This window comes from Pseudoalteromonas sp. Ld20, assembly GCF_045064175.1.
Taxonomy (GTDB): Bacteria; Pseudomonadota; Gammaproteobacteria; order Enterobacterales; family Alteromonadaceae; genus Pseudoalteromonas; species Pseudoalteromonas neustonica.
This window is the reverse complement of record NZ_JBISHB010000046.1, coordinates 1-55,954: the sequence shown is the minus strand read 5'-3', so window position 1 is coordinate 55,954 and position 55,954 is coordinate 1. Positions and strand designations below refer to the sequence as shown.

The following is a 55,954-nucleotide window of genomic DNA, read 5'->3' as shown; positions in this document are numbered from 1 at the left end:
AATAAATCTTTAAGATTCTTAGCAAATACATCGATTGCACCCGTTTCAGCTTTTTCGCGCATTGCAGCTAAAAACTCATTTTCTAAATGCAGACCAAGTTTCACTTTCCATGCCCATTGCACAACAGTTAATAACCATGGGCTGGCAACTTGGTTTTTAATATCAAGGCGGTAATGATCTGCAATCATAATCGCACACATATGTGCCGGGTTTTCAACGCTTGGTTCAGGGTTGATACTCAGCTGCAAAATACCTTCGTTACGTGCGCGCAGCATTGCTAAAGCACGGTGCGATGGGATTTTTTTGAGTGCTTCTTGGTGCTCAAAATAATCACGGTATTTGGCACCGGTTTGTTCTTGGCCTTTGATCAAGCTTGCTTCAATTTGGCCATGTTGGCTGATATGGCGACGGAATTTTGCGAGTAATTTAGCGTCTTCGGCGAAGCGTTCCATTAAGATGAATTTTGCACCTTCAAGGGCTGATTTTGTATCTGCAATAGACGCTTGTGGATTAATAAATTGTTCGCTTTGCTGCTCTGGATCTAATGAAGCATCATTAAAAAGTGCGTCTGCGAGAGGTTCAAGCCCTGCTTCTATCGCTATTTGGCCTTTAGTGCGGCGCTTAGGTTTATAAGGAAGATATAGATCTTCAAGCTCCGTTTTGCTGTCAGCACGGTTAATGTCGGCTTCTAAACTCGCGCTTAATTTATTTTGCGTTTTAATGGTGGCTAAAATAAATGCTCGACGCTCTTCAAGCTCGCGCAAGTATGATAGGCGCTGCTCTAATAAACGTAGCTGAGTATCGTCTAGGCCACCTGTAACTTCTTTACGGTAACGCGCGATAAAAGGAACGGTCGCGCCCTCATCAAGTAACTTTGTGGCAGCGATGACTTGCTGTTCTTGAGCATTTAGCTCGGTGGCTAAACGTGCAGAGATATTGCTCATGCAAAAACCTTATTAAACAATTTTAAAACCAGAACGATAGTTTTGGCGTGATGAATTGCTTGAATAATATCACAGCGTGACTTAATAAAAAGGCCTTAAAGCATGCTATTTATATACTTTAGGGCCTTTATAATAGGAGAGTTATTTAAATAAACAATCGTACTTAATGAGGGTGCTCAACTTGCTCTAGAACTTCACTAAAACCGTGAGCAATAGGGCTAATATGAACAGGTATTTGCAATGTTTTAGCTATTTCACGCGCGGAGATCAAACCGCAAATTTCATTGTGTGCCGTTGTTACTAGTAAAAACATGATACCGTGGTGCTCCATGGTTTGTAGTGCATCGCCAATGCAGGCGTAACCTAAACTCTGCATACTCACACCTGTTAAATGAGCGATCGGTGTCATCACATGGCGTAGGCTAACATCTTCGCGTGACACGTTTAGGCGTTGCGCTAGCATCATAATTTTTGAACTTTGTAGGTCTGCACTTGATACAACCCCGAGCAATTTCTCTTTATCGTCAACCACCAAGATAAAGTCAGTGTGTTGGTTGTTGGTTTGCTTTAATGCATCAACAATATTTGTTTCGTAATGCGCTCGTAGTGGATCTTTTTGGGTGAAATTATTCACCATTTTTAAAGCCGGAGACGTTAAATCGATTAAAGGTTGAGTGTCGCTGTAAGTGTGTGACAACAAGCCTTTAGAGATATCTTGAGTACGTAATTCTTTGAAATTAGTCATAGTAACCACCAAAAATGTTATTAAATTTAATTAAGTTCTAAAAAATGAATTAAATAGAATAAGCTGGTGGTCCTCGCTGATAAGCGTGATTAAAAGGTTTAGCTAAATGTGCGCCCAAGTAAAACGACTGGGGAGTGTCGGGGAGTGGTTGAAGTGCCCCTAGAGACAGCCCGTTGTCATGAGTATCTATGTCAACGTCAAGGTTTGCTTGGTCGGGAATATCACAAGCAATGTAGTTAGCATTGGTGTGCTGCGCTTGATTGTCAAAATCATGCGCAAGTACAGTCAAACTCACACTCATTAAGAGTGTAAATAACATGGCATGACTGCATATGCGATGTAATAAGTTTGACATGAAACGACCTTCTAATTATGAACCCAAGCGCAAAATGCATTACTTGAGTACATTTATGTATAATCTATAACTACACATTAGACAATCAATAATTAACCAAATCTGAATTGTCTGATATTTTTAATTAAATGGATGTACGATTATTTCTGAGCATCAGGGTAGCTAATTTTGTTTACATACCACTGCTTTTTTCCTTGCGGCGTTGGTACTTCAAATTCATCATCTACCTGTTTTTTTAATAATGCACGTGCCATTGGTGAATCAATAGAAATATAATCTTTACGGTCGTAAATTTCATCAGGGCCAACAATTCTAAAGGTTAGTGTTTCTGCGTCATCATTCTCAATTTCAACCCACGCGCCAAAAAATACTTTACCAGCCTGTTGCACTGAGTAATCAATAATTTTTAGATCTGGCATGCGTTTACGTAAGTACCTAACTCGGCGGTCTATTTGGCGCAATAAACGCTTATTATATTGATAATCTGCATTTTCAGAGCGGTCACCTAAACTTGCAGCCCAACTCACTATTTTTGTTACTTCAGGGCGTTTTACGTTCCATAAGTGGTCGTGTTCTTGTTGTAGCTGTAAATACCCTTCGCGGGTGATTAAATTGGTTTTCACGGTTTTACTTATCCATCTTAGTGGGATCGCAGGCAAGGTATTAAAATATCACGGGCTTGTCGAGAGGATTTTTATGCTTTAGATAGGTTGTACCTTGAAACGTTCAGTAACAATCTTGTGACTTAATTAGTTTTTTATTATCACGCTTTTCCTTTATATTAACGAGTAACTGTATAAAACAACAAGAATGAAGTTATGGGACACGAAACCACAAAAGTATTGGTCGTAGATGACGATATGCGTTTACGCAGTTTATTAGAGCGTTATCTGGTAGAGCAAGGATTTATCGTACGAACTGCGGGTAACTCAGAACAAATGGATCGTTTGTTGGAACGCGAGAACTTTCATTTAATGGTGCTGGATTTAATGTTACCTGGCGAAGATGGCTTATCGATTTGTCAGCGTTTACGCCAAAAAGAAAACGAAATCCCGATTGTAATGCTTACCGCAAAAGGTGATGAAGTAGATCGTATTATTGGTTTAGAACTTGGTGCCGATGATTATATTCCAAAACCTTTTAACCCCCGTGAATTATTAGCCCGTATTAAAGCAATTTTACGTCGTCGTTCAAAAGAAGTACCGGGTGCGCCTGCCGCGGAAGAAAACGAAATTTCATTTGGTGAGTTCTCACTTAATTTAGCAACCCGAGAGATGAGTCAAGGCGATAAAACAATGTCATTGACGAGCGGTGAATTTGCGGTATTAAAAGCATTGGTGACACATCCACGAGAGCCGCTTAGCCGTGATAAGTTAATGAACCTAGCTCGTGGGCGTGATTATAGCGCACTTGAACGTAGCATTGATGTGCAAGTGTCTCGTTTACGCCGCATGATTGAAGTAGATGCGGCTAATCCTCGCTATATCCAAACAGTATGGGGCTTAGGCTACGTATTTGTTCCTGATGGTGAAAAATAACCTGAATGAGTATGTTTCCTAAAAGCGCATTTGGGCAAACGGTATTTTTGGTAGCGGCATTATTGTTGATCAATCAAGTCGTGTCGTACATCACCGTGAGCCTGTATGTGGTTAAGCCAACCATTGAGCAAGTTAACCTGATACTTGCTAAGCAAATTAAAACCGTGTTTATTGACTGGGAAGATGGCGTTGAAATAACAGATGAAGTATCGGAAAAGTTTTTTGAAATTACCGGTATAGAAGTCATGACACAACGCCAAGCAATGCGTAGTGGGTTAGGGCAAAGCCGTGAATATCCGATGTTATCGCGCAGTATGTCAGAGCAGCTAAATGGTTCTGCACGCGTACGAATTAGTCAAACGGGGCCGCTTGTTTATTGGGTTGAAGCTCCGCAGGCGCCCGGTTATTGGGTTAAAGTTCCGCTCACTGGGTTTAAAGATAATAATCTGGAATTCTTAACTTTCTATCTATCAAGTATTGGCTTTTTAAGTGTGCTGGGGGGGTGGTTATTTGCGCGTCATCTAAATCGGCCTTTAAAAGCACTCCAGCAAGCTGCAATCAAAGTGGGTGTTGGGGATTTTTCAACCAAGCTAGAAGAACATGGCTCAACAGAAGTAATTGAAGTAACGCGGGCATTTAATCAAATGTCGCGAGGTATCGCTGCGTTAGAGAACGATCGCCGTTTATTAATGGCGGGTGTGTCTCATGATTTACGTACACCGCTTACGCGTATTCGTTTGGCGACTGAAATGATGTCAGATGAAGAGGATTACCTGCGTGAAGGGATCATTTACGACATTGAAGATATGAACGCGATTATTGATCAGTTCATTGAGTATTTACGTCATCATAAACGTGAAGAGTTAGCGCTTGAAGATTTAAATGCATTAGTGTCTGAAGTCGTACATTCAGAGCAAAAACATCAACGTAATATTACGTTTACTGAAAATCACAGTATCAATAATGTACCATTGAGCATGGTGGCTATTAAACGTGTTATTACTAATATGATTGAGAATGCAATACGTTATTCAGATGATGATATAGATGTGGAAACCACAATCAGTCGTGATAAAAAGTACGCGATGGTGGTGGTTAAAGATCACGGGCCAGGCATACCTGAAAGTGAATTAGAATCAGTATTTGAGCCATTCAAGCAAGGTGACACAGCACGCGGTAGTGAAGGCAGTGGTTTAGGGTTGGCGATCATCAAGCGTATTGTTGATATGCACGGTGGTAAGGTTGCCTTAGTGAATCGCCCTGAAGGGGGGTTAAGTGCTGAGGTGTATTTGCCTTTAAAACATGTAACTACAAAAGAAAAACAGTGATCAGTGTATTGGCTAAGTAATGTTATTTAACCGGGGTTAATGTGGTGATTAACCCCAATTTAGTGATGGTGTTTGCTGGTGTCTACGTTGCCAAAAAGGGTGTGATGACCAACGTTGTTCTTGGTTGTAGAAATAATGTTTATGGTGTAGATAACTGTCCCATATCTGCTCAATTTGTTGCTGATAAGTTTTGATAAAGTATTGGTGTATATCGTTATCTAATGTTTCGATAACCTCAGATTTTTTTATTAATGATGCTAATTGCATAGCACTTGCCATTGCATTAAAAATCCCCTGAGATGATAAAGGGTCAAAGCTAGTTGCGGCATCACCAAGTGCAGCCCATTGTTGACCTACAAAGGTGTCTAAGCGTGTTGAATTGGCACTGGTAATACCGTGTAGATCTAACGTATGTTGATTGCCTTCGAGTAACGCGGCTAATGGTGCATGTTGTTGAGCAAGTTGACTAAATAGAGCTGTGTCACGATTTAAGCCTTTACTGAAAAGGTCGGAGTCGGTTTGAAATGCTAAAACACGGCGTTGATTTGGTAGTGGTGCACTGTACCACCAGCCATTAACGGTTGCACAAATACTCCCTAGTTGATTCTCACTGTTGTTTGCCAAGGTCGCCCAGCATGATATGAGTCGGTCGCTTTGTTGACGATCCGTATATTTTTTTGCAAAGTGAGCTTGGCGGCCTGTTGCATCAATTACAAACTGACTACAAATAGTGATTTCTTTGGGTTCGTCGGAGTTTGTGTGCTCAAGTAAAATGTGCCATGTATTATCATTATATTGACTGCCTCTGAGCCGTGCTGGCCAAATACATTCAACACCACGTTGCTGGGCTTTATTACGTAAAAACAACTCAAATTCTTTACGGTTTAATCGCCAACCGAAGCCATCTGGGTTGCTTAGGTTATCAGTAATGTGAGGCTTTTCTTGTCCCCAGCTAACTTGCATGCCTAGATTGTGTAAATGAATAGCTTGGGTGATGTTTGTGTCTATTAAAGCTTCAAATTCAGTGAGTAAATTAAGCTGTTGTAAAATGCGCTTTGCTGCAGGTGCTAAACATTCACCAATGCGCTCTTCAGGCAATACAGATTTATCAATAAGTGTTACTTGGTAAGAATCACATAACGCAAGCGCAGCAATACAGCCTGCTACGCCTGCACCAATGATCACAATATCACTCGTTAACTCTTTTTTGTTAATCATTGGCATAATGATCCTAACGTCCTTTTACGCGATGAAAGCGATTTGCTTTTTCTGTTACACCTAAATCTATTTTGTGTTGATTTGGTGGCAGATCCGCAGAAAGCGTCGCTTTACTATGTTGTATTGCTTTACTGGCAAGGTTTGTATGTGCTTCTTTATCTTGCTTGTGAGGTAGCATGCCGACTTGCATCATAGTTGGAAATTGAGGGTCACCAAGGGCGCCAACATGTGCTTGCACAATCGCGAGATCTGCAAAGTTTTCAACCATACTGTTGATTTGGTTGGTGTATGTTGCAGGCTGGCCGTGCAAAGGTAAATCATCTAACCAATCTGTGCGATACGCAAATGCCTGTTGGCGAGTGCTATTTGATAGTGATGTATCAAGCACTTGCTTATAACGATATTGGTTCATAACTTGATTAGGCACACGTGCCGGCCAAAAAGTGGGTAAGAAAGGGTCGTATTCAGAGCTGTAGCCATCACGACAGCTAGCTGTATCTGTTTGCCATGGGATAGCCATCCAACGTGTCACACCGCCTGCTACTTGTCCACCAAATAATGGTCCTTGTGCAAGGGTAAAAATATCACTATTCATGACAGGGCCGTAATAATAATGATCGCTTTGTAGATCCGATTTTGCGTGTTTTAACCTAAAAGCTGATTGATACATACCTGCAGTGCGCATAGGCCAAGTCATTTCACAGCCTGGATGAAACGCATCTGCTAGGCAAAATTCCATCGCACCACGAGTGAGTAAGTCAGGCTGTTGTGCCACGGGATAATCATCTATAGTGAGCTGCTTTGGAGCAACGGGGCAACCGGATTGCGGTGTGTAATCATTAATAAAATCGCCTTTTACCCATTGGTCTAAAAACGACAATTGTAAGTTTGAGAGTGTACTATGTTGGCGTTCAGATCCCGTTGGTGGAATACTAATTGCGTCGCCATAGAGCCAAGGCCATAGTTGAGGTGCTTGGGCACCTGGGACATCAAAACGGCGAAAATTATTAGATAACGTACGACGTAGTTCTTGATAGGCTGGAGAAGGGTTGCTTAGTTTTTCTAACCACTGAGGAGTTGTGTAATCAAATTGACCACCCCATCCAAAAGCGCCTGCAAAGCCACCATTAACCCATTGTAAGTCAGTCATTCGAGTAAAAATAGGTTGAATATCATCCGTAAATGAAGGGCGCTGTGGACGTGCAAGCATGCCACTGTTTACTGCAACATCGCGCATTAAATCCCACATGGTACGCACTGATTTTTGCATTGGCGCATAATCAGGCGGTGCACAAATGGCCCAAGCGGGTTCAACTCTTAGAGCAACGCCTTGATAAACAACCTCAGCGGTAATAGGGCCATCGGATATATCATCATACCAGCCTTCATTGTTGGCGAAAGTCACCGCGATATCCCCATTCAGGTTACGCGATACGCCATGCCCACCTAGCATGATTAATCGGCCATGTTCATCACTGCGCATCTCGCCTAGATAGACTTTTTCACCCATAAATTTACCGGTAAAGGTGTCTTTATTTTTAGGGGTTATATTTTTGCCGCTTAGGCTGCGTTTACCTCCATTAATGACAAGCTTATCGCGATTTGTAACATTGTTGTTTCGCAGTAAAGATGGCGGTGCATCGGCGGCTTCTGGAATATCTAAAGCAATTTGAAATTCATACCAAGACGCTTTTTGATTCGCAAGTTGGGCGTGCCATGTTATGTCAGCATTATCTAAAGTGAGTTCCTTAATTGCTTTGCCAGCAGCGTTAAAGCCGTAAATTCTAAACTCGGCAGCTTGGCGTTTCATTGCGCCACTTTTGTCGCGGTAAGCGTACTCATCTGAATTTGGTACAGGTTGAGGATGTTGCGGGCCAATGAAATAGTCATCTTTACTGTTACCTACTCGCATCACACCAATAGGAGGGTAAATACTAGCGTACACAATGCAGTCAGAGACAGTATCTTGTGATTGCTCAGGATTAAACTGACTAATTGCTTTTGGTTCTTGCAGCAGCTGACCATTTGCGGTGTGACGTGCATGAGCGCTGGCTGCGTATGCTGACTTGCGAGCAAGGGCAATGCTACCTAAAGGCTCATGATCAGCTAAAGTGCGCCAAATATTGAAGGCGAGGTTACGACCAAGCTCGGCTTGACCAATTGAGGTAATGTCTTGTTGTGCCAATTCTAAGTGTGCAAGGCAGATATACGGACTTTCTTGTGTGCTCCAGACTTTTTGTGCATCATCAATTGGCATTGTTTTGGGGTTAGTACGCAATTGTACTTCAAAACGAAAGCGAGCATTTCCTTCACGCAATCGTCGCTGTAAATCTAACGCAAGGTAGTCATTATCAACACTAGGTGCGCCTAAATCAGAACTCTCAGGTACTAACCGATATTTTACAATGTGTTGTTCACCAAGTTTAAATGGTAAAATTGCCCAATATTTAGCACTTAGGCAGCTCGCCTCTACTTTTTGCATTGCCTTTAAAATGTTAGATGTTTTCTTATTTTTCGGATCATTTATGTATGCGTCGTAGTCTTTATTTATTACGCCAGCCGTAGTGAATTGGCACATCTGTTGGGCATTTTTGGTAAAGAAGCGATTTATATTTTGAAAAATAAAGTCTGCTGTGTCGCTTTCTCCAACCAGTTTTGGACCCTCTACGGAAAACAGCTTCATCGCCAACCCAAGGGTACTGTGCAAATCAGGTGATGAAGGGGTTGTGTCACTTGAAAAGCGAACCGCGCATTCGTATTCTTGGCCTGCAAATATTCCCACTTTAAATTGCGGGTCAATGTCTGAGTTAATTTTAAACTTGCCGTACACAACGCCATGTTGTTTTCTAAATACGGCACGTTGAGCGGGTTGCTGCCCTTTATCTATGCGAGGAACTTGCCCAAGCCCAACAAACATCTCTGTTAGACGTTGGCAAGCTTGATCTACGCTTTCACCATCTGACCAACATGGTATGTTGTTTGCCGATGGTTTTGCGCCAGAGTGTTGTGTATCGTCTTTTTTACTCATTACAGCATTCCTTTTTTTAAGCTATTCAAATAAATTATTAACGTTGATGTGTAGAGCCAGCATTGATTTGCCTGTGACTGCTACGTAACTTTTGAAAGTTCTTAAATATATGGCTTACTTCCATCGTTGACTCACCCTTACTGGTTGCATGACAAGCAAAGCAGTTATTAGTCGAGTAGCGTTTATTTTGATTTGGATCGCCATAGGTTTGCGTATAGGTTTCCATGGTTATGTTGGCAAGCGCGAGCGAACCTCGTAATTTATCGTTTGCATTGGGTGGGACAATATTTCCACTGATCCCTTCATTAAATTTGTAACCTTGAGTACTTAACCACACACTTCCAGCATAAAAATAATGTTGCCAACGAGAGTCATGCTTAGTTAGGCCTTGTTTGACGCTATTATTGAGTACTTGAATGTTATTAAAGTTTTCGGCGTCTCTAGTTTGCTGATCTGACGATGCAACGTTTGTATAAGGCGCGCCATTAGGTACGCCAAATTGGTATAAACGAAACGTGTTTGTGGTGGTTTGTTCTGCGGGGTAACTTAGATTTGCATTACCTGCGGTGGTATTTTTTCTGTAAAAAATAAATTTATCATCACTACTAACGATTTTATTTTTTTCATAAGGCGTTGTTACTTTTTTAAATGTACCAGGAGAGCCGTAATAATCAGGTGCTGACGTATGATGCTCAAAGGTAGCCCAAATAAATTCAGGATGGTTCTCAACTACGCCAACAACATGCATGCCTATTAAAGCAACTTCGGTATTGCTGATTGTTTTACTATCCGCTTTGATCATTGCTTTGCGGGTGTAAAAGTTAGCGTGTATTTCTTTATCTGTATAAAGGGCGCGTAATTGATCTGTGGCAAGCCATGCTGCCTTTATTTCAACGGATCCCACTGCAAACTCATCACCGCTAGTGATCGGGTTTTTAGCTGCAGATTGAATAAATTCACGGTTTATATGAATTGAATAATAAGCAGGTTGATTACCATACTTAGTAAAAATTTTGCCATGGCTACTGCCTGCTTGTGTTGTGTCCTCGAGGATCAATTGAGAACTTAATTCAAAACCGGTGGGATTGAGTAGGTCATTCCAAGGCTCAAAATAAGGCATCATTTCATTATTTACTTGTCGGTAGTTATCACCAAACATAACCAGATCGTTTGTTTTTTTATCTACTTGGGTTAGATATAAAAACTTTTGCCATGACCACTGATGAAAATCACAATTGCTTGATTTATCTTCGTTATCCACAAATGCAAAATGACTATCTTTACCTTCTTTTGGTGGGATTACGGGAGATTTAAACCATTCTTTTTTTGCAACACACGCTGATGATGACGTGGTGTATTGGGCGTGTGATGGTGTGTTCTCATTGGTGCTAAGTGCCGTAAAACTTGCGAAAGTGAGCGCAAGTACTATGGGTGTTTTAATAACTGAGTGAGTATTTCTTAATACAGGTTCCATGCTCATATTCCTTGATTGTGTAGTAAATTTCTAGGAGAAATGACGGTGTTGCTATTATGTTAATGAAATGACTGTGAACAAAGATAGGTTACGCGCAGGAATAAATCTATTACAAAGTATTGCAGCAGTTTTAAGTATTTTAAATTTCAATTAGTTAAATTAATAAATGTGATGAAAGTTGATGCGAAGAAGTTTTGTTTTATAGCTTAATTAATTGCTTAATGCGCCAACCGACTCGGGTTGGCGCTGGGCGTGTTTATAGTGCTTTAAATCGAATTGCAGTGCCGCCGCTGGTGGCGAGTTTTAATGAAATAGTGTCTTTAGCCGATACAATACGCTGTTCAATTTTTATATCGTATGGGTTATTTTTCCATTCTGCGTTTTTGCCATCGCGGTATATTTGCGCTTCAAATACTTTATCGCCATCCAAAAAGTCGAGCTTAATATCAACCGTGCGGGCATGTTCATCAGTGACAGCGCCTAAATACCAGTCGTTACCAGAATAACCATCGCGTTTACGTTCTTTTCGTGCAAACACTATGTAGTCGCCAACTTCACCTGCAAGCGCAATACTGTGTTGCCAGTCGGTTGGTACATCTTGAATAAATTGAAATGCCTCAGGTTTTGCTAAATAGTTGCGCGGTAAATCTGCGGCCATTTGAATTGGGCTGTACATCACGACATACAAAGCGAGTTGTTTCGCTAGCGTGGTTTGTGGGCGGTTAGTTTCTGCGCCTAAACCATTAAAGCCCATATCAAAAATACCCGGTGTAAAATCCATTGGCCCAGCTAGCATACGTGTAAAAGCAAGCATAGGAATATGTTCAGGTGGATTAGGTGGCGTACCCCATGCGTTAAATTCTTGGCCGCGAGCTCCTTCGCGCGCTATCCAGTTAGGGTAAGTACGACGCAGACCTGTGTCTTTAATTGGCTCATGGGTGTTAATACTGATTTTATGTTTAGCTGCGAGTTTTACACTATGAAGGTATTCGTTAACCATAAATTGACCGTCGTGCCACTCATGACGTGCAATGCCATTATCATCGATACGTTTTATATTGCCGCCATCAGCTACATAGCCTGTTTTTACTTGGCTCACGTTCGCTTTTTCATAGAGTGCGTAGGCATCATTCATTTGGTTGCGATAGTTACTGACGTTACCAGATGTTTCGTGATGGCCAATTAGCTGAACGCCTTTTTGTTTGCCGTAACGAGTTAGTTCATCAATATCAAAATCATTATAAGGTTTAGTAAAACTAAATACGTCACCATTGAAAAACCAGTCTCCGTCCCAGCCAATGTTCCAGCCTTCAACTAATACGCCATCAAAACCATATTTGGCAGCAAAATCCATGTAATACTTGGTATTTTGTGTTGTTGCGCCATGTTTTTCACCGCTACCCCACGTTGTTTCGTTGATGTGCATACCCCACCAAATACCAACATATTTACCCGGTTTAACCCATGAAACATCGCCGAGCTTATTAGGTTCATTGAGGTTTAAAATTATATCTGAATTAATCAAATCAACGGCTTTTTCACCGATTTGAATTGTACGCCAAGGGGTATTAAAAGCACCGTATTTTTTAACTGCAATACCATCAGACCAAGGGGTTAGGTCTGCCTGAAATGTCCCCGGGCGACGTTGATTAAGCACCATACCTGCATAATCAACTAAAGCCGCCTCGTGAATACTGACATGTACACCGTCTGCATTTTTAAAAGTAAAAGGGGTATGTACAAGCCCAGCTTGTTGCAATGGTGTGGTGTTATAAACATATTCATAGCGGTTCCAGCCACGTGCAGGGATCCACCACGCGGTTGCTTTATCGGCGTCGGCAATTGCAAACTCGGTTAGCTCTTTAGTGATTTCAATGCTCTCAAAACCCGTTTGTTTGGGCACTTCGTAGCGAAATCCTACCCCGCTATTAAAGGCCTTAAAGCGGACTATGTAAGTGCCACCGTGCGGCGCAGGTTTATTAAAGGTAACCGTTAGCTCATTATGCTTATCTATAATGGTTTGACGCTCGCCCCACGGTTGCTGCCATTGACTATTTACTTGATTGTTAGATGTTTTAGTGATTTTAAAGCCTTCAGCGAAAGAGGCCTGTTGTTTAAAATTAAAACCAAGCGATGAGTTTTGAATAACTTCTTTATCGTTAAAACTGATTTTGTAGCTTGGTGTGGAGTGCGTATCTGATACCGTTATTTTTATTTTCCCATTGGGGGATTGAATTGTTGTATCTTTAGCAAAGCAAGCACTTGAAAGTGTAAGCACAAGTAGCAAAGGTAATCGCATGACTGATCCTTGAGGTTAACGCTATTTTAATCAGTTAGCATAAAGCGCGGAGGCTTTGATTACGAGATGACTGCATACGTATTCAATCTATTAAACAGACTAAATAATATTTTAATTAAGTAACATTTTGCTCATAAAATAGGTCTATAATGAATTAAATCAAATAATAAGATCTTAAGACGATGAAGCTTGTACTCGTAATTGCATTAATTTTTATGGTATTCAAAAGCCATGCAGCCACTATTACAATTTATGATCAAAATCAGCAACCGCTGCCTAATGCCGTTGTATGGTTAACGTCATCAGTGACGATGCTAGATAATGAATTACCAAACGCCCCCTTTATGATGAAGCAACAGGAACGCCAGTTTACGCCACATGTTTTAGTTGTGCCTAAAAACGCTCAGGTTGAATTTCCGAACGCGGATTCAATCATGCACCATGTGTATTCATTTTCTAAAAGCAAATCGTTTGAGCTCAAGTTGTATCGTGAGCAACCACAGGCGCCTATTACATTTGAACAAACGGGTGTGGTGGAGTTAGGTTGTAATATTCATGACTGGATGTTGGGTTATATCGTTGTAGTAGATAGCCCGTTTTATGCCATAACCGATGAGCAAGGGCGGTTATCATTAAACATTCCACAAGGCGAATACACACTCAATGTTTGGCATGAGGGGTTTAGTGATATTAGTTCAACAGAGTCACAAGCGGTGACTGTTTCGAACAAAAATTTGCGTTATCAACTTAAGCAAAAAGTAATACCACGTGTTGCAATTGGTGTAGATGAATTTGATGATTATTAAAAACTCACTAGGTGTTGTCGCTTTAGTTGGCTTATTAAGCGCCACCAATGTAAATGCGCAAATTAAAGGGCTATTACACGTTAGTGCTGTAAAAGGCGATTCGCAATCGAGTTGGCAAGAAGGTGGTGTAGGGCTTTATCGCTATGACAGTGAAAACGATGGCGTGCTACTTTCACAAGGGTTAATTGATTTTAGAGCAGACTTGAGTACTTATTGGTCAGCCCATGGAGTGATTAATGCTTACCAAGATCCTGAGCCTACTTTAGGCTTTAGCCAAGCGTATTTACAATATAAGCCGCTAACTAAAAGTAAATATAAGTGGCATGTGCGCGTAGGTGGATTTTACCCTTTATTGTCACTAGAGAATCCAGATATGGGTTGGATCTCACCTTATAACTACACTAACTCCGCCATAAATTCATGGATAGGTGAAGAAGTACGCACTGTGGGTGTTGAAGCAACCATTAAGCGCCCTGGGCGAAGCTTTAATAGTGCCCACAGCTTTGCATTTGTAGGAGCTACATTTAAAGGTAACGATCCTGCGGGCACATTATTGGCGTGGCGTGGTTTTGCCATGCACGATCGCCAAACAACGTTTAACGAAGGTGTTGCATTTGCGCCAGTGGCTTCTTTAAATACACCCCAATTACAGCATCAAGCAAATCAGGTTTTGCCTTTTGAAGAGGTGGATGGCCGTTATGGTTATTACACAGGGATTCATTGGGATTATTTAAAAAAATCACAATTTCGTTTTTATTATTACGATAACAACGGTGATCCTGCCGCGATCAATTACAGTACTGGGCAATATGCATGGGATACCCGATTCTCAAGCGCTGCATGGCTTTATAAATTTACGGCCAAAACACGTTTGATAACTCAGGCTATGTCAGGCAGTACTGCGATGGGGAAAAATAGAGGTGTTGATAACCGTTTTTATAGTCACTTTTTTTTACTAAGTCATAAAATAGCAGAGCATAGATTATCTATTCGTTATGATTATTTTAAAGTGACTGATAAAGACGATTGGGCGTTTGATCCAAATGCAAGCCATGGCGAAGGGATTACAGCAACTTGGCGTTACCAGTTAACACCACAGTGGCAGTTAGGAATTGAAGGTTCGGCTTTGCGCAGTCAAGCTGATAACCGCCAAGCGATTGGTATAGCATCAAGAATATCACAGCAGCAAGTTTTACTTAACGCACAGTGGCGTTTTTGATCTGAGCATTTTTTAGGTGTCAAAAATTAAAAAAGGGTTCGTACGAACCCTTTTTTGCTACTTTATACCCAAGCCACCTCAAGATGCGAGTTTCAGTTGGAATTAAAAGCGATTTAGGCAAGGCATTGATTGCAAGTAATAGTGGTTCTATTGTTAAAATCAATAACGCAGTATAAATCGCTTTTAAACCAACCCGTTGGGCGTTTCACAGGGACTTACTCTCTGCGTTGTTACTTCTTAAAAGGGACTGCCATTGTTGCAAAGTAACGCCTTGATATTAAGCCCCTGTGAAACGCTGAATTCTACATCTTGAGGTGGCTTGGGTATATTATTGCTTACTTTTTCTCAAAAGCGCGTTTCATAAAGTTTGGGGTTGCAAGTGCGCCGTGGTGAATACCGCTGTTATAGTATTGCGTACCTTGTGCAAGCTCTGCGGCAGCATCTTCTCTAAAGCCTGCAAATGCTTCACCTTTGCGTGCAAGCGTCACAGACCATAAACCACTTGGGTAAATAGGTTGTGGGAATGGCAATGTTTGCAAATCCTTAAAGCCCACTTCAGTCATTGCGTCACGCATTTCTACCAATAATGGCATGTGCATAAGAGGGGATTCACTTTGTTGCACCATAATGCCACCAGGGCGAAGAGCATTTAAGCAGCTAGTGTAGAACGCATGGTTAAATAGTCCTTCGCCTGGGCCTACAGGGTCTGTGCCATCAACAATAACTACGTCAATTGACTCAGCAGCAAGTTCTCGCATGTATTTAATACCATCATCAAACATGACTGTTGCGCGTGGGTCTTGGTTTGCTTCACATAACTCTGGAAAGTATTTAAGTGACATTTGTGTCACAACTTCGTCAATATCAATTTGTGTTACCGATTCTACATCTGGGTGTTTAAGTGCTTCACGTAAAGTACCACAGTCACCACCGCCGATGATCACTACATTTTTAGGGTTAGGATGAGCAAGTAGTGCAGGGTGGCTGATCATTTCATGGTAAAAAAAGTTTTCGCGGCTACTTACCATAGTACAACCATCAATAATCATTAGATTACCAAAGTCAGTCGTTTCGTACATTTCGACTTTTTGAAAAGGCGATTGCTTTTCATCTAGCTTTTTATTGATGCGAAGAGAAAACGCACTGCCGTCACGTTCACTAATTTCGGTAAACCAGTTACTTTGATCTAAATTTGCCATGATTGCTATTACACTTTTTGAGTTAAAGACGAAAAAGGGGGCAATTCTGCCAGTGCTTGGCGTTTTGCTCAATGAAATTTTACTGTTCTTGTGAATAATTTAACCTGTGCTTTGGTTAAAGGTCAATTTTTGTTAGCGTAGGGGCTACTGACGTATTAAAATACGCGATTACAGATGCATTAGTTAACACTTGGAAGAATTTGCCATGACTTGGGGTTTAGACACAGCACGCGCTACATATAATGTTGCACATTGGAGTGACGGTTATTTTGATATTAACAGTCAAGGTGAGCTGGTGGCTTTTCCTGATGGCGACCAAACAAAAACGGCGATTTCACTTACAGAATTAACAGAGCAGTTTAAAAGGCAGGGTTTAACTCTCCCTGTTTTGGTGCGCTTTACTGATATTTTACAAAATCGTGTTGATACACTCACAAGCGCTTTTAGTAAAGCGCGTGATGTGCGGGATTATCAAGGTCAATACACCTGTGTATATCCGATAAAAGTAAATCAGCAGCGCTCTGTCGTTAGCAAGTTACTGGCGCATCCAAGTGGGCTTGTTGGTCTTGAGGCTGGTTCAAAGCCCGAATTGATGGCGATTTTAGGTGTTGCAAAATCACCGATTACTATTGTGTGTAACGGTTACAAAGACAGTGAATTTTTACGTTTAGCCTGCATTGGTCAAGCAATGGGCCATAAAGTTAAAATTGTGGTTGAAAAGCTTTCAGAGCTAACAACATTGTTAGCCGAAATAGAAGATTTAGATATTGAGCCTGCCATTGGTATCCGTATTCGTTTAAATTCTGTTGGTAAAGGCAAATGGCAGAACACGGGCGGAGAAAAAGGTAAGTTTGGCTTAACTGCAGGGCAAGTTTTAAGTGCCGTTGACGTTCTTAAGCAGCATAACAAATTACACTTAATGCAAATGGTGCATTTTCATATAGGTTCACAAATTGCCAATATACGAGATATCCACCGTGCTTTACGTGAGTGTTCACGCCATTTTGCTGAATTAACACAACTGGGTGTACCATTAAATACCGTTGATGTAGGTGGTGGCTTAGGTGTGGACTACGAAGGCTCAGGCTCTCGTAGTGCATGCTCTATGAATTACACCGTTGAAGAATATGCGCGTAATGTAGTGAATGCGTTTGCTGAAGTATGTGAGCAGCATGACTTGCCGCACCCTGCAATTATCACTGAATCTGGGCGCGCATTAACGGCGCATCATGCGGTGTTGATCACCGACGTAATTGACGTAGAACAAGCACCTAATCATATTAACCCAAGTGCGCCACAACCAAATAGTGCGCTTGTGCTAGATGAAATGTGGCAGTGTTTACAACGCTTAAATCCACGCATGGCGCTGGAAATTTATCACGATGCAATGCATTTATTCAGCGAAGCTCATGATCAATACGTACATGGCTTAGTGAGTATGTTGGAATGGGCTAAAATTGAGCAATTGTACTTTACAATATTACACCGTGTTCGTGCATCGCTTAGCAATGCGCGCGCTCACCGTGAGGTACTTGATGATCTAAACGAAAAACTAGCGGATAAATTGTTCGTGAATTTCTCATTGTTCCAATCGTTACCTGATGTATGGGGAATTCAGCAATTATTTCCAGTAATGCCGATTGAAAATCTTGATAAACCATTAACGCAACGTGCCATTATTCAAGATATTACCTGTGATTCTGATGGCCAAATTCGCGAATATGTTGAAGGTGCAGGTATTGAAACAAGCTTGCCTATCCCACAGTATATACCAGGGCAGCAATATCATATTGCAATGTTTATGGTTGGTGCGTATCAAGAAATTTTAGGTGATTTACATAACCTGTTTGGCGATACAGACTCTGTGCATGTGGAACTCACAGAGCAAGGTTATCAACTTACTAATGCGATTAAAGGCGACAGCGTTAAGGATGTATTAAAGTTTGTTGACTATGATAGCGCCATTTTAGCAGATAACTTTGCCAATACAGTGCAGCAACTTGATGTCAGTGATCCTGTTAAAGAACAGTATTTAGCAGAGCTTAATGCCGGCCTTGAAGGGTATACTTATTTTGAAGATTAATTACGCCACTGAGTGTTGTGTAATGAGTTGTTGAGCAGTTTTAATGAAAGGAATTAAGTAGTAATGTCTTTGATCCGTTGTATTTTTAGTATTTTATTGTACACCTTAAATACTGTAATTTGGTTTATACCTATTTTTATCTTTGGCCTAATAAAATTACTGCCAATTAAAGCACTGCAAAAAGCAATGAGTTGGGCGGCGAAGAAGTGCGCGAGTATGTGGGTTACGTGTAACTCTTTAACTCAGAATGTATTTACGCCCTATAAGTTAAACGTGACAGGTCTTGAACAAGTAAAACTAAAAGACTGGTATTTAATTATCGCTAATCACCAAAGCTGGGTCGATATATTGGTGTTACAGCGTTTACTGAATCGCCGTATACCATTTTTAAATTTCTTTTTGAAAAAAGAATTAATTTACGTGCCTATTTTAGGTTTAGCGTGGTGGGCTTTAGATTTTCCATTTATGACGCGTACCAGTAAAAGTCAGCTTAAGAAAAATCCAAAGCTGCGCGGTAAAGATTTAGAAACGACCCGCAAAGCCTGCGAAAAATTTAAAGAGATGCCTGTTAGCATTGTTAATTTTGTAGAAGGCACGCGTTATACGCCTGCAAAACATCAGCGCCAAAATAGCCCATTTCCGCATTTGCTTAAGCCTAAAGCAGGTGGTATTGCTTTTGTAATGCAGGCTATGGGAGATCAAATATCTAAAGTTGTGAATGTAACAATACAGTATCCTGATGGGATCCCAACATTTGTGGATTTTGCCAGCGGGCGGGTAAAGAGCATCAATGTTCACGTTGAAGTAATGCCTGTGAGTGAAGAGTTAATAGGTGATTATACGGGTGATAATGAATTTAGAGTACGCTTTCAATCAGAGCTAAATCGTTTGTGGCAAGATAAAGAGCAACAGCTTACTCAGCTTGAGCAGCAATCAAAGTAATCGATAGGCAGTGTATCAATTAGCTGTGGCTAACTAATAATTAGGTTAGTCGCTATAAACGTAATTTAGGATGCAGCTCACATAGCTGCACGCAGCAAGGAAATTGAATTACCATGACGACTCCAATTCATTTACAGCAGCTAGTTCAACCTTGGTTTGAAGGCATGCCAGAATCTACGTGGTTTAGCTCACTGACTGCCGTATCTATAGGTGTTTTTTCCTTATTAGTAGTGTACTTGTTTACTCGTCGTTTAATGTTGCCAGGTATTCAAAAAGTAGTAACAAAGCTATCTCCTGAACGAATTGGCGTACTAGCCCCGATGATAGACAAGCTCAACCGTCGCTTTGCTGGTATGTTGTGCTGTGTTTTATTTTTAGCCACGTTTGATAGCGTATACCCGGTTAGTGAGCTTGCAGGAGAGGTATTAAAAACTATTGGTCAGACTATTTTAATTATCCATGTGGGCTTTATTATTAGTAGTTTGGTGAGTATTGCTGGTGGTATTTATAACCAACTTGAGTTTGCGCGAGAGGTGCCAATTCAAGGCTTAATTCAAGTTGTTAAATTAATCACCTTTATGATTTGCGCTATTTTAATCGTCAGTATCGTACTAGAGAAATCACCAACATATATTCTTTCAGGCTTTGGTGCTATCGCCGCAGTTACTTTGTTAGTTTTTAAAGATACCATTTTAGGTTTTGTTGCCAGTATTCAAATTGCGGCTAATCGCTTAGTAACTTATGGGGATTGGATTCAAGTTGAAAACTATGGCGCTGATGGTGAAGTGATTGATCTGGGTTTAAATACTGTAAAAGTACGTAACTGGGATAACACGATTACCACCATTCCGACCTATATGTTAGTTGCCGGTTCGTTCAAAAACTGGCGCGGGATGCAAGAATCTGGCGGTCGTCGTATTAAGCGCTCACTTAATATTGATATGAATAGTATTCGTTTAGCTGATGACGAAATGAAGAAAGTGATTGGCCAATCAATTGTTTTAAAAGATTACATTAAATTAAGTACTTTACCCGATCCGGTTTCTAATTTGGGATTATTTCGACGCTACGCGGAAGGTTATTTAAAGCGCCATAGTAAAGTTAATACTGCATTAACGCTTATGGTGCGTGAATTACAGCCACTGAATCATGGACTGCCAATTGAGTTTTATTGCTTTAGTGAAGATAAGCGCTGGATATCTTACGAGCATTTACAAGCAGAAATTATGGATCATCTGCTTGCAGTGCTCCCTCTATTTGATTTACGCCCGTATCAAAGTGTCACGGGGCAGTTTAGCCCCCCAGCAAGTGCACCTACAAGTATCAAACCCACAATTAAAGTGGTAAATAATACTGAAGCAGACCCACGCTAATAAACCCAAGCAGTAGCCACCAAATAGGTGGCTTTGCCATTCTTAGCCATGCAAATGCAGCAATAACAAGGGCAATGTGCCATATGTTATGTACCGCGGAAGTCCAAATTGGCGAATAAAGTGCTGCCGCTAAAAATCCAACAACAGCGGCGTTAAGTGCAGCTATACTGCTGGCAAATCGCGGGCGCTGTGCCAGTTGTAGCCAACTTTTTTGAAAGGCGAGCATAAGCAGTAAGCCAGGTAAAAAAATCAATACAGTCGCTATGAGTGCGCCAATGATAGGTTGCGTATCTGTCAGTTGTGCGCCTAAATAGGTGGCAATGGTAAACATAGGCCCCGGCACGGCTTGTGCACTGGCATACGCACTTAAAAATTGTTCAGTGCTTAAACTTGGTAAGCCAGTTTGTAGTAGAGGCAGCACAACATGCCCGCCGCCAAATACTAATGCTCCAGCTTGATAAAATGGCGCAAACAAACCTAACTCTTGCCCTAGAGGAATGAAGCTAATTATTAATAACAACGTAAATAAAGCTAAGGCAATCCAGTTTATACCACTTTTTGTCGTGGGAGAGGAGGCAGTGTTTTTTTCTAAATTTAGTAGAGGCCAGATAGCGCCAATCACTGCTGCAATAACTAATACTGCGATTTGCGTTGTCATATTGGGTAGTAAAATTAAGGCTAAGGTGCTGAGCGCAGCAAGCGCTTTTAGTGCCCAGCTAGTACAGAAGCTTTTTGCCATACTAACAATGGCATCGGCAACAATTACAACTGCAAACAACTTTAAGCCTGCGATAATTGCAAAATAAATAGCATCAAATTGATGGGCGCTAATAGCCAATAACACCATGATTAGAAATGATGGCAAAGTAAAGCCAATAAATGCAGCAATACCACCCAGTACACCACTGCGCTCTACGCCAATAGCAAAACCCACTTGGCTAGACCCTGGGCCCGGCAGTGCTTGACTTAAGCTGATCAATTGCGCGTAACGTTGATTGTCTAACCAATTTAAATTATCAACAAAGTGACGTTTAAAGTAGCCAAGGTGGGCGGCAGGCCCACCAAAACTCATACAGCCAAGTAAAAAAAACTGCTTAAAAATAGCTAACAACATGATATTTATGATCCTTTGGGTATACGCTATTGCATTATGACAAAATTTTGTGACATTTATATGGTCTTTATCGTTTGTACCTTAGTACAATGGTCATAAGTTACACTTTTGACTGGTCGTTATGCGCCTAATTGATAAAATTTTATTGCTGTCGTTATTCGCTTTATCATTTTTGATGAAGGTATCGGCTGCCCCTATCCCAAGGCTATCGTTAGCCGTTGATCATGCTCCCCCATATAGTCAGATAAGTGAAGAGGGTGATATAACAGGTGCAATAGTTGATATTGCTGAGGCGATTCAAGCACGGGTCCCTTTTAAGATTGAGTTAGTTGCTTGTCCTTTTCCTCGCTGTTTAAAAATGCTTGAGGATGGTGAGGTAAATGCTATGGGCGGACTCATCCGTACCGTAGAGCGTCAAACTCAAATGCATTTTTTAATGCCCCCGTATATGATTTTATCGTCTTCTTTTGTGTTTTACGGTCGTCACGATAGTGAGTTAGCTGTTCAAAACTACGGTGATTTATATGGCAAAAAAGTAGCGGTAATGCGTGGTGCTGCTCACTTTAAGCGTTTTGATCAGGATAAAAAGTTAGAAAAAATTGAAGCATTATCTGAAAAGAATGCAATAGATATGCTTTTAAAAGGCCGAGTCGATTTGGTTGTGGCAGTGGAGGAGACCGCTGAACACTCTATGAGCGTGTTAAATCAACCAATAAATAAATTAAAAAAAATGTCTTATCGTTATGATGATGTTATATATGGTTATTTTGTATTAAGTCGTCAATTTAAAAATACCCCTTTAGCCATCGAAATAGAGCATCATATGAAGTTGTTGGCGCAAAGTGGTGAGCTTACTGATCTTGTGGCACCTTATAACTTACCTCCTATTGAACAGCCAACCCTGGGCTTTTATTAACTCCTTCTTCATAGTTTGTTCATTGATGTGTTTGCATACTTGCTGTTATTGAAATAATTAATAGGCAGGATACATCATGACTATAATCAAACCATTAGTAACAGCCACGGCGTTAGCGCTATTACTTACAGGGTGTGAAACCACCAAAACAGGAACTGGCGCTGCAATTGGTGCTGCAACAGGAGCTGTATTGGGCAAAGCCACCGGTGATCATGATGATAAACGTATTTTTATTGGTGCTGCCATTGGTGCTTTAGCGGGTGCTGCGATTGGTGATTATATGGATAAACAAGAAGCGGCCTTTCGCGATGAGCTCGCAGGCTCTGGCGTAGAGGTTATTCGCGAAGGTGATAATCTACGTTTAGTTATGCCATCTAATATCACCTTTGCCACTGATCAATCTTATATTTCATCTGGCTTTCACAACACTTTGGACGCTATCGCTAAAGTAATGAATAAATATGAAAAAACATATTTAAGCATTGAAGGCCACACCGACAGCACAGGGAAAGACAGCTATAATATGACCTTATCGCAGCAGCGTGCGCAAAGCGTTAAGGGCTATTTAGTGAATCAACAAATTTTAGCAGCACGTATCAGTACTCGTGGCTACGGAGAAACGCGCCCTATAGCAGGTAATGATAACGCCAACGGGCGAGCTCAAAACCGTCGCGTCGAAATTCAAATAGTACCTAATACACAAAGTTAATTTACTGATGAAACTTAAAAGCTGAAAGCTATTTGGATCAATATTCATTGCGGAAGAAGAACCGCCCATTACACTTCCTGTTAATAAAAAGCGCATGATGGGTGGTGTGGGGCTGGAGGTTAGAGACCGGTGGCTACGCGATTAGGTGCAAATTTTAATACTGCCCTTTGAGCCACCTTTTAGCTGTGATTTTTTCAAGTTTTCTTCTGTATTTTTTTTGAGAAAATTCTTCTGCGTTTCCATTTAGAACATCAAAGATATCTTCTGAGATTAGCGCACCAATAGCATGGATTGCTTCATGTCGATTCAAACCTTGCCTTGTAAGTTTAGCAATAGTTTCAGGTATGAATTCAACCCCCATAGCTAATTGATTTTCAACTAGGACATGGATTGTTGAATGTAAGCTTAAAGCTTCATCAGCCATTTCAAGGCCTAACTCTGAGTGAAAATCACGAACCAGTTCAATTCGTATAGCTTCATCGAGTGCTAACCAATGTTTAGAATTTACTGGTTGCTCAGGATTGTATTTATCCATAGTTGCCTCGAATGCATAAGTTTATTTTGCACCTAACGAGCCTGTAGAATAACTCGTTTTTAATTTATTTTTCTTGATGGTTTAACCATAGCGGAGTTCATATTTTGATTCAATCGCAATAATTAGGGACAGGCACATAAAATTTATACATGTCCTTTTTTACTTACTTCACCTTACAACTTTTACTTTCCAGCTTAAAAATCCCACCTTTAATCCCTATTAAATTGCAGTTCACACAGCTTTTGATACAGCGGATTACTTGTTAATAGTTGTTGGTGAGTACCTGTGGCTATAATTTCACCATGTTCCATCACTACGATTACATCAGCATGTTTTACTGTGGCCAAGCGATGGGCAATAATTAGCGTAGTGCGGTTTTGCATTAAGTGTTCTAGTGCAGCTTGAACGTGGTGTTCGCTTTGTGCATCAAGGGCACTGGTAGCTTCATCAAGTAACAGTATTTTGGGGTCTTTTAATATAGCGCGTGCTAATACAATGCGTTGTTTTTGGCCACCAGATAAACGCACACCTTGCTCACCTAAAAAGCTTTCATAACCGTTTGGTAGTTGCGCGATAAACTCATCAGCGTGGGCATGTTTAGCTGCGGCGTAGACTTGTTCGTCAGTCGCATCTGGGTTGCCATAGCGAATATTGTGCATAACATCGGAGCTAAATAAAATGGGATTTTGTGCGACCATACCCATACTGTTGCGCAGCCGATTGAGCGATAGATCTTTTATATCAATTCCGTGGAATTCAATGGCGCCGGTGGCTGGGTCGTAAAAGCGTTGTAGTAGTTCAAATAAAGTTGTTTTACCGGCTCCCGAGGGGCCAACTATCGCCACAGTTTGGCCTTGCTTAATAGTTAGCGATACATTCTTCAGTGCGCTAACATCAGGACGAGATGGGTAGTTAAACGTAATGTTGTTGAGTTCAATTGCCGCAATATCGGGTTTAGGATGTAGCTTTTCATCAAGGGGCTGGTCAGGGTTAACAATTTCGCTTTTGACGGCCAATAACTCCAGTAAGCGTGCTGCAGCACCTGCTGCGCGTTGTAGTTCACCGTATACCTCGGCAACGGTTGCCACTGACATCGCTACCATAATGGCGTAAAACACAAATGCGCCTAACTCACCACCGCTCATCGTACCTGCAAGTACATCACTGCCGCCAACCCATAGCATTACACTAATAGCGCTGAAAGTTAAAAATATCACTGCGGCGATTAAAAATGAACGCTGCTTAATACGGCTTTTAGCAACGGCAAAGGCTTTTTCGGTTTCTAAGGCGAACGCGTGTTGTTCTCGTTGTTCGTGGCTATAACTTTGCACCACTTTAATATTTTGAATGATCTCACCGGCGTACGTGCTTATATCAGCAATCGCATCTTGGCTAGAGCTGGCTAATTTACGCACCTTTTTACCAAACACCATCATTGGCACTAACACCAAAGGTACACAGGCAACTACGACTAAAGTGAGCTTTAAATTAGTAAATAACAGCATGGCTAGGCCACCAACCAGCATGAGGGCGCTTCGTAGTGCCATTGAAAATGACGAACCAATAATTGATTGCAGCAAGGTTGTGTCGGTTGTTAAGCGTGACATTAGCTCGCCACTGCGGTTTTCTTCAAAGTAGCTAGGGTGCAAAGTCACTATGCGGTTAAACACTGCTTTGCGAATGTCGTTACTAACGCGCTCCCCAATCCACGACATTAAATAAAAGCGGCTAAAGGTGCCAATGGCTAATAGGCTGATCAGCCCTATTAGCACTAAAACAGCCTGCTTTAATTGCTCTTGTGAGCCTGCAATAAAGCCGTGGTCGATTACAAATTTAACTCCTTGGCCAAGAGATAAATTAACTCCCGCGGTAACGAGCAACGCCATAAGCGCCGAAAAAACTACCCATTTATAAGGTTTAATAAACTGAAAAATCGGAATTAAACTACTAAAAGCAGCCTTGTCTTTTTGCTCGGTTTTGCTATTACTCATGCTGGATTCTTTTATGTGAATAGGGTATAGATATGGTTACTTTAATCATAATTTCAATAACCAATTAAAATAACAAATAAGGGACTAGTATGGTAACTCATAACGTAACGGGTCAATTTAATGTAAAACTTAATCCAATTGAGGGCTACGCCAAAGGGATTGACGGCGTAAATTTAGGGCGTATGTCGATTGATAAAACATTTACCGGCGATCTTGATGCAACGAGTACAGGTGAAATGCTTAGCGCAATGACCACGACTCAAGGCAGTGCTGGTTATGTGGCAATTGAACAAGTTGTTGGGTCGCTTGTTGGCAAGCAGGGCAGTTTTGTATTACAACACTTTGGTACGATGGATAAAGGCCAAGATTCATTAATTTTAAATGTAGTCCCCGACTCTGGTAGTAATGAACTAGCAGGTCTTAGCGGTAAAATGGTGATTCGTATTGAAAGTGGCGTACATTTTTATGATTTTGAATTTCAGTTATAAAAGGTGAAAAAGTGGTTGTGCAAAAAATAATTGAATTTAAAAAGACCCGTTTTTTTGGTGGAATAGATACAGAAGCCCTTAATCAGCGAATATACAAACTAAACCTAGATGGTTGGAAAGTGGTAAATGTAGGGCCAATTACAAATTTTTTTGGTCAAGTTTCCGGTTATGTATTACTTATTGAAAATGATGAGCCGTAAATGTCGCTCGTATTTTGATAAGTTAAGTATTTAATTATAAGGTGTTTTATGTCTGATTTTACTTTAAAAAGCGCATCGTTCGATCCAAAAATTAAATCTTATTGGTTAGTGTTCGCTTTATGTGTAAGCACATTAGGAATTGTTACTATTCCTTTAATTCCCGTCATTGTCTTAATAGTGTGGCTAGTTAGTAGCAGTATTTTAGCCGCAATGTCAGCGGAACTACTTGAGCGCAAGTTAGTCGTTAAACGCGGGATATTTTTTAAAGAAGAAAAATCGATTCCGCTTGAAAAAATAACCGACGTTGGATTAAGCCAAGGTCCACTGATGCGATTGTTTGGTTTATATAGGTTAAGTTTTGAAACCGCAGGGCAGTCAAGCCAAGGTGCATTAGTCTCATTACTAGGAGTGGTTGATGCCAGCGAGTTTCGCGAAGCAATTTTAGCCCAAAAAGATAACCTAGCTGGGGCACAGCCAACGAAAGCTAAAAGTGATGAGCCACAAAACCAAGTGGAGTTACTGCGTGCACTGACTTACAGCGTGAAGAACATTGAACAAATGCTAGTGACGCTGATGGATGAGAAGAAGTAATAACTGACTTATCTATTATCTGCACTTAAATATGGCAACCATAAGTTTTGATAGCATGCGTAAATTTTAGATTTACTTTGTTCAAATGGGCTACCTAAGGAGATTACTCCATTTTTATCCTGAAAGGTCAACATGACTTAATGTAAATTTATAACTCAAAAGTTGTTTAAGTTGGGTTTCGTTGTACTCAACCCAACCCAACTTAAATAACAATTAAAACACTTGGCAAACTTGCTCTGCGTTACAGGTGATCACAGTAACATTTTTGTAGCCAACTCGTGTTAGCGCTTCTGCACCTAGGGTTGCGCGCGCGCCGCTGGCACAGTGTAAATAAATTGGCCGTGCTGGGTCTTTTTCAATTTCCATTAATTTCATTTCGAGTAAACCACGGGGGATATTAATTGCACCGATGGCTGCTTTTGTCGCATGCTCAGCAGGTTCACGTACGTCAATTAATAAGCCGTGATTATCTGCCAGTTCTAGCTTGGCTTGCTCTGCATCAATACGGCGTTGATTTGGAGTGATTATTTTCATTAGATCTGGAATTGAAGTAAGCATTAGTCTGTAAATCCTCGTTTGCGAAAAAAATTTATAAGTGGGCACCACTTAGTAAACGCTGTTTGGATCAGGTTTACGCCTATCAATAGTGTTAACAACATAAACCGACTATCTACAAAGTAGCTCAAAAGCACAGAAATTGTCACCATTGATCCTGCAAGTAGTAAGATCCCATCACTTATTTTCATTATGACCTCTGTATTTAATATTAGTGTTTTCTAATGTTAAATTATATTAGAACTTACTAATGTAAAAGTCTATACTTAAAACATATTTTATTATCGGTTATTAAAATGAATATTGAGCAGCTAGCAAGCAATGCTGAACAAGCCGAGCAGTTTTTAAAATTAATGGCGAACAAAAATCGTCTAATGGTTTTATGCAGCTTGTTACAAGGTGAGTTAAGTGTAGGGCAGTTAAATGAACGTGTACCATTGGCACAATCTGCATTGTCTCAGCATTTAGCGAGTTTAAGAAAAGCAAATTTAGTAGCAACACGTCGTGATGGGCATACTATTTATTATTATTTGATCGACCCTAAAGTTGAGTCGATCATTGGGCTGTTGTATCAATGGTTTTGTGTAACCGATAATAACGCTAAATAAATGTGGCTATTTCATCGAGAGATTTTTTCACAAGTGCGTGGTTCGGCACAGTGGCATCTTCACTTGGGTAACCAGCAATGAGCAGCATATAGGGGCGTTCGTTGTCTTTATCTCGGCCACAAATATCGGTTAAAAAGCTCATTGGCTTAGGGGTATGAGTTAGCGTTGCAAGGCCTGCTCTGTGTAGTGCTTGAATTAAAAAGCCGGTTGCCAGTCCTACAGATTCATGTACATAGTAGTTCGTGTTTTTATCATCAGTACTTAAGCCGCCTTTCTTTTGGCTAAATACCGCAATAAGCCAAGGGGCATGCTCTAGGTAGGGTTTACTAGCATCAGTACCTAATGGTTTTAGTGCATCTAGCCATTCCTCGCCAGCACGGCCTTCATAGAATGAACGTTCTAGTTTTTCAGCTGCTTCACGAATTTGTTTTTTTATATCACTTGAGTGAATAGCAACAAAATGCCAAGGCTGGTGGTTTGCGCCACTTGGCGCCGTGCCTGCTGCCTTGATACAGGTTTCGATAATTTCTTTTGGCACAGGGCGATCGCTAAAGCTGCGAATACTATGGCGGCGCTGGCTGGTGGTTAAAAATTCTGTGGCGCGCTCCAGCATTTGATCATGTGGGTATTCGGTAAAGTCGGTTAGAGGGATGCTTGCATGATCTTTCATAATGATCCTTTATTGTTGTTTATTTGCAAAATGTTTCAAGAGTGTTTCAGTGTTTACACTTGTTTGCAAATGAAACTTTAATGTTAATTGTCCCTAATTCTATTCAGTGTTATAAACATGGCAACAATTAAAAAGTAAAGGACATATAAATGCTTAAAATATCGGAACTATCTAAAACCTATGACAATGGTGTACATGCCTTGCAAGGTGTTAATTTAACAATACCTAAAGGGATGTTTGGTTTACTGGGTCCAAATGGGGCTGGTAAATCTTCACTTATGCGTACAATTGCAACGTTGCAATCAGCAGACAGCGGCAGCATAGAGTTTGATGGGGTTGATGTTTTAGCACAGCCTAAAAACTTGCGTGAGCGTTTAGGTTATTTACCACAAGACTTTGGTGTTTATCAGCGTGTTAGTGCTTATGACTTACTTGATCATATGGCTATTTTAAAAGGCTTAAACAACAAAGCTGAACGTAAAGAGGCCGTTGAAGGGTTGTTAGCGCAAACTAATTTATATGACCACAGAAAAAATGCGGTGAGTGGTTTTTCGGGGGGGATGCGTCAGCGTTTTGGTATTGCACAAGCTTTATTAGGCGATCCTGATTTATTGATTGTTGATGAACCAACGGCAGGACTTGATCCTGAAGAGCGCAATCGTTTTCATAATTTATTGGTTGGTTTAGGTGAAAGTAAAGTAGTGATCTTATCAACGCACATAGTTGAAGATGTATCTGAGCTTTGCCCGAATATGGCTGTGTTAGCAAGTGGACAAATTTTACTAGAAGGTAATCCAATTGAGCTGACTAATACGCTACAGGGCAAAATATGGCACAAGTCGATGAGCCAAGCTGAAGCTGTCGAACTCGAACAGTCGTTACCTGTGATCGCGAAACGTTTGTTTGCAGGAAAAACATTACTTAGTGTATTTGCTGACGACGCCCCGCAAGGTTTTGAGTCAAAACCAGCTGATTTAGAAGACGTCTATTTTTCAACATTGCATAAACATCGCAATAAAGCAGCATAAGGATACTGATTATGTTGTTTAACATGGTACGATTTGAGCTGCGCTATTTTATGCGTCAGCCCTCATTCTATATTACGTCACTTATTTTGTTTTTCCTTACTTTTATGGCGTCGGTGTCTGACTCGGTGCAAATAGGTGGAAGCAGCAATGTAAATATAAATTCTCCTTACGCAATTTTGCAAGTTATTGCGATTATGTCGGTGTTTGCTATTTTTTTAGTGGTCAACTTTGTCGGTAGCTCCGCTATTCGTGATGACGTGAGTAAACTCAATGAACTAGTTTTGAGTAAGCCATTAAATATCGCTCAGTATAGAGCGGGTCGATTTATCGGGGCTTATTTGGTCACGCTATTAGTGTTTTCAACTACTATGTTGGGTGTGTGGGTTGGCAGCGGTTTTGGTAGCTTAATGGGCTGGTTAGATAGTGAAATGGTTGGTGAAAATAAACTAAGCTATTATTTAGTGCCTTTCTTTTATATTGCTGTTCCTTCTTTATTTGTTATCTCTTCATTAATCAATGCTGTAGCAATGCGCTTTCGCAGCATGGTGGCACTGTATCTAGTCGCCGTTGCCTTACTTATTAGTTATTTGGTTGGATCGAATATCTTCTCTGATATTCAATATCGCGAAATCTCAGCTTATTTAGATATGTTTGGTATGTCTGCAATGAGAATGCAAATGGAATATTGGACAATAGCACAGCGCAATGTGATGGAAATTACATTAACTGATCAGCTATTACACAATAGGTTAATTTGGGTCGGTATTGCCTTGGTGGCATTAGTAACTGCAGCGCTCAATACATCCCATCACTTAGTGCAAAAGCAAAAAGTGAAAGGCAAAGCTAATAAAGATAATAATACCAATTCTGCAGCCGCTCTTAGTTTTAATATAAAGGCAAAGGCGACGGGAAGTAATGCATGGTCACAGTTTTCAACGCGAACTGTTTTTGAAGTCAAACAAGTTATAAAAAGCTATTCGTTTGGTATTTTACTTATTTTATCTTTAGCGACATTAATTCCTGCGTTAGTAGGTTCAATGGGTGCATACGGAACGGATGTTTGGCCTGTCACCTTTAGAATGGTTGAGCTTATTCAAGGTAGCTTTGGCATATTGATGATGATTGTACTCGTTTATTATTGTGGTGAACTTGTATGGCATGATCGTGAATCACGAATGGCCGAAATTGTTGACGCTTACCCCGTTGCGAATTGGGTGTTCTGGGGCTCTAAATATGTAGCGTTGAGTGCAGTTTTATTATTGTTATGCGCATTTGGTTCTGTGGTGACATTGTTTTATCAAATGATCATGGGCATGGCGAACTTTGATATTGCACAGTATGTAATAAGGCTCGGTTATTTATTTGTACTTGTGCTTGTTTTCCAAGGTGGCTTTGCTTTTTTATTACAGGTAATTAGCCCTAATAAATACGTAGGTATGGGTTTGTATGTGCTTTACTTTATCGCTACTTTGGTGATGAGTAACTATGGTTTTGAGCATAACATGTTTGCTATTGGTAGCACGCCAGATGCGCCTTATTCAGATATCAATGGTTATGGCCATTTTTTAACTGCTGTACATTGGTACAATTTGTACTGGTTAGGTTTTAGTATGATCATTGCCGCACTTAGCTATGCACTTTGGCCGCGTGGGGCTGGGCAAGATTTAAAAGCGCGGGTTAAGTTATTAGGCTATCAGCTTGGCAACTCGGGTAAAGTGGTTATGGTATGTGGAACACTTATTTTTGTTGGTACGGGTAGCTATATTTACTACAACACAAAGGTGCTTAACCCATTTATAACCAGTGATCAGTATGAAGACTTGCAAGAGCAATATGAGCGTGAGTTTGGTCAATTTGTTGATGCAGCCGTGCCTATTCCAACTGATGTTGTTGTTACTGCAAATATCTATCCTCAAGAGCGCCGTATTACAGCAACCGTGGTAATGCAGGTAGAGAATAAATCGCAACAACCTATTACGCGATTATTGGTAAATAAGCCTGATCATACTCATAACTGGAGTGTTGAAGTTGATGGCGGGCAACTAGGCGAGTTGAACGAACTTTACCGTCATGCTTGGTTGGATTTTGCACAGCCAATGCAACCAAACGAAAGCCGTGAAATTGTGATGAGCGTAGAGCGTTATACTAAAGGGTTTGTAGATAGAGGCAGTGATGAACGACTTGTGTATAACGGTACATTCATTGATAACACGGCTTTGTTCCCAAGTTTTGGTTATTCCTTTGGTAAGCAAATACAAGATAAAAATGAGCGTCGTCAAAGAGGTTTACCAGAATTAAAGCGTGGCAATAAAATTGAAGAAACGCAGTATCACAACCAACCTTTGTTTGCGGATAATTATGTAAGTTTTGCAGCAACAATTACCACCGATGAGTCACAAATTGCGATGGTGCCAGGTTACTTGCAATCACAAAGTACTAAAGACGGTCGCACAACTTTTGTATATGAAATGGATGCACCTATGTTGCATTTCTATAATTTGCTATCGATGGAGCTTGAGGTCAAAAAAGAGCTACATAATGGCGTAAACATAGAGGTGTACCATCATAAAGATCATGCTTGGAATGTAGATACGATGATTCAATCTACCAAAGATTCTTTAGATTATTTTTCCAAAGAGTTTGGCCCCTATCAGCATAAGCAAATGCGTATTATTGAGTTTCCTCGCTATCGTAGTTTTGCACAGAGTTTTGCTAATACAGTGCCGTATTCTGAAAATATGGGGTTTATTACCGATACGCGTGATCCAGATAATATTAATTTTCCTTACTATGTAACATCGCATGAATTGGCGCACCAGTGGTGGGCGCATCAGGTGATAGGCGCGAACGTTGAGGGCTCTAATATTTTATCTGAAATGCTATCGCAATATGCAGCGATCATGGTGATGAAAGAAAAGTATGGTGAAAACAACCTGCGTAAATTCTTAAAGTACGAACTTGATCGCTACTTATTCGGGCGCACGACAGAACCTTATGAGGAACGTACACTTGCACGCGCCGCAGGGCAGCAATATATCCACTATAACAAAGGTGCCGTGGTAATGATGGCCATACATGATTTGTTAGGTGAGCAGCGCGTAAATGCCGCTTTGCGAGCATTTTTACAAGATTACCAATATGCGCAAGAACGTTACCCAACCACGTTAGACTTTATTGCCTATCTAAAGCGAGGAACGAGTGAGCAAGAGCAAGCATTTATTGAAGATCAGTTTAATGCCATTACGTTATATGATTTAAAAATCAGTGATGTTGATGTACAAGAGGCTGAATCAGCAGGTGAGGAGCACACCATTACATTGACCATTTCTGCAGCGAAGAAACATGCCGATGGTGAAGGTAATGAAGTGGATGTCCCGCTTATACAAATGATAGATGTTGCTTTATTTAGCGCAGATCCTAATGAGATACATGACACAGATACTGTTATCTATATGCAAAAACATGAGATTAAAACGGGTGAAAACACCCTTATATTAAAAGTAACTGAGTTGCCTAAATATGCCGGAGTAGACCCATTTATCAAATTAATAGATAAGAAAAGCGGAGATAATATCAAAGCACTATAAATACAAAAGGCCTCTTACGAGGCCTTTCTCTTAGGTGTGGGAGTTTATACCAAACTACCTCAATATACAGGCTTCAGCGTTTCACAGGGTCTTAATATCAAGGCGCTACTTTACAATAATGGCAATCCCTTTTTTAAAAGTAATCTCTTTTAAAAAGTAATCCCGCAGAGAGTAAGTGCCTGTGAATCGCCCAACGACGTTCATATCTTGAGGTGGTTTGGGTGTTTAAATCGAGCATGAGTAATCTCTAGTTTACATTATGGGAATGTTAAGTTTTTTTGATTATTATTAAATCATTGTGTTAGCTAAATATTAGGCTATATTAATTTTATAGTGTGACTTTAAAGTAGTGCTATTAGCGGTAGTCAAGCTTGTCAAATATACAGAATACCTGTTCACCTCTCCTAAGAGTGAAATCGAAGCCGCATTTACTGCGGCTTTTCTGTTTCTCTAAATTGCGTCAATTCAACAGTCAACCAGTCGTTCGCTGTGAGTTTCGTGCCATCAGTAAGGATAACGGTGTAGACCTTACCGCTCCATGAGCTTTTACTGGCTAAGTTTTCGATAAAATCATCTGCTGTTTTTGCGTACCGCTGTGCTTTTTTGTATTTCATGGCTAGATGGTCTGCGGCTTCTTGGCTGGTGTGTTTATCACCATTTCGGATAAAAACAGCATTACTTTTTGCGATGAAGCTAATTAAGTGCCCAACTTCTTGTTCAGGTGTTGCTGCAAAACTTAAATGGCTAAACATTATTAAAATAAAGGCAAAAGGCGCGAGTGTATTTTGGATTAATTGTTTCACCGTTCATCTCGTTCATGTATTGAAGTGGTTTGGGTATAACAATTTAAATAACGCATGATTATGTAAGTATGGTGCGTTAGGTTCATGATATTGGCAAAAGTTCAGTCCAATAATGAGCAGCCCTAAAGCTTACAGGAGTCTACATTTTTACAACAGTTTCTTACTTATTTTACAGTAAAGGCGAATGTATAATGATGACTTTCCAAACCAACACACAAGGACAAGGCCATGAAGGCTTTTCTAACTACATTATTATTGCTGATACTCTCTGGGTGCTCAGCAGTTACGATTCAGCCACAAAAGATGGCAAAAGTAAGTACCTCGCCAACATATCAAGATAGCCGCCCATTTTTTATGTGGGGACTGGTTGGTGATCAACGTGTTGATGTAAAAGAAGTATGTGGTGAGCAAGCTGTTGTACAGATGCAGTCGCAGCAAACTTTTACAGATGGGGCACTGGGGTTAGTTACCTTGGGCATCTATTCACCTCATACAATTAAAGTGTGGTGTGATGAACAGAAAAACAAAGGAGCGGGGATATGAAAAATATAGCACAATTAATGCTGGGTGTAGCATTTATAGCACTGACGGGTTGTACTAACATCCATTTTGATAACGGTCAGTATGATGACTTGGCTACCAATCATAAAAGTGAGCAATGGCATCATAACTTTGCAGCTGCACTTTATGAAGGATCAGATACTGTTGATTTATCAGATGTTTGCCCTGATTCGCAATGGCAAAGTGTACATACCTATAAATCATTTTCCAATGGCGTGGCTGAGCTCGTTGTGAATGAAGTAGGCCCTGCTTGGTACCCTAAAACAGTAGAAGTAAGCTGCGCTAAGGTACCTTATAAAGTGCAATGATCATTCGTAGCGTAATGCATCTATTGGGTTTAGCCTTGCAGCTTTTATCGCGGGGGCTAATCCAAACACGATCCCAATTAACGAAGTAAAACCGAACGACAGCATAACGGCCCAAGCCGGTATATACGCATCCGGCATACTGGGCATTGATAATGAGATCAATGTTGCAGCCCCATAACCAATAGCAAGACCAATTAAGCCACCAAATAACGACAATACTACAGCTTCAACTAAAAACTGGAGCATAATAAACCCTGGGGTTGCGCCAAGTGCTTTGAGTGTACCAATAACACGCGTGCGCTCTGTTACTGATACTAGCATAATATTCATAACACCAATGCCGCCAACAATGAGACTAATCCCGACTATCCCAGCTGTTATAGCGGTGGCACTGCCTGTAAATTTATCAACATTCGCGCGGGCTTTTTCAGCGGTTTCAAATTCAAAGTCATTTTCATCATCATCTTTAAGTTTGTGTAATTGACGTAAAATTCGAGTGATTTTGGCCAGTACCAACTCTTCATCGCTGCCTTCTTTAAGCCTAAACATTATTTGTACATTACTACTGCTGTTCGCGCCTTCTAGTGCGCTCATTGTACTGATAGGAATATTTATATAATCATCTTGATCAAAGCCTAGCAAGCTGCCTTGTTTTTCGGCTACACCGATAATTCTAAACCATTCACCACCGAGCTTAATATACTCGCCAACAGGGTTCTCTGGTAAATTAAGTTTTTCGATGATGGAGGGGCCAATAAAAGCGACGCGACGGCGTTTTTCATCGTCTTCCGCACGAATGAAACGACCAAGTTCAGGGAACGTTCTATAGGCTTTTTGATAATCTTGCTCTGTTCCCATAACACGTGATGAGTGGCTTTTATTACCATATTCAGCACCACCAGAAAAGCGCCAAGTAAACATTAAAGCGGTAAATGTTTCAGCTTCTTTTACTCGGGCTTTTAAGGTTAAAAAGTCTGTGTAAGTTAGCTTGGCGTTTTTGCCAACCATTTCTTGTTCAATACTGGTAAATGGCTTAATAGAAGTTACATCTGGTGCCATGTCGGCTAATTGATCGTTAATCTGTTTGGTAAAACCCTGCATAACAGCAACCACAGTTATAACTGCGGCCACCCCAATGATGATCCCTAAGCAGGTTAAGGCACTGCGCATTGCGTTGGCCTTAATGGCCATTAATGCAGCTTTAGTGCCTTCTATGATAGCAATGGCGGATTTAAACATTTTGTTTTTCTCCCGTACCTTTGCGTACATCACTGACAACTTTACCATCGACTAAGCGAATGACACGTTGGCAGTGATCAGCAATCTCTTGTTCGTGAGTTACCAATATAATGGTATGGCCTTCGTTATGTAGCTCATCGAATAAAGCCATAATCTCGGTGGTGGTTTTACTATCTAGGTTGCCAGTTGGTTCATCGCCAAGCAAAATATGTGGCTTAGTCACTAAAGCACGGGCAATGGCAACACGTTGGCGCTGGCCACCCGAAAGCTGGTTTGATAGGTGATTTACTTTATCGCCAAGGCCTACTCGTTGTAATGCTTCGAGTGCTTTTTCTTTACGTTGCTTAGCAGGAATAAACCGATAAACCAAAGGTTGCATAACATTTTCGAGTGCGGACGCACGAGGCAACAGATTGAAGCTTTGAAAAATAAAGCCCACACTTTCATTGCGCTGATGAGCAAGTTCGGTTTCAGTCATGCTTTTTACGAGCTTATCTTTTAAAAAGTAGTCACCGCTGGTTGGTGTATCTAAACAGCCAAGTAAGTTCATTAGGGTTGATTTGCCAGAACCCGAAGGGCCAATAATAGCAACGTATTCGTTTTCTTCAATTACAATGTTTACATCATCAAGGGCTTTAAATATTTGATCACCCATTTTGTATTGCTTGTTAATGTGCTCAAGCTTAATGACCGCAGACATTATTTAGCATCCTTGGCGATAGATTGTTTAATTTTTACTGTATCGTTTTCTTTTAACTTACTAACAGGGCGAGCAGGGCCAATCACTATACGCTGACCTTTATCCAAACCACTAGTGACCGCTTGTTCAATATCAGATGAAATACCAACTTTTACGTACGTTTTAGTAACGGTATTGTCATCATTTAAGCGCCACACAAAATATTTGTCATCTTCTTTTTGTATTGCTTCAATAGGCAGTTTTAAGCCATCAACCGCGATACTTGTCGCAATTTCAGCGCGACAGCTCATACCTGCATATAATTGTCGATCAGTGTTATCCAGCAATACTTTTACTCTGAATGAGAGCCCTTGCGAACCAACTTGGTTTTTAGCCGAAGTACCAATGTTAATGACTTTGCCAGTAAAAGGTTGATTTGGGTAAGCGGCTGCGTATATATCAGTATGTTGGTCGAGTTTAATACCAGCAATATCGGTTTCATCAACTCTTAACTCAGCTAAAATAGCACTAGGATCAGCAACAAGCATAAGATCTGAGCCAATAATATTGGTTGTACCAGCAATCACTGTTTCGCCTTCTTTAATATTTACTGAGGCTAACAAACCGCTCATTGGGGCACGAAATACACTTTTACTGAGTCTATCTTCAGCAATAGATAGTGAAGCTTTAGCTTGATTATAGGCCTCACCTCGCGCTTCAATGTCTATTTTTGCAAGATCTCTTGCGTTTTTCAGATTTTCATACACTTCTTGACCAGCGAGGCCTACATCATAAAGCTCTTTTTGACGCTTTAATTGGCGTTCAATATTCAGCAGGCGAGTTTTACTGTGTTTAATCTCTATTTCGCTGGCACGTAAAACAGCTTTGTTACGTGTTACTTCTGATTCAAATGCGGTGGTATCAAGGCGCATTAGAATATCGCCTTGTTGTACACTCTGTCCTTCCTCAACAAATACTTTGTCTACACGGCCTGTTACCTCAGAGCGCAGCTGTACTTGCGTGTTAAAAACCAAGTTACCAGAGGCCATAATAGAATCTGCAATACTGCCTTGTTCCACGGTTGCAATGTTAACCTCGGCTAGATCTTCATTGCCGGTGATTTGCTTAGATACAATAAGAGCAATAAAAGCGCTGATCGCAAGGGTAACTATAATTGCTTTTTTCATTTTACTTCCTGTTAATACGCAATAGGCAGGCTATTACACCTGCCTTTATTTTTATACTAGAGCGATGATCGCCCAAATACCAAATATGATTACATTTGGTAAAGCAGCAAACAAAATAGCTTTATTCAAACTAAAATTAGTCCAGCACTTTAAACCAATGGCTGCCAGTGCAATGCCCCAAACAGTAAATATACTAATGGCTTCTGTTAGCGAATAGAGAGAGTGACCAAGTGGTAGCCCTAAAATCAATTGATTAATCGAAGCGTAGTTAAAAATACTCATTGAAAGCTGATCCGTACTGGCTGTAAGTACCAAAGCTAATATACCCAAGCTTGAGATAACTGCTGGCATCATGGTCCACACACCAAAACCATACCAAGCCCCATAGCTATGCTGAGCATCTGGATCTTGTTTGGAAACTAATAAATAGTAGCCGGCAATGAGCGCATTCATGATGATTATGGCAAAAAGGCCACCGCCAATTGCAAACCATACTTGGCTATCAATACTTTGCTCCATACTTTGGCGGATCATTTTTTGTTCACCAATCGTGGCATCAATACTGGCTGCGGCTACTTGCTCTTCTAGAATAAACTGTGAGTCCGCATTGGTATAAAATACGTATGTACTAATAACAAGTGCTGTAGCTATTAATGTAAAGGCAAGCCAAGACCAGCCTTTTGCGTCTTTTAAGCCATTAAAGGTTTTGCTTGGACTGATAAAAATATCAACACATGCTGATAGGGCGTTTGATGAGCTCATTGTTATTATTCCTTTATTAATCATTTATAGGTACAAATATTATTGCTATTAATACCTTATTAAGAGGGTAGAATAAAGCATAACTCATGTGTGATGAGAGTTAAATTGTAACGGCTTATTAACACAGGCTTAACGGCAAGGAAGTAAGCAATAACAGTAAGGTAAATTATGACTAACACAGAACGAAAAATAGATGAATTGGTACTTGGTTTTTGGCGGTTATTAGATTGGAAAATCTCTGCGCAGCAATGCTTAAGCTTTCTAGAGCAAGCTATAGATGCAGGTGTAAAGCACACTGATCATGCTGATATTTATGGCGAGTATGGCTGTGAAGCGCAGTTTGGTAAGGTGTTGTTATTAAAGCCAAGCATTCGTGATGATATTAAAATTATTACCAAGTGCGGTATTAAGCCCGCATTTCCAAGCTTGGGGTTGGCGGGTCAGGCAAACCATTATGATTCAAGTGCGCGGCATATTATAGCTTCAGCGCAGCAATCCCTTAAGCATTTTAATACAGATCGTTTAGATGTATTACTTATTCATCGTCCCGATTATTTAATGAATGCCGACGAAATGGCCAAAGCATTTACTACCCTAAAGCAAAATGGCGATGTGTTGGAATTTGGCGTATCTAACTTTACGCCATCGCAATTAAGCTTATTACAATCACGCTTGGATTTTGAACTAGTCACTAATCAAATTGAGTTTTCACCCTATGAAATGAAAGCGCTGGATGATGGCAGTTTGGATCAATGCCAGCTACTTGATATCAAGCCTATGTGTTGGTCACCATTAGCAGGCGGGCGCATCTTTGCGGATAACGATGATAAAGCCATTCGCTTGCGCCACGTACTTGAGCAAGCTGGCAGAGAAATTGGTGCAAGTTCACTAGATCAAGTTGTTTATGCGTGGTTATTAATGCATCCAAGCTCACCATCAGTGGTACTGGGCACGGGCAATATCAAACGTGTTGAGTCTGCGGTTGCAGCTAAACAATTAAAACTCAGCCGTGAGCAATGGTATCGGATTTGGCAAGGTTCAACAGGGCATAGTGTGCCGTGAGCATCGCTCACGATGCGTGCTATTTATTCCATCGCAAGAGTTAATTGGCTAGGGTCTTCAGTTGCAATATATAAAGCTTTTAATTTTTTATCGCCATTCTCTGTTTCAGTAAATTGCTGAAAAGAATAGCTTTTTGAAAAACTAGAAATAGTATCAATAGATTTTTGATTACTGCTTTGTGTGTAAGTAAGTTCTAACGCGCAAACCTTTCCTGCACACTCTAGGTCTTGCTGTAAAATGGTAACGTCTTTTAATTCATTTATAATAAATTCGTTTAGCTTATCTTTACGGATCTGGGCAACTTCAGAGTATTCAATATTAGACATGCGTTGCAGCAATAGTGAAGTATCATTTTTAAATACGTCATCTAATGCTTTTTTTGAAACAAATTCTTGGCCATCTTTGGTAGAGACAAACTCATCAGAGAAAACGTTATGGCTTGAAATAGGCGGTTTAGATATCGCTGTCACTTTTTGCTCTATAATTTTGTGTTGATTGACTTCGGCATGAGAAGCTTTATTTAATAGAGTTTTTTTCTCAATTTTGGGCTTAGCATCCTCATTACTTAGGCTGGTTTCATCAGTTGGTTGTGTGTCGTTTAGTGGAAGTTTTGAGGGCTGCCCAGTGCTTAAAATACCAATACCTAAAATGGAGACGATACCAAGAGCAATTAAAATTTTATAATTCATTTTACTATCCTTAGAAAAGAAAGGTATATGCCTTTCTAAATAACCCTTAATTTTACTTTATAACGCAAGTGATACGACCGCCATCAGAGCAAGAGTAGCTAACAGTGTTGCCATCATGCACAACGGTCATACTACCTGACGTGCAGCCACATGTCATGCTTGCATAACTTAATGAGCTCATTGTAATTAGAGTAAGTGCTAAAATAGAGGAAACTTTCTTTGACAAATTCATAATAATCCTTAATAGTGATTTGGAGTTTAAATGTTATCATATTGTTTTTTTTGTAAATATTCTTTTTGCTGGCTGGTTCATATAAAAAAAAGGGCCTTGCGGCCCTTAGTGTTGCAGCAAGTAACACATTCTTTTTTATAAATTAAAATCGACAGAGTAAGCAACGTAAGCTTTTAAATCTGAGCCATCGATATCGTTATTAGACAGGCCAAGTGTAAAGCCATCTTTAGAGATTGAAATACCGTAGTCGATGATGTTGTCATCGCCTATAAAGTCACCTGAGTAATGGCCAACATGCAATGCCATTTCAGTCCCGTTACTACCAATAGCGAAGCCATAATCAGCGGTTAGGTATAAAGAGTCACCGAAGTCAGATCCATCACCGCTTGCCGCGGACGTTGCCAAAATAGATGCACCAAAGCTGAAACCGCCCATGCTGAGGCTACCGTAAATTTCAGAAAAATCAGCGTCAGCAGATGATGCCGCATCAGGGTATGCGTAATAAATATAACCGACGTCATAACTGATATTTTCGTTAATATCGCCACCAAAGCCTGCATAAAAATCAAGTTCATAGGTCATTTCATCGGCCCAAGATGCATTGGATACCCAAGTACCTGCGTAAAAACCAGACTCGTTTACATAATCAATACCACCAGATATTGCAGCATCACCATTAGTTTGCTCTTGTCCACGCCATAAGTAGTTTGAAGTTGCTGCTACGTTAGCTGTTACTTCTGCATAAGCTGTTGTTGATGTTGTTCCCATTAATGCAAGCGCGCTTATAGCAATCACTGTTTTTAGTCTAATCATGTTTGGTATCCTGTTGTTATGCTGATTTATTGACTCGTAATTATTTTAGTTGGTTGCAGCCTATTAATTGGCGAGCCCTTTTTAGTTGTCTAATAAGATATTAGCAGTGCTTGTGCCAAGTTGAATTGAAATTGCACATTTATATTTTTATCACTTTAAAAACAAAGAGGTGAATTTTTAGAGGGAAGAGGGTGGGTTGTATTAGGTAAGTATTACGCACTTTCTTGGTGCATAAAAAAACCCGCATGCACAAAACGATTGCAGCGGGTTTTTATCAATTTTAATGTAAATTAGCCAAAGATTGTGCGCATTAGGCTAATTGTTTCATTAACTCCACGGCCTTTTTGCACTTCGCTAATAATAGAATCACGTTTGGCACGAATATGCTCAGGCATATCCTCAGCAGCTAGAGCGCGATCAACTAATATTTCAGCTGATTCTTTACCGCGACGAACCTTTTTTGTGCCAGTGCTAGTTGCACGTTTAGGTTTGTTTAGTAGCTTAATGTAGTTAGAGTTCTCTGGTGTGTTTTTATCAGCATAATAAAATAAACAAGGCAGCAGTGCTTTAATCGCTACAAGCTGTTGGTCTAATTCACTTTCGCCATTTGCCATTTTAAACCAAGACATATTATTAATTGTTTGCACAATATCTTGCCAATAGCGTGCAAAGTCACGGTTATTTAATTTGGTAATAGCCAGAGCTGAACAAAGTGCATCTAAGCGAGTGTTATTAATTGGTGTAAATACATCAGGGCGACGCATTGCTAATAGGCGTGTTGCAGGTGCGAGAGTTGGTTTTTCATTACTTTCGTTAAACGCGAGTAAATATTTAACAACAAATTCTTGATAATCAGCTTCAGTTACTTCGCCTTCAAGCGGTATATGCGCGAGTGCATCATCAAATAATGCAGGCAGATCACCCAGCATCAAATGAAAACCTTTTGCGCTTTTTGTTGAACTAAACCATTCTACATCAAAATTGTAGTTACTAGGATCAAGAGACGAAGTGTGTTTACCGCTAAAAGCGAGTAAATCTTCAGGGATCATATCTTTTAATGTTTGTTCACGAATGCTTGCAATATAAGTTGTAAGGCGTAATTGCTCATCAAGCGCTAATACATCTTTATGTTGCTCTATAAAAACACTCACTACAGGCCAAGGGGCTACACGTAGAGTTTTTAATTGCAAAAAGCTAATCGCTGAAATTAATAAGTCATGGAGCTTTTTTAATACAGGTAATTGGGCGCTTTCAAGTAAGTCATAATTAATACGATCGCGACTAGCGTTGAGCAGTTCGTAACACCAACCTAAAAAGTCTTCAGGATGATTTTCTATTTTCACCGCCATTAGATTAAGGCTGAGCTCTGAAGCCTGCTTTAAGATATTTTGATAAATATGACCTTCTTGATCGCCTAATGCCATTTGTGAAGGTGAAATAAGCAGTTTTTTCATGCCGGACGGTACTCCAAGTATATACATTTTTTAGTTGTTTAATTTTAGCGCAAAAAGCCTAAAAACAACAGGGCTATGCATCATACCTAAGAATAAAGGGGATGCAATCTTGCTAATGCAAATCTACACAAGATTGCGTTTAAGGTGTTTAATCACCATCGTCAAGCGTAAAAAGATGCTCAACAGAGGTATTAAAGTGTTGTGCTATCTTCAATGCAATGATCACTGACGGTGTAAAGCGTGATGTTTCGATTGTGCTAATGGTTTTACGAGACACACTAATCGCATCGGCTAGTTCTTGTTGCGACAGTCCTGCAGCTTTGCGAAATTCAGCTATATGGTTGTGCACATTAACTCCTAATCACGGCTCTGCCAAAGCAATGAAGCGCCATATCCCAAAAGCATGACCCCTATGTAGAATACTGCCATAGCGGCATGCGAAAATTCGGTAGGTATTTCATCGCTTTTATAAAAAATACCAAGAAGGCAAACCCCAAATGCAATACTTGTGTGTTTATATGCATTAGTGTCAATGGTGTTTAGAAACTCATCTTTATAAGCGTATTGAAAATACATTTTTAACGGAAAGCCCCCTTTAATAACGTAAATGATCACTATAATCATATAAAATAAAACGCTCATTCCAACAATTAAAAGCCCCTCAATATCATGCTTTATTAGTGAGTAAACACTGAGAAGTAAACAAACTATCCCAGCGCTTAAACTAATCCATATGTTCTGACTCATAAATTTTTCTTCTGTTTTAATCTCTTGTTGTTTCATAAAGTCCATCCTGTGAAAGTGTTAATTTATATTTTTGTAACCTATAGGTATCAATGCAACCTTAAGGTATCATTGGGTCAAGTTTTTTTGTAACCTAAAGGTATCAAAATGTTTCAGTGACTATTCATGTCATTAATATAGACTGAGGAAAATTCATTTTTTACAGGCGGAGCAATGCTTTTGGGTCTTACTCCCGCTATTATAAGAACATCATTTGCACATTCGAAGGATCATCATGAAAACCCTACTCAAAGTAATTGGTGTAATAATCTTGCTGTTCGTAGCTTTAATCGTCGCGGCACCTTTTTTAATACCAACAGACGCAATCTTTAATAAAGTCTCGCTGCAGGTTGAACAAACCACAGGACGTACATTAACGATTAAAGGGGATAAAACATTATCGGTTTTTCCTTCATTAAAGCTTGAACTTGAAGATGTGCATTTTGCCAATATGAAAAGCGGCTCACGTGCAAATATGGCAAGTATGCAGCAACTTGCGATCCACATCCCATGGTTTTCATTATTTGGTGGTGAGCTGAAACTAGAGAAGTTTGTGATCAATGAGCCAGATATTCTACTTGAAACGGATAAAAACGGTAAAGCTAATTGGCAACTATTTGATGCGGTAGCAAAACCTGCTGAGCAACAGCAAAATGGTGGTGCAGTTAAATTACCTGAAAATTTTGATATTTCGCTAGGGGAAGTGGCTATTTATGGTGGAAAGTTTGTTTACTTAGATGGAAAAACAGGGGTTAAGCAAGAAATAAACGACCTCGAACTAGCTATATTATTACCTTCACTTCATAAAACACTAGAAGTGAAAGGTGCCATTACCTACATGCAAGAACGTTTTGAGCTTGATGTGACGGTTGATAATCCGGCCAAAGTAATTGAAGGGGATACATTTAATGTAACCAAAAATATTACATCAAAGTTAGTAGATGTCGAATTTAAAGGTTCTATTGCAGGTCAAGGTAAGGATATTCAAGGTCAATTGGCACTTAGTGGTGACTCAGTTAAAGATATCGCCAAATGGCAAGGTGTTGACCTTAATGCGAAAGACAATGCCTTTAACGCATTTAGTGTTAGCGGTAAAATGCGTATGAAAGATGATAGGTTTAATTTATCTGAATTGATTGCTACATTGGATGAATTAGAGGTTAAAGGTAAAAGCGAGCTTAGCTTAGGTAAGCGTTTAGCTGTTAATGCTGATATAGATTTAGGCATGCTTGATTTAAACCCTTACTTACCTGAAGCGGTTGCTCAAACCGAAACTCCAGAATCTGCAAGTGATGCACCAGCACAGCCTATAGTTTGGGATAATACCAAAATGGATTTAAGTGGCTTAAATGCCCTTGATGCAAATATCGTTATCCGTTCAAGTGGATTAAAAGCAAATGAGATAAAACTTGGTGCAAACCAATTCACAGTAAACCTTAAAAATGCAGTAGCAAAAATTAGTCTTGATAAATTTGCAGCGTATAAAGGTAATGGTAAAGGCATAATAACGGTTAATGCAAAGCAAACGCCTTATAAAATCAGCACTAACTTTTCATTAGCTAAAATAGATGCACAACCTTTACTAACTGATGCCGCAGGTTTTGATAAATTGATCGGTAAGGGCTCACTTAATTGGGATTTATCGACGTCAGGGCAAAGTCAAAAAGACTTTATGGGGGCACTACAAGGTAAGTTAGCCTTTGAGTTTGCTGATGGGGCAATAAAAGGCGCAAATATTGCTGAAATGGTACGCAAAGGCAAAGAGCTTATAAAAGGCAACTTCGGCGCTGTCTCTGAAGGACTCGATACGGGCTTTGATAATTCACAGCAGACTGACTTTTCGGCGTTAACGGGTAGCTTTAATTTTACGAATGGCGTGGGTAAAAATACAGACTTGAGCTTATTGAGTCCATTGGTGCGCATTAGTGGTGAAGGGGATGTCAATTTGCCTGCTGCTACTGTTAACTATCGGTTAGTCACAGGTATCGTCGATTCACTTGAAGGTCAGGGCACGACTGATAATAGCACTGGCTTTAAAGTACCACTGCGTATCAAGGGGCCATTTCACGATGTTAGTATTAGTTTAGATGTGAGTAAAGCAGCTAAAGATGAAGTCAAAGAAAAAGCAAAAGATAAAATCAAAGATAAACTAAAAGGTTTATTTGGCTAACCTTTACTGTATTTATTCGTAGAAAAAACAATCAGGGTATAAAAATACCCTGATTGTTTTATAAACAGCTGTTAAATAGCAAAATATACTCCCCTACAAGATTACCTAGTGCTGTAATTCTAAATTAATTAAAAAATAACCTATCGCTACCCCTTCAATGCTGGTACAATTGCCCGCCCTTAAGAGACAACACTGTTGTTTTTTGAGTGGTTTTTAATCTAAATGTCTTGATTTTAAACAAATTTAAGACAATTTGTTATAACTACACCGGAGGTCATTAACATGATCCAAATGCAAACTCAGCTGGAAGTTGCTGATAACAGCGGCGCTCGCAAAGTGCAGTGTATAAAAGTCCTTGGTGGTTCACACCGTCGCTACGCAGCGATTGGCGATATCATTAAAGTTTCTGTAAAAGAAGCTATTCCTCGCGGTAAAGTGAAGAAAGGTGATGTTAAAAACGCGGTAGTTGTGCGTACCAGAAAAGGTGTTCGCCGTCCAGATGGTTCTTTGATCCGTTTTGACAGCAACGCGGCTGTTATCTTAAATGATAACTTGCAGCCAATTGGTACACGTATTTTCGGCCCTGTGACTCGCGAGCTTCGTAATGATAAGTTCATGAAAATCGTTTCACTAGCCCCAGAAGTACTGTAAGGAGCCAATCATGGCAGCAAAAATCCGTCGTGATGACGAAGTAATCGTACTAGCAGGTAAAGACAAAGGTAAGCGCGGCAAAGTGCTTTCAGTTGTTACTGAATCTGGTCGAATCTTTGTCGAAGGCATAAACTTGATCAAGAAACACCAAAAGCCGGTTCCACAATTGAACCAAGCTGGCGGCATTGTTGAGAAAGAAGCGTCTATGGATGCATCAAACGTTGCGATCTTCAACTCGGAAACGGGTAAAGCAGATCGTGTAGGTTTCAAGATTGAAGATGGTAAGAAATTACGTATCTTTAAATCTACTGGTAAAACTATCTAATAGTTGGAGTAGAATGATGGCGAAACTGCATGAAGTATATAAAGACACAGTAGTTGCTGAACTTCAAGAGAAGTTTGGTTTCAGCTCTGTCATGCAAGTCCCTCAGATCGAAAAGATCACATTGAATATGGGCGTGGGCGAAGCCCTAGCTGACAAGAAGATTTTAGATCACGCTGTTGCTGATCTAGCTGCAATCTCTGGTCAGAAACCTTTAATCACTAAAGCACGCAAATCTGTTGCTGGCTTTAAAGTGCGTGAAGGCTACCCGATTGGTTGTAAAGTAACCCTACGCGGCGAGCGTATGTGGGACTTTTTTGAGCGTTTGGTTTCAATCGCTATCCCACGTATCCGTGACTTCCGTGGTGTGAGTGCTAAGTCTTTTGATGGACGTGGTAACTACAGCATGGGCGTACGTGAACAAATCATCTTCCCAGAAATTGATTATGATAAAGTAGACCGTGTACGCGGTATGGATATCACAATCACTACATCTGCGAAAACAGATGAGGAAGGCCGTGCGTTGTTAGAAGCGTTTAACTTCCCATTTAAGAAATAAGGGTAGGGTTATGGCAAAGAATTCTATGAAAGCGCGCGAAGCAAAGCGCACTAAATTAGTTGCTCAGTTCGCTGAAAAGCGCGCAGCACTAAAAACTATCATCAGTGATGTGAAAACATCTGACGATGATCGTTGGGACGCAGTACTTAAGCTACAAGCTTTACCGCGTGATTCTAGCCCTGCACGTCAACGTAATCGTTGTAACATTACGGGCCGCCCACATGGTTACCTTCGCAAATTCGGCATGAGCCGTATTAAAGTTCGCGAAGCAGCTATGCGCGGTGAAATTCCTGGCCTTAAAAAGGCTAGCTGGTAATAGAATCACGGGAGTAAGACTATGAGCTTGCAAGATCCTATCGCGGATTTGTTCACACGAATTCGTAACGGTCAGTCAGCGAAGAAAGTATCTGTAACGATGCCTAATTCAAAGCTGAAAGTAGCATTAGCTAAAGTATTAAAAGATGAAGGTTATATCACTGATTTCGAAATCAATGGTGATGTTAAACCTGAGCTTTCTATCGAGTTGAAATACTTCGAAGGCAAAGCTGTTATTGAAAATATCCAGCGTGTTAGCCGCCCTGGTTTACGTATCTATAAGAGACGTGACGAATTACCAAAGGTAATGGGTGGTCTAGGTATCGCTATCGTATCAACTTCTAAAGGCCTAATGACAGACCGCGCCGCACGTAGTGCTGGTGTTGGTGGTGAAATCATTGGTTTTGTAGCTTAATCGGAGGGGAACTATGTCTCGCATAGCAAAGGCACCAATTAATGTTCCTGCCGGTGTAGAAGTTACATTAAAAGGCCAGGACATCACAGTTAAAGGCAAAAACGGCGAATTAACGCGTACTATCAACTCAGCTGTTGAAGTACAACTTAACGACAACGTTATTACAACTTTACCTCGTGAAGGCGTAGCCAATGCATGGGCACAAGCAGGTACTGCTCGCGCTCTTATCAACAACATGGTTGTTGGTACGCATGAAGGTTACGAGAAGAAACTTCAGTTAGTAGGCGTTGGTTACCGTGCAGCAGCAAAGGGTAAAGTTTTAGACTTAACTCTTGGTTTCTCACATCCAGTTAATTTCGCAGTTCCTGAAGGAATTACGATTGAAACTCCAAGCCAAACAGAAGTTCTAGTTAAGGGCGTAGATAAGCAGTTAGTTGGTCAAACAGCTGCTAACATTCGTGCATACCGTAAACCTGAGCCTTATAAAGGTAAGGGTGTTCGTTATTCAGATGAGAATGTACGCCGTAAAGAGGCTAAGAAGAAGTAAGGTAAGACGATGGATAAAAAAACAGCTCGTCTACGTCGTGCTAAACGCACTCGTAGAAATTATATTGAACAAGGCACAACGCGTCTTGTTATCCACCGCACGCCACGTCACATATACGCTCAAGTAGTTACTGCTGAGGGTAATGTACTGGCTGCTGCTTCTACTGTTGAAAAAGCTATTAGCGAAACAGTTAAAGGCACAGGCAACCTAGCAGCTGCGCAAGCAGTTGGTAAAGCGGTTGCAGAACGTGCGGCTGACAAAGGCATCGAAAAGATTGCTTTTGATCGCAGTGGCTTTAAATATCACGGCCGTGTGAAGGCGCTAGCTGATGCTGCGCGTGAAGCCGGTTTGCAATTCTAGGAGTAGACAATGGCTAACGTAGAAGCAAAGCAACAACAGCCTGATCTAGCTGAAAAGCTAATCGCGGTAAACCGTGTGTCTAAAGTAGTTAAAGGTGGTCGTATCTTTAGCTTCACTGCACTAACAGTAGTTGGTGACGGCGCAGGTAAAGTAGGTTTCGGTTATGGTAAAGCTCGTGAAGTTCCAGCTGCTATTCAAAAAGCAATGGAAAAAGCACGTCGCAACATGATCAACGTAGACCTAAATGGCAACACATTACAGCACCCTGTTAAAGGGCGTCATGCTGGCTCACTAGTGTTCATGAAACCAGCCTCTGAAGGTACTGGTATCATCGCAGGTGGCGCTATGCGTGCAGTACTTGAAGTGACTGGTGTGCAGAACGTACTTTCTAAATGTTACGGTTCTACTAACCCGATCAACGTTGTACGTGCAACGATCTCAGCTCTTGAGAATATGAATTCTCCTCAGTCGATCGCTGCTAAACGTGGTCTTCGAGTAGACGAGATTCTGGGGTAAACCATGGCTAATAAAACTGTAAAAGTAACACAAGTAAAGAGCTCTATCGGTCGTTTACCGAAGCATAAAGCTACATTACGCGGTCTTGGTTTACGTCGTATCAATCACACTGTTGAGTTAGAAGACACAGCATGTGTGCGTGGTATGATTAACCGAGTTTCATACATGGTTAAGGTTGAGGGGTAATTCGAATGCATTTGAATACACTTTCTCCTGCTGCAGGTTCTAAATCTGCTCCAAAACGTGTTGGTCGTGGTATCGGTTCTGGTCTAGGTAAGACTGGTGGTCGTGGTCACAAAGGTCAAAAGTCACGTTCTGGCGGTAAAGTACGCGTTGGTTTTGAAGGCGGTCAAATGCCTATGCAACGTCGTCTACCTAAGTTTGGTTTCACTTCTCGCAAATCTTTAGTATCTGCAGAAATAAACCTATACGAAATCGCTAAAGTAGAAGGCGATGTGGTAGACCTAAGTACGTTACAAGCAGCTGGTCTAGTTAAAAAGAACGTTCTGTTCGTTAAAGTTGTTAAATCTGGCGAAGTTTCACGCGCAGTTACTGTAAAAGGCCTTAAAGCCTCTAAAGGTGCTCGCGAAGCTATTGAAGCTGCCGGAGGCAAGGTAGAAGACTAAGGAAGTACTAATGGCTAAACCAGGTCAAGATATACAAAGTGCACAAAGTGGGCTTTCGGAATTGAAACGTCGATTACTATTCGTATTGGGCGCTATCATTATTTACCGTCTAGGTTCATTTGTGCCGATCCCTGGGATTGACGCCGCTGTACTTGCCGATTTCTTCGAGCAACAAAAGGGCACCATTGTTGAAATGTTTAACATGTTCAGCGGTGGTGCGCTTGAGCGCGCTTCAGTGTTAGCACTGGGTATTATGCCTTACATCACAGCTTCAATTATTACGCAACTATTAACGCATATGTATCCTCCGTTTATAGAGCTTAAGAAAGAAGGTGAACAAGGGCGTAAGAAAATAAGCCAGTACACACGCTATGGCACGCTTTTGCTTGCTACTATCCAATCAATCGGTATTGCCACAAGCTTACCGGGTATGATGGACGGGTTAGTTGTTAACCCTGGTATGGGTTTCTATTTCACCGCAGTGGTGAGTTTAGTAACAGGTACCATGTTCCTGATGTGGTTGGGCGAGCAAATTACTGAGCGAGGTATCGGTAACGGTATTTCAGTTCTAATATTTGTTGGTATTGTAGCTAACCTGCCGTCTGCTATCGGTTCGACAGCCGAAATGGCGCGCCAAGGTGACATACATGTTTTAGCATTGTTATTGATTGCGGTAATCGTATTCGCTGTAACTTATCTTGTAGTATTCTTTGAACGTGGGCAACGTCGTATCGTCGTTAACTACGCAAAGCGTCAACAAGGTCGTCAAGTATTTGCTGCCCAAAGCACGCATTTACCACTGAAAGTTAATATGGCGGGTGTTATTCCACCAATCTTTGCTAGCAGTATAATACTGTTCCCTGGTACTATTGCCAGCTGGTTCGGTCAGGGTGAAGGTCCTGTCGCTGATGTGTTACAAGCTATTGCTTCAACGTTGACTCCAGGTCAGCCATTGTATGCATTAGTTTTAGCCGCAGCCATTATCTTCTTTTGCTTTTTCTATACAGCGTTGGTGTTTAACCCACGTGAAACAGCAGATAACCTGAAAAAATCTGGCGCATTTATCCCAGGTATTCGTCCAGGCGAGCAGACATCGAAATACATTGATAAAGTGATGACACGCCTGACATTGGCAGGTGCTTTGTATATAACCTTTATCTGTCTGGTGCCCGAATTCATGACGATGGCATGGCAAACGCCATTCTACTTCGGCGGTACATCAATTTTGATTATCGTTGTTGTCATCATGGACTTTATGGCACAAGTACAAACTCATATGATGTCTCATCAATATGATTCTGTGCTGAAAAAAGCGAACCTTAAAGGCTACGGTCGATAAGGTCAGTTTACGGAGTTGAGCAATGAAAGTACGTGCTTCCGTTAAGAAAATATGCCGTAACTGTAAAGTTATTAAACGTGCCGGTGTTGTACGTGTAATTTGCAGTGAGCCTAAGCATAAGCAAAGGCAAGGTTAATTAATAAGTCGTACAGGCTGAGGTTACTCGGCCTGTGTTTTCAGTAGTGATTTGGTCTTCGTTTGAGTATCCTTACGGGCTCTTCAAACAGATGATAACCGAATTCAAATATAGGAGATGTGTTAGTGGCCCGTATTGCTGGCATTAACGTCCCTGATCATAAACATGCAGTTATTGGTTTAACAGCTATTTATGGCATAGGTAAGACTCGCTCTAAGGCTATCTTAGTAGCGACTGGTATCGCCGAAACCACAAAAATCGGTGAACTTTCAGACGAAACACTTGATGTATTGCGTGAAGCAGTAAGCAAGTACACTGTAGAAGGTGACCTTCGTCGTGAAGTTACTTTGAATATCAAGCGCCTTATGGACCTTGGTTGTTACCGTGGCCTACGTCACCGTCGCTCTTTACCACTTCGTGGTCAAAGAACTAAGACTAACGCGCGTACCCGTAAGGGTCCTCGTAAGCCTATTAAGCGATAAGGGGATAGTATTATGGCTAAGACACCAATTCGTCGTAAAAAGGTTAAAAAGCAAGTTGCTGATGGTATGGCTCATGTTCATGCGTCTTTCAACAACACTATTGTTACAATTACCGACCGTCAAGGTAATGCACTATCATGGGCTACTGCCGGTGGTTCAGGTTTCCGTGGTTCACGTAAATCTACACCATTCGCTGCTCAGGTTGCTGCAGAGCGTGCAGGTACTGCTGCTCAAGAATACGGTTTAAAAAATCTAGAAGTTTTCATCAAAGGTCCAGGTCCAGGTCGTGAATCTGCTGTACGTGCTTTGAATGCTGCTGGTTACCGTATTACCAACATTACTGACGTGACGCCTATACCACACAATGGTTGTCGTCCACCGAAGAAACGTCGCGTTTAACAATAGGTTAGGAGAAATAACATGGCAAGATATTTGGGCCCTAAGCTCAAGCTGAGTCGTCGTGAAGGCACTGACCTGTTCCTTAAGAGCGGCGTAAGAGCTATCGACTCTAAGTGTAAACTTGAGACTGCACCTGGTCAGCACGGCGCTCGTAAAGGTCGCTTATCTGATTACGGTTTACAATTACGTGAAAAGCAAAAAGTACGTCGTATCTACGGTGTATTAGAAAAGCAATTCCGTAACTATTATAAAGAAGCTGCTCGCCTTAAGGGCAACACAGGTGAAAACTTGTTACAGCTTTTAGAGCAACGTTTAGACAATGTTGTATACCGCATGGGTTTTGCAAGCACACGTGCTGAAGCACGTCAGCTAGTAAGCCACAAAGCGGTTTTAGTTAATGGTCGTGTTGTGAACATTCCTTCATTTGTAATTACTCCAGAAGATGTAGTAGTTATCCGTGAAAAGTCTAAGACACAAGCTCGTATCATCGCTGCTCTAGAACTAGCCGAGCAACGTGAAAAACCGACTTGGGTTGAAGTTGACGGTAAGAAAATGGAAGGTAATTTTAAACGCCTACCTGAGCGTTCAGATCTGTCTGCGGACATTAATGAACAACTAATCGTCGAACTTTACTCTAAGTAAAGTTAAGAGTTAAGAGAGGATAAAATGCAGGGTTCTGTTACAGAATTTCTAAAACCAAGGTTAGTCGATATCGACGCTATAAACCCAACACGTTCTAAAGTTGTTTTAGAACCATTAGAGCGTGGCTTCGGTCATACGTTGGGTAATGCCTTACGCCGTATACTTCTTTCGTCTATGCCTGGTTGTGCAGTTACCGAAGTTGAAATCGACGGTGTGTTGCATGAGTACAGCGCGAAAGAAGGCGTACAAGAAGACATCATTGAAATTCTGTTAAATCTTAAAGGTCTAGCAGTAACTTTAGAAGGTAAAGATGAAGTTTTTCTTACCCTGACTAAGTCTGGTGTAGGCCCTGTGACTGCGGCAGATATTCAGCACGATGGCGATGTAACAATTGCTAACCCAGATCACGTTATTTGTCATTTAACGACAGATAGCAGCGCGATCAGCATGCGAATTCGTGTTGAACGCGGTCGTGGTTATGTGCCGGCATCTAGCCGTTTATCCTCTGATGACGATGAGCGTCCAATTGGTCGATTGTTGCTTGATGCATCATTTAGTCCAGTTGAACGTATTGCGTACTCGGTTGAATCAGCACGTGTTGAACAACGTACAGACTTAGACAAGTTAATCATTGATATGGAAACAAACGGCACTTTAGATCCTGAAGAAGCGATCCGCCGTGCGTCTACTATCTTAGCTGAGCAATTAGAAGCATTCGTAGATTTACGTGATGTTACTGAGCCAGAAGAGAAAGAAGAGAAGCCAGAATTCGATCCTATTCTACTTCGTCCAGTCGATGATCTTGAATTAACAGTACGTTCTGCAAACTGTTTGAAAGCCGAGCAAATTCAATATATCGGTGATTTAGTTCAGCGCACAGAAGTAGAGCTTCTTAAAACGCCTAACTTAGGTAAGAAGTCTCTAACTGAAATTAAAGACGTGCTAGCTTCACGTGGTCTTTCTCTAGGTATGCGCCTAGAAAATTGGCCACCTGCAAGCCTAGCTGAATAATCTAAATCACTATATTAGTTTAGTTAGAAGGATAGGGTCATGCGCCATCGTAAGAGTGGTCGTCAATTAAACCGTAACAGCAGCCATCGTAAAGCGATGTTCAGCAATATGGCAGGTTCTTTGGTGAAACACGAAATCATCAAAACTACATTGCCTAAAGCGAAAGAGTTACGTCGTGTAATTGAACCTTTAATCACACTGGCTAAGACTGACAGTGTAGCAAATCGCCGTTTAGCGTTTGCTCGCACGCGTGATAATGAAGTAGTTGGTAAATTGTTCAGTGAAATCGGTCCTCGTAACGCGGATCGCCCAGGTGGTTACACTCGTATTCTTAAGTGTGGCTTCCGTACTGGTGACAAAGCACCAATGGCTTATATTGAACTAGTAGGTCGCACATCTGCTACCGAAGAAGTTCAAGATGACGCGCAGTCTGCTGAGTAAGTCTTAAAGACACCAAAAAGCCGAGCTTATGCTCGGCTTTTTAATGCCTATAATTATATTCCTAATCTACTCCACCTATATTCACCATTTGTTTTTAACGTGTCTTCATGCCACATACTTATTTAACCACGTAGCATTTACTAATATATGAGATCCAACTAATGATCTAGCTCCATTAAGATCATGCTATAAGGTTTATTCATTTATTCTCGTATTTAAAGCACTGCAAATAGACTTTATTTCCCAAGATTAGTGCTGTTTTTATACGTTTCGTTCAAATACTCAGCGAATAGCTAGTTTATTTAAGTTTTCATCAAAAAAGGGTTGATCTGTTTTTGGATCTCCCTATAATGCGACCCCACTGAGACGGCAGACAGCAACGCTTAGCGGGGCAAGAGTTAATCAGTGAGTCGAGTAAAACTTGAGTTTGAATTTTTATAAAGTTTAAATTTAAGTGTTGACAAAAAAATAGGAAAGCGTAGTATGCGCAGCCCTAGCGAGATAAAATTTAACTTTAATCGCAACGTTCTTTAACAATATAAAGCAATCATCTGTGTGGGCACTCGTACAGATTGAGTTCTAACAGCCGAGCTTAACTTTCTTTTTAGATAGGTAAGCAAGGCAAAAAATTTAGAGTCTCAATGTGATTTCTCGAAAGAGAAACTGAGTGACCAACAGAATAGTTATTTTTAATAATTATTCGGCACAGTCAATTCAATATCGAAAGATATTAAATAAATTCAGAATTCATTGAGCAGGTTCTTCATTCTTTATTGGATGAGAACAGAAAAAACTTTTAATTGAAGAGTTTGATCATGGCTCAGATTGAACGCTGGCGGCAGGCCTAACACATGCAAGTCGAGCGGTAACAGAGAGTAGCTTGCTACTTTGCTGACGAGCGGCGGACG

The 55,954-nt window shown here is 40.7% G+C and carries 62 protein-coding genes and 1 rRNA gene (1 of these 63 cut by a window edge); 37 read left to right on the top strand and 26 right to left on the bottom strand.

Annotated elements, in window-relative coordinates; translation table 11 throughout:
* From ACJJVX_RS20465 to greB, 4 genes are all read right to left on the bottom strand, one after another.
* On the bottom strand, positions 1-944 hold the 5' portion of the coding sequence (locus tag ACJJVX_RS20465) for a Tex family protein (protein ID WP_405633276.1). 1,390 nt of this gene lie to the left of the window's left edge; 944 of the gene's 2,334 nt are visible here — the first part of the coding sequence; its start codon is at positions 942-944; its stop codon lies off the left edge, out of view.
* Positions 945-1,107: 163 nt separating this feature from the next.
* Complete coding sequence (locus tag ACJJVX_RS20460) at positions 1,108-1,689, bottom strand: CBS domain-containing protein (protein WP_405633274.1); 582 nt, start codon at positions 1,687-1,689, stop codon at positions 1,108-1,110.
* A gap of 49 nt (positions 1,690-1,738) precedes the next feature.
* Positions 1,739-2,044 carry a hypothetical protein gene (locus ACJJVX_RS20455; RefSeq protein ID WP_169328130.1) on the bottom strand — a complete coding sequence of 102 codons (306 nt, stop codon included), beginning with the start codon at positions 2,042-2,044 and terminating at the stop codon, positions 1,739-1,741.
* Between the two features lie 140 nt (positions 2,045-2,184).
* Positions 2,185-2,667, bottom strand: coding sequence for a transcription elongation factor GreB (gene greB, locus ACJJVX_RS20450; protein WP_054455580.1), 483 nt, complete (start codon positions 2,665-2,667; stop codon positions 2,185-2,187).
* A gap of 195 nt (positions 2,668-2,862) precedes the next feature.
* Between greB and ompR the strand changes: the two genes are divergently transcribed.
* Both ompR and envZ read left to right on the top strand, forming a co-directional pair.
* Complete coding sequence (gene ompR / locus ACJJVX_RS20445) at positions 2,863-3,582, top strand: two-component system response regulator OmpR (RefSeq protein ID WP_054206379.1); 720 nt, start codon at positions 2,863-2,865, stop codon at positions 3,580-3,582.
* Between the two features lie 5 nt (positions 3,583-3,587).
* Positions 3,588-4,910, top strand: coding sequence for a two-component system sensor histidine kinase EnvZ (envZ, locus tag ACJJVX_RS20440; protein ID WP_054206380.1), 1,323 nt, complete (start codon positions 3,588-3,590; stop codon positions 4,908-4,910).
* A 48-nt stretch (positions 4,911-4,958) separates the two neighbouring features.
* On the opposite strand, the gene ACJJVX_RS20435 is transcribed toward envZ, so the two are convergent.
* The 4 genes from ACJJVX_RS20435 to ACJJVX_RS20420 form a co-directional block, all read right to left on the bottom strand.
* Complete coding sequence (locus tag ACJJVX_RS20435; RefSeq protein WP_054455582.1) at positions 4,959-6,134, bottom strand: tryptophan 7-halogenase; 1,176 nt, start codon at positions 6,132-6,134, stop codon at positions 4,959-4,961.
* Positions 6,135-6,141: 7 nt separating this feature from the next.
* Positions 6,142-9,156: a LodA/GoxA family CTQ-dependent oxidase gene (locus tag ACJJVX_RS20430; protein ID WP_405633270.1), complete on the bottom strand. Its 3,015-nt coding sequence runs from the start codon at positions 9,154-9,156 to the stop codon at positions 6,142-6,144.
* A gap of 37 nt (positions 9,157-9,193) precedes the next feature.
* Entirely contained in the window at positions 9,194-10,630 is a 1,437-nt protein-coding gene (locus tag ACJJVX_RS20425) for a hypothetical protein (RefSeq protein WP_405633267.1), read from the bottom strand.
* Positions 10,631-10,886: 256 nt separating this feature from the next.
* On the bottom strand, positions 10,887-12,929 hold the full coding sequence (locus ACJJVX_RS20420) for a glycoside hydrolase family 97 protein (protein ID WP_405633265.1): 2,043 nt from the start codon (positions 12,927-12,929) through the stop codon (positions 10,887-10,889).
* Between the two features lie 182 nt (positions 12,930-13,111).
* On the opposite strand from ACJJVX_RS20420, the gene ACJJVX_RS20415 reads away from it, so the two are divergent.
* Both ACJJVX_RS20415 and ACJJVX_RS20410 read left to right on the top strand, forming a co-directional pair.
* On the top strand, positions 13,112-13,735 hold the full coding sequence (locus ACJJVX_RS20415; protein ID WP_054455590.1) for a plastocyanin: 624 nt from the start codon (positions 13,112-13,114) through the stop codon (positions 13,733-13,735).
* The gene (locus ACJJVX_RS20410) at positions 13,725-14,954 is read left to right on the top strand and encodes a hypothetical protein (protein WP_405633418.1); all 1,230 of its coding nucleotides are present in this window, start codon (positions 13,725-13,727) and stop codon (positions 14,952-14,954) included. Before ACJJVX_RS20415 ends, ACJJVX_RS20410 begins: the two co-directional genes overlap by 11 nt.
* Before the next feature lie 335 nt (positions 14,955-15,289).
* Here ACJJVX_RS20410 and speE read toward each other — a convergent pair whose 3' ends face one another.
* Entirely contained in the window at positions 15,290-16,153 is an 864-nt protein-coding gene (gene speE / locus ACJJVX_RS20405) for a polyamine aminopropyltransferase (RefSeq protein ID WP_405633263.1), read from the bottom strand.
* A gap of 205 nt (positions 16,154-16,358) precedes the next feature.
* Here speE and speA point away from each other — a divergent pair, with 205 nt between their 5' ends.
* The 3 genes from speA to ACJJVX_RS20390 all read left to right on the top strand — a co-directional run bounded on the left by speA (position 16,359) and on the right by ACJJVX_RS20390 (position 20,551).
* On the top strand, positions 16,359-18,236 hold the full coding sequence (gene speA / locus ACJJVX_RS20400; RefSeq protein ID WP_054455592.1) for a biosynthetic arginine decarboxylase: 1,878 nt from the start codon (positions 16,359-16,361) through the stop codon (positions 18,234-18,236).
* Between the two features lie 63 nt (positions 18,237-18,299).
* On the top strand, positions 18,300-19,178 hold the full coding sequence (locus ACJJVX_RS20395) for an acyltransferase (RefSeq protein WP_054206388.1): 879 nt from the start codon (positions 18,300-18,302) through the stop codon (positions 19,176-19,178).
* Positions 19,179-19,291: 113 nt separating this feature from the next.
* Positions 19,292-20,551 carry a mechanosensitive ion channel family protein gene (locus ACJJVX_RS20390; protein ID WP_170174299.1) on the top strand — a complete coding sequence of 420 codons (1,260 nt, stop codon included), beginning with the start codon at positions 19,292-19,294 and terminating at the stop codon, positions 20,549-20,551.
* On the opposite strand, the gene chrA is transcribed toward ACJJVX_RS20390, so the two are convergent.
* Positions 20,514-21,665, bottom strand: coding sequence for a chromate efflux transporter (gene chrA, locus ACJJVX_RS20385; RefSeq protein WP_405633260.1), 1,152 nt, complete (start codon positions 21,663-21,665; stop codon positions 20,514-20,516). The two genes, ACJJVX_RS20390 and chrA, sit on opposite strands and share 38 nt — an antisense overlap.
* A gap of 121 nt (positions 21,666-21,786) precedes the next feature.
* On the opposite strand from chrA, the gene ACJJVX_RS20380 reads away from it, so the two are divergent.
* Both ACJJVX_RS20380 and ACJJVX_RS20375 read left to right on the top strand, forming a co-directional pair.
* On the top strand, positions 21,787-22,581 hold the full coding sequence (locus ACJJVX_RS20380; RefSeq protein ID WP_231659096.1) for an ABC transporter substrate-binding protein: 795 nt from the start codon (positions 21,787-21,789) through the stop codon (positions 22,579-22,581).
* 76 nt (positions 22,582-22,657) lie between these two features.
* Positions 22,658-23,290, top strand: coding sequence for an OmpA family protein (locus tag ACJJVX_RS20375; protein WP_054206391.1), 633 nt, complete (start codon positions 22,658-22,660; stop codon positions 23,288-23,290).
* Positions 23,291-23,444: 154 nt separating this feature from the next.
* On the opposite strand, the gene ACJJVX_RS20370 is transcribed toward ACJJVX_RS20375, so the two are convergent.
* Both ACJJVX_RS20370 and ACJJVX_RS20365 read right to left on the bottom strand, forming a co-directional pair.
* Positions 23,445-23,825 carry a hypothetical protein gene (locus tag ACJJVX_RS20370; RefSeq protein ID WP_405633257.1) on the bottom strand — a complete coding sequence of 127 codons (381 nt, stop codon included), beginning with the start codon at positions 23,823-23,825 and terminating at the stop codon, positions 23,445-23,447.
* A gap of 209 nt (positions 23,826-24,034) precedes the next feature.
* The gene (locus ACJJVX_RS20365) at positions 24,035-25,816 is read right to left on the bottom strand and encodes an ABC transporter transmembrane domain-containing protein (protein WP_170174297.1); all 1,782 of its coding nucleotides are present in this window, start codon (positions 25,814-25,816) and stop codon (positions 24,035-24,037) included.
* Between the two features lie 89 nt (positions 25,817-25,905).
* Here ACJJVX_RS20365 and ACJJVX_RS20360 point away from each other — a divergent pair, with 89 nt between their 5' ends.
* From ACJJVX_RS20360 to ACJJVX_RS20350, 3 genes are read left to right on the top strand one after another with little or no spacing between them, the layout of a single operon-like run.
* Complete coding sequence (locus tag ACJJVX_RS20360; RefSeq protein WP_169328115.1) at positions 25,906-26,304, top strand: DUF3224 domain-containing protein; 399 nt, start codon at positions 25,906-25,908, stop codon at positions 26,302-26,304.
* Positions 26,305-26,321: 17 nt separating this feature from the next.
* On the top strand, positions 26,322-26,504 hold the full coding sequence (locus tag ACJJVX_RS20355) for a hypothetical protein (RefSeq protein ID WP_054206429.1): 183 nt from the start codon (positions 26,322-26,324) through the stop codon (positions 26,502-26,504).
* A gap of 48 nt (positions 26,505-26,552) precedes the next feature.
* Entirely contained in the window at positions 26,553-27,095 is a 543-nt protein-coding gene (locus tag ACJJVX_RS20350) for a PH domain-containing protein (RefSeq protein WP_054206395.1), read from the top strand.
* A gap of 213 nt (positions 27,096-27,308) precedes the next feature.
* Here the strand turns inward: ACJJVX_RS20350 and ACJJVX_RS20345 are convergent, their stop codons facing one another.
* Both ACJJVX_RS20345 and ACJJVX_RS20340 read right to left on the bottom strand, forming a co-directional pair.
* Positions 27,309-27,653 (bottom strand): rhodanese-like domain-containing protein, encoded by a 345-nt coding sequence (locus ACJJVX_RS20345; RefSeq protein WP_054206396.1) that lies wholly within the window; start codon positions 27,651-27,653, stop codon positions 27,309-27,311.
* Positions 27,653-27,841, bottom strand: a complete 189-nt coding sequence (locus ACJJVX_RS20340) for a DUF2892 domain-containing protein (protein ID WP_082355714.1) — start codon at positions 27,839-27,841, stop codon at positions 27,653-27,655. Before ACJJVX_RS20340 ends, ACJJVX_RS20345 begins: the two co-directional genes overlap by 1 nt.
* 105 nt (positions 27,842-27,946) lie before the next feature.
* Here ACJJVX_RS20340 and ACJJVX_RS20335 point away from each other — a divergent pair, with 105 nt between their 5' ends.
* On the top strand, positions 27,947-28,258 hold the full coding sequence (locus tag ACJJVX_RS20335; RefSeq protein ID WP_054206397.1) for a helix-turn-helix transcriptional regulator: 312 nt from the start codon (positions 27,947-27,949) through the stop codon (positions 28,256-28,258).
* Here the strand turns inward: ACJJVX_RS20335 and ACJJVX_RS20330 are convergent.
* Positions 28,251-28,928 carry a nitroreductase family protein gene (locus ACJJVX_RS20330; RefSeq protein WP_054206398.1) on the bottom strand — a complete coding sequence of 226 codons (678 nt, stop codon included), beginning with the start codon at positions 28,926-28,928 and terminating at the stop codon, positions 28,251-28,253. The two genes, ACJJVX_RS20335 and ACJJVX_RS20330, sit on opposite strands and share 8 nt — an antisense overlap.
* Before the next feature lie 149 nt (positions 28,929-29,077).
* On the opposite strand from ACJJVX_RS20330, the gene ACJJVX_RS20325 reads away from it, so the two are divergent.
* Together ACJJVX_RS20325 and ACJJVX_RS20320 are read left to right on the top strand one after the other, a co-directional pair.
* Entirely contained in the window at positions 29,078-29,956 is an 879-nt protein-coding gene (locus tag ACJJVX_RS20325) for an ABC transporter ATP-binding protein (protein ID WP_054206399.1), read from the top strand.
* An 11-nt stretch (positions 29,957-29,967) separates the two neighbouring features.
* On the top strand, positions 29,968-33,543 hold the full coding sequence (locus ACJJVX_RS20320; protein ID WP_405633251.1) for an ABC transporter permease/M1 family aminopeptidase: 3,576 nt from the start codon (positions 29,968-29,970) through the stop codon (positions 33,541-33,543).
* A 428-nt stretch (positions 33,544-33,971) separates the two neighbouring features.
* Here ACJJVX_RS20320 and ACJJVX_RS20315 read toward each other — a convergent pair whose 3' ends face one another.
* On the bottom strand, positions 33,972-34,346 hold the full coding sequence (locus tag ACJJVX_RS20315) for a DUF5329 domain-containing protein (protein WP_054455608.1): 375 nt from the start codon (positions 34,344-34,346) through the stop codon (positions 33,972-33,974).
* A gap of 228 nt (positions 34,347-34,574) precedes the next feature.
* Between ACJJVX_RS20315 and ACJJVX_RS20310 the strand changes: the two genes are divergently transcribed.
* A complete protein-coding gene (locus tag ACJJVX_RS20310; RefSeq protein ID WP_405633249.1) occupies positions 34,575-34,889 on the top strand; it encodes a Bor family protein in 315 nt (104 codons plus the stop codon).
* Positions 34,886-35,215 carry a Bor/Iss family lipoprotein gene (locus ACJJVX_RS20305; RefSeq protein ID WP_054206403.1) on the top strand — a complete coding sequence of 110 codons (330 nt, stop codon included), beginning with the start codon at positions 34,886-34,888 and terminating at the stop codon, positions 35,213-35,215. Before ACJJVX_RS20310 ends, ACJJVX_RS20305 begins: the two co-directional genes overlap by 4 nt.
* Here ACJJVX_RS20305 and ACJJVX_RS20300 read toward each other — a convergent pair whose 3' ends face one another.
* The 4 genes from ACJJVX_RS20300 to ACJJVX_RS20285 are packed head-to-tail and all read right to left on the bottom strand — an operon-like array spanning position 35,216 to position 39,082.
* On the bottom strand, positions 35,216-36,454 hold the full coding sequence (locus ACJJVX_RS20300; RefSeq protein ID WP_054206404.1) for an ABC transporter permease: 1,239 nt from the start codon (positions 36,452-36,454) through the stop codon (positions 35,216-35,218).
* Positions 36,447-37,154, bottom strand: a complete 708-nt coding sequence (locus ACJJVX_RS20295) for an ABC transporter ATP-binding protein (protein WP_054455610.1) — start codon at positions 37,152-37,154, stop codon at positions 36,447-36,449. The genes ACJJVX_RS20300 and ACJJVX_RS20295 overlap by 8 nt, the downstream gene beginning before the upstream one ends.
* A complete protein-coding gene (locus ACJJVX_RS20290; RefSeq protein WP_054206406.1) occupies positions 37,154-38,320 on the bottom strand; it encodes an efflux RND transporter periplasmic adaptor subunit in 1,167 nt (388 codons plus the stop codon). Before ACJJVX_RS20290 ends, ACJJVX_RS20295 begins: the two co-directional genes overlap by 1 nt.
* Before the next feature lie 51 nt (positions 38,321-38,371).
* Positions 38,372-39,082: a YIP1 family protein gene (locus ACJJVX_RS20285; RefSeq protein ID WP_054455612.1), complete on the bottom strand. Its 711-nt coding sequence runs from the start codon at positions 39,080-39,082 to the stop codon at positions 38,372-38,374.
* 168 nt (positions 39,083-39,250) lie between these two features.
* Here ACJJVX_RS20285 and ACJJVX_RS20280 point away from each other — a divergent pair, with 168 nt between their 5' ends.
* A complete protein-coding gene (locus ACJJVX_RS20280; RefSeq protein ID WP_405633243.1) occupies positions 39,251-40,144 on the top strand; it encodes an aldo/keto reductase family oxidoreductase in 894 nt (297 codons plus the stop codon).
* 23 nt (positions 40,145-40,167) lie between these two features.
* On the opposite strand, the gene ACJJVX_RS20275 is transcribed toward ACJJVX_RS20280, so the two are convergent.
* The 6 genes from ACJJVX_RS20275 to ACJJVX_RS20250 form a co-directional block, all read right to left on the bottom strand.
* A complete protein-coding gene (locus ACJJVX_RS20275; protein WP_405633240.1) occupies positions 40,168-40,833 on the bottom strand; it encodes a hypothetical protein in 666 nt (221 codons plus the stop codon).
* 52 nt (positions 40,834-40,885) lie between these two features.
* Positions 40,886-41,065, bottom strand: a complete 180-nt coding sequence (locus ACJJVX_RS20270) for a hypothetical protein (protein ID WP_157601512.1) — start codon at positions 41,063-41,065, stop codon at positions 40,886-40,888.
* A 135-nt stretch (positions 41,066-41,200) separates the two neighbouring features.
* Positions 41,201-41,878, bottom strand: a complete 678-nt coding sequence (locus tag ACJJVX_RS20265) for a TorF family putative porin (RefSeq protein ID WP_054455621.1) — start codon at positions 41,876-41,878, stop codon at positions 41,201-41,203.
* A 290-nt stretch (positions 41,879-42,168) separates the two neighbouring features.
* On the bottom strand, positions 42,169-43,332 hold the full coding sequence (locus ACJJVX_RS20260; RefSeq protein WP_054206412.1) for a hypothetical protein: 1,164 nt from the start codon (positions 43,330-43,332) through the stop codon (positions 42,169-42,171).
* Positions 43,333-43,480: 148 nt separating this feature from the next.
* Positions 43,481-43,681, bottom strand: coding sequence for a helix-turn-helix transcriptional regulator (locus ACJJVX_RS20255; protein WP_054206413.1), 201 nt, complete (start codon positions 43,679-43,681; stop codon positions 43,481-43,483).
* Between the two features lie 8 nt (positions 43,682-43,689).
* A complete protein-coding gene (locus ACJJVX_RS20250; RefSeq protein ID WP_054455623.1) occupies positions 43,690-44,115 on the bottom strand; it encodes a hypothetical protein in 426 nt (141 codons plus the stop codon).
* A gap of 235 nt (positions 44,116-44,350) precedes the next feature.
* Here ACJJVX_RS20250 and ACJJVX_RS20245 point away from each other — a divergent pair, with 235 nt between their 5' ends.
* From ACJJVX_RS20245 to ACJJVX_RS20155, 19 genes are all read left to right on the top strand, one after another.
* Positions 44,351-46,285, top strand: a complete 1,935-nt coding sequence (locus tag ACJJVX_RS20245) for an AsmA family protein (protein ID WP_054455625.1) — start codon at positions 44,351-44,353, stop codon at positions 46,283-46,285.
* Between the two features lie 282 nt (positions 46,286-46,567).
* Positions 46,568-46,936 (top strand): 50S ribosomal protein L14, encoded by a 369-nt coding sequence (gene rplN / locus ACJJVX_RS20240; protein ID WP_002959498.1) that lies wholly within the window; start codon positions 46,568-46,570, stop codon positions 46,934-46,936.
* Between the two features lie 10 nt (positions 46,937-46,946).
* Positions 46,947-47,261, top strand: coding sequence for a 50S ribosomal protein L24 (gene rplX, locus ACJJVX_RS20235; RefSeq protein WP_054206416.1), 315 nt, complete (start codon positions 46,947-46,949; stop codon positions 47,259-47,261).
* A gap of 16 nt (positions 47,262-47,277) precedes the next feature.
* Positions 47,278-47,817 (top strand): 50S ribosomal protein L5, encoded by a 540-nt coding sequence (gene rplE, locus ACJJVX_RS20230; protein WP_054206417.1) that lies wholly within the window; start codon positions 47,278-47,280, stop codon positions 47,815-47,817.
* Positions 47,818-47,827: 10 nt separating this feature from the next.
* Positions 47,828-48,133 carry a 30S ribosomal protein S14 gene (rpsN, locus tag ACJJVX_RS20225; RefSeq protein ID WP_054206418.1) on the top strand — a complete coding sequence of 102 codons (306 nt, stop codon included), beginning with the start codon at positions 47,828-47,830 and terminating at the stop codon, positions 48,131-48,133.
* Positions 48,134-48,154: 21 nt separating this feature from the next.
* Entirely contained in the window at positions 48,155-48,547 is a 393-nt protein-coding gene (gene rpsH / locus ACJJVX_RS20220; protein WP_054206419.1) for a 30S ribosomal protein S8, read from the top strand.
* Between the two features lie 13 nt (positions 48,548-48,560).
* Positions 48,561-49,094: a 50S ribosomal protein L6 gene (gene rplF, locus ACJJVX_RS20215; protein ID WP_054206420.1), complete on the top strand. Its 534-nt coding sequence runs from the start codon at positions 48,561-48,563 to the stop codon at positions 49,092-49,094.
* A 9-nt stretch (positions 49,095-49,103) separates the two neighbouring features.
* Positions 49,104-49,454: a 50S ribosomal protein L18 gene (gene rplR, locus ACJJVX_RS20210; RefSeq protein ID WP_054206421.1), complete on the top strand. Its 351-nt coding sequence runs from the start codon at positions 49,104-49,106 to the stop codon at positions 49,452-49,454.
* 9 nt (positions 49,455-49,463) lie between these two features.
* Positions 49,464-49,970, top strand: a complete 507-nt coding sequence (gene rpsE, locus ACJJVX_RS20205) for a 30S ribosomal protein S5 (protein ID WP_002959485.1) — start codon at positions 49,464-49,466, stop codon at positions 49,968-49,970.
* Between the two features lie 3 nt (positions 49,971-49,973).
* Positions 49,974-50,156 carry a 50S ribosomal protein L30 gene (gene rpmD, locus ACJJVX_RS20200; protein ID WP_004589203.1) on the top strand — a complete coding sequence of 61 codons (183 nt, stop codon included), beginning with the start codon at positions 49,974-49,976 and terminating at the stop codon, positions 50,154-50,156.
* Positions 50,157-50,161: 5 nt separating this feature from the next.
* Positions 50,162-50,596 carry a 50S ribosomal protein L15 gene (gene rplO / locus ACJJVX_RS20195; protein WP_054206422.1) on the top strand — a complete coding sequence of 145 codons (435 nt, stop codon included), beginning with the start codon at positions 50,162-50,164 and terminating at the stop codon, positions 50,594-50,596.
* 10 nt (positions 50,597-50,606) lie between these two features.
* On the top strand, positions 50,607-51,935 hold the full coding sequence (gene secY / locus ACJJVX_RS20190) for a preprotein translocase subunit SecY (RefSeq protein ID WP_054206423.1): 1,329 nt from the start codon (positions 50,607-50,609) through the stop codon (positions 51,933-51,935).
* A gap of 22 nt (positions 51,936-51,957) precedes the next feature.
* Positions 51,958-52,071, top strand: a complete 114-nt coding sequence (gene rpmJ, locus ACJJVX_RS20185; protein ID WP_002959476.1) for a 50S ribosomal protein L36 — start codon at positions 51,958-51,960, stop codon at positions 52,069-52,071.
* Between the two features lie 125 nt (positions 52,072-52,196).
* A complete protein-coding gene (gene rpsM, locus ACJJVX_RS20180; protein WP_054206424.1) occupies positions 52,197-52,553 on the top strand; it encodes a 30S ribosomal protein S13 in 357 nt (118 codons plus the stop codon).
* Between the two features lie 12 nt (positions 52,554-52,565).
* Complete coding sequence (gene rpsK / locus ACJJVX_RS20175) at positions 52,566-52,952, top strand: 30S ribosomal protein S11 (protein ID WP_002959471.1); 387 nt, start codon at positions 52,566-52,568, stop codon at positions 52,950-52,952.
* Positions 52,953-52,973: 21 nt separating this feature from the next.
* Positions 52,974-53,594, top strand: a complete 621-nt coding sequence (gene rpsD / locus ACJJVX_RS20170; protein ID WP_016710205.1) for a 30S ribosomal protein S4 — start codon at positions 52,974-52,976, stop codon at positions 53,592-53,594.
* 24 nt (positions 53,595-53,618) lie between these two features.
* Positions 53,619-54,605 (top strand): DNA-directed RNA polymerase subunit alpha, encoded by a 987-nt coding sequence (locus ACJJVX_RS20165; protein WP_054206425.1) that lies wholly within the window; start codon positions 53,619-53,621, stop codon positions 54,603-54,605.
* A gap of 39 nt (positions 54,606-54,644) precedes the next feature.
* Complete coding sequence (gene rplQ, locus ACJJVX_RS20160) at positions 54,645-55,046, top strand: 50S ribosomal protein L17 (RefSeq protein WP_054206426.1); 402 nt, start codon at positions 54,645-54,647, stop codon at positions 55,044-55,046.
* A 797-nt stretch (positions 55,047-55,843) separates the two neighbouring features.
* A 16S ribosomal RNA gene (locus ACJJVX_RS20155) occupies positions 55,844-55,954 on the top strand; the annotation flags it as partial.

What these genes read in the sequence shown, in the direction of transcription:
- ACJJVX_RS20360 (WP_169328115.1), top strand. Translation starts at nt 25,906, where the DNA reads ATGGTAACTCATAACGTAACGGGTCAATTTAATGTAAAACTTAATCCA.
- rplX (WP_054206416.1), top strand. Translation starts at nt 46,947, where the DNA reads ATGGCAGCAAAAATCCGTCGTGATGACGAAGTAATCGTACTAGCAGGT.
- ACJJVX_RS20165 (WP_054206425.1), top strand. Translation starts at nt 53,619, where the DNA reads ATGCAGGGTTCTGTTACAGAATTTCTAAAACCAAGGTTAGTCGATATC.
- ACJJVX_RS20300 (WP_054206404.1), bottom strand. Translation starts at nt 36,454, where the DNA reads ATGTTTAAATCCGCCATTGCTATCATAGAAGGCACTAAAGCTGCATTA.
- rpmJ (WP_002959476.1), top strand. Translation starts at nt 51,958, where the DNA reads ATGAAAGTACGTGCTTCCGTTAAGAAAATATGCCGTAACTGTAAAGTT.
- rplR (WP_054206421.1), top strand. Translation starts at nt 49,104, where the DNA reads ATGGATAAAAAAACAGCTCGTCTACGTCGTGCTAAACGCACTCGTAGA.
- ACJJVX_RS20305 (WP_054206403.1), top strand. Translation starts at nt 34,886, where the DNA reads ATGAAAAATATAGCACAATTAATGCTGGGTGTAGCATTTATAGCACTG.
- rplE (WP_054206417.1), top strand. Translation starts at nt 47,278, where the DNA reads ATGGCGAAACTGCATGAAGTATATAAAGACACAGTAGTTGCTGAACTT.
- ACJJVX_RS20410 (WP_405633418.1), top strand. Translation starts at nt 13,725, where the DNA reads ATGATTATTAAAAACTCACTAGGTGTTGTCGCTTTAGTTGGCTTATTA.
- rpmD (WP_004589203.1), top strand. Translation starts at nt 49,974, where the DNA reads ATGGCTAATAAAACTGTAAAAGTAACACAAGTAAAGAGCTCTATCGGT.
- ACJJVX_RS20285 (WP_054455612.1), bottom strand. Translation starts at nt 39,082, where the DNA reads ATGAGCTCATCAAACGCCCTATCAGCATGTGTTGATATTTTTATCAGT.
- ACJJVX_RS20325 (WP_054206399.1), top strand. Translation starts at nt 29,078, where the DNA reads ATGCTTAAAATATCGGAACTATCTAAAACCTATGACAATGGTGTACAT.
- ACJJVX_RS20345 (WP_054206396.1), bottom strand. Translation starts at nt 27,653, where the DNA reads ATGCTTACTTCAATTCCAGATCTAATGAAAATAATCACTCCAAATCAA.
- ACJJVX_RS20335 (WP_054206397.1), top strand. Translation starts at nt 27,947, where the DNA reads ATGAATATTGAGCAGCTAGCAAGCAATGCTGAACAAGCCGAGCAGTTT.
- ACJJVX_RS20435 (WP_054455582.1), bottom strand. Translation starts at nt 6,134, where the DNA reads ATGCCAATGATTAACAAAAAAGAGTTAACGAGTGATATTGTGATCATT.
- ACJJVX_RS20295 (WP_054455610.1), bottom strand. Translation starts at nt 37,154, where the DNA reads ATGTCTGCGGTCATTAAGCTTGAGCACATTAACAAGCAATACAAAATG.
- ACJJVX_RS20430 (WP_405633270.1), bottom strand. Translation starts at nt 9,156, where the DNA reads ATGAGTAAAAAAGACGATACACAACACTCTGGCGCAAAACCATCGGCA.
- speA (WP_054455592.1), top strand. Translation starts at nt 16,359, where the DNA reads ATGACTTGGGGTTTAGACACAGCACGCGCTACATATAATGTTGCACAT.
- envZ (WP_054206380.1), top strand. Translation starts at nt 3,588, where the DNA reads ATGAGTATGTTTCCTAAAAGCGCATTTGGGCAAACGGTATTTTTGGTA.
- ACJJVX_RS20380 (WP_231659096.1), top strand. Translation starts at nt 21,787, where the DNA reads ATGCGCCTAATTGATAAAATTTTATTGCTGTCGTTATTCGCTTTATCA.
- ACJJVX_RS20455 (WP_169328130.1), bottom strand. Translation starts at nt 2,044, where the DNA reads ATGTCAAACTTATTACATCGCATATGCAGTCATGCCATGTTATTTACA.
- ACJJVX_RS20280 (WP_405633243.1), top strand. Translation starts at nt 39,251, where the DNA reads ATGACTAACACAGAACGAAAAATAGATGAATTGGTACTTGGTTTTTGG.
- ACJJVX_RS20460 (WP_405633274.1), bottom strand. Translation starts at nt 1,689, where the DNA reads ATGACTAATTTCAAAGAATTACGTACTCAAGATATCTCTAAAGGCTTG.
- ACJJVX_RS20270 (WP_157601512.1), bottom strand. Translation starts at nt 41,065, where the DNA reads ATGAATTTGTCAAAGAAAGTTTCCTCTATTTTAGCACTTACTCTAATT.
- ACJJVX_RS20320 (WP_405633251.1), top strand. Translation starts at nt 29,968, where the DNA reads ATGTTGTTTAACATGGTACGATTTGAGCTGCGCTATTTTATGCGTCAG.
- ACJJVX_RS20425 (WP_405633267.1), bottom strand. Translation starts at nt 10,630, where the DNA reads ATGGAACCTGTATTAAGAAATACTCACTCAGTTATTAAAACACCCATA.
- ACJJVX_RS20250 (WP_054455623.1), bottom strand. Translation starts at nt 44,115, where the DNA reads ATGAAACAACAAGAGATTAAAACAGAAGAAAAATTTATGAGTCAGAAC.
- ACJJVX_RS20260 (WP_054206412.1), bottom strand. Translation starts at nt 43,332, where the DNA reads ATGAAAAAACTGCTTATTTCACCTTCACAAATGGCATTAGGCGATCAA.
- ompR (WP_054206379.1), top strand. Translation starts at nt 2,863, where the DNA reads ATGGGACACGAAACCACAAAAGTATTGGTCGTAGATGACGATATGCGT.
- rplQ (WP_054206426.1), top strand. Translation starts at nt 54,645, where the DNA reads ATGCGCCATCGTAAGAGTGGTCGTCAATTAAACCGTAACAGCAGCCAT.
- ACJJVX_RS20395 (WP_054206388.1), top strand. Translation starts at nt 18,300, where the DNA reads ATGTCTTTGATCCGTTGTATTTTTAGTATTTTATTGTACACCTTAAAT.
- rplN (WP_002959498.1), top strand. Translation starts at nt 46,568, where the DNA reads ATGATCCAAATGCAAACTCAGCTGGAAGTTGCTGATAACAGCGGCGCT.
- rpsD (WP_016710205.1), top strand. Translation starts at nt 52,974, where the DNA reads ATGGCAAGATATTTGGGCCCTAAGCTCAAGCTGAGTCGTCGTGAAGGC.
- ACJJVX_RS20370 (WP_405633257.1), bottom strand. Translation starts at nt 23,825, where the DNA reads ATGGATAAATACAATCCTGAGCAACCAGTAAATTCTAAACATTGGTTA.
- ACJJVX_RS20390 (WP_170174299.1), top strand. Translation starts at nt 19,292, where the DNA reads ATGACGACTCCAATTCATTTACAGCAGCTAGTTCAACCTTGGTTTGAA.
- rplF (WP_054206420.1), top strand. Translation starts at nt 48,561, where the DNA reads ATGTCTCGCATAGCAAAGGCACCAATTAATGTTCCTGCCGGTGTAGAA.
- ACJJVX_RS20365 (WP_170174297.1), bottom strand. Translation starts at nt 25,816, where the DNA reads ATGAGTAATAGCAAAACCGAGCAAAAAGACAAGGCTGCTTTTAGTAGT.
- ACJJVX_RS20375 (WP_054206391.1), top strand. Translation starts at nt 22,658, where the DNA reads ATGACTATAATCAAACCATTAGTAACAGCCACGGCGTTAGCGCTATTA.
- rplO (WP_054206422.1), top strand. Translation starts at nt 50,162, where the DNA reads ATGCATTTGAATACACTTTCTCCTGCTGCAGGTTCTAAATCTGCTCCA.
- ACJJVX_RS20290 (WP_054206406.1), bottom strand. Translation starts at nt 38,320, where the DNA reads ATGAAAAAAGCAATTATAGTTACCCTTGCGATCAGCGCTTTTATTGCT.
- ACJJVX_RS20415 (WP_054455590.1), top strand. Translation starts at nt 13,112, where the DNA reads ATGAAGCTTGTACTCGTAATTGCATTAATTTTTATGGTATTCAAAAGC.
- rpsE (WP_002959485.1), top strand. Translation starts at nt 49,464, where the DNA reads ATGGCTAACGTAGAAGCAAAGCAACAACAGCCTGATCTAGCTGAAAAG.
- rpsK (WP_002959471.1), top strand. Translation starts at nt 52,566, where the DNA reads ATGGCTAAGACACCAATTCGTCGTAAAAAGGTTAAAAAGCAAGTTGCT.
- speE (WP_405633263.1), bottom strand. Translation starts at nt 16,153, where the DNA reads ATGGCAAATTTAGATCAAAGTAACTGGTTTACCGAAATTAGTGAACGT.
- ACJJVX_RS20275 (WP_405633240.1), bottom strand. Translation starts at nt 40,833, where the DNA reads ATGAATTATAAAATTTTAATTGCTCTTGGTATCGTCTCCATTTTAGGT.
- chrA (WP_405633260.1), bottom strand. Translation starts at nt 21,665, where the DNA reads ATGTTGTTAGCTATTTTTAAGCAGTTTTTTTTACTTGGCTGTATGAGT.
- ACJJVX_RS20265 (WP_054455621.1), bottom strand. Translation starts at nt 41,878, where the DNA reads ATGATTAGACTAAAAACAGTGATTGCTATAAGCGCGCTTGCATTAATG.
- secY (WP_054206423.1), top strand. Translation starts at nt 50,607, where the DNA reads ATGGCTAAACCAGGTCAAGATATACAAAGTGCACAAAGTGGGCTTTCG.
- ACJJVX_RS20310 (WP_405633249.1), top strand. Translation starts at nt 34,575, where the DNA reads ATGAAGGCTTTTCTAACTACATTATTATTGCTGATACTCTCTGGGTGC.
- ACJJVX_RS20350 (WP_054206395.1), top strand. Translation starts at nt 26,553, where the DNA reads ATGTCTGATTTTACTTTAAAAAGCGCATCGTTCGATCCAAAAATTAAA.
- ACJJVX_RS20245 (WP_054455625.1), top strand. Translation starts at nt 44,351, where the DNA reads ATGAAAACCCTACTCAAAGTAATTGGTGTAATAATCTTGCTGTTCGTA.
- ACJJVX_RS20340 (WP_082355714.1), bottom strand. Translation starts at nt 27,841, where the DNA reads ATGAAAATAAGTGATGGGATCTTACTACTTGCAGGATCAATGGTGACA.
- rpsH (WP_054206419.1), top strand. Translation starts at nt 48,155, where the DNA reads ATGAGCTTGCAAGATCCTATCGCGGATTTGTTCACACGAATTCGTAAC.
- ACJJVX_RS20330 (WP_054206398.1), bottom strand. Translation starts at nt 28,928, where the DNA reads ATGAAAGATCATGCAAGCATCCCTCTAACCGACTTTACCGAATACCCA.
- rpsN (WP_054206418.1), top strand. Translation starts at nt 47,828, where the DNA reads ATGGCAAAGAATTCTATGAAAGCGCGCGAAGCAAAGCGCACTAAATTA.
- ACJJVX_RS20420 (WP_405633265.1), bottom strand. Translation starts at nt 12,929, where the DNA reads ATGCGATTACCTTTGCTACTTGTGCTTACACTTTCAAGTGCTTGCTTT.